Source organism: Streptomyces sp. CNH189 (genome assembly GCF_000527195.1).
This window is the reverse complement of record NZ_AZUS01000030.1, coordinates 1-56,273: the sequence shown is the minus strand read 5'-3', so window position 1 is coordinate 56,273 and position 56,273 is coordinate 1. Positions and strand designations below refer to the sequence as shown.

General features: G+C 73.6%; 51 protein-coding genes and 2 pseudogenes (1 of these 53 running past the window's edge). 19 read left to right on the top strand and 34 right to left on the bottom strand.

From position 1 onward, the window contains the following. From B100_RS0131150 to B100_RS0131110, 9 genes are all read right to left on the bottom strand, one after another. Window positions 1–844, bottom strand: the 5' portion of a protein-coding gene (locus B100_RS0131150) for an ABC transporter substrate-binding protein (protein ID WP_024888292.1). 437 nt of this gene lie to the left of the window's left edge; the window shows 844 of its 1,281 coding nt (coding positions 1–844); its start codon is at window positions 842–844; the stop codon falls past the left edge of the window. Further along, the gene (locus B100_RS0131145; protein ID WP_024888291.1) at window positions 841–1,980 is read right to left on the bottom strand and encodes a branched-chain amino acid ABC transporter permease; all 1,140 of its coding nucleotides are present in this window, start codon (window positions 1,978–1,980) and stop codon (window positions 841–843) included. The genes B100_RS0131150 and B100_RS0131145 overlap by 4 nt, the downstream gene beginning before the upstream one ends. After that, complete coding sequence (locus tag B100_RS0131140) at window positions 1,973–2,869, bottom strand: branched-chain amino acid ABC transporter permease (RefSeq protein ID WP_024888290.1); 897 nt, start codon at window positions 2,867–2,869, stop codon at window positions 1,973–1,975. Before B100_RS0131140 ends, B100_RS0131145 begins: the two co-directional genes overlap by 8 nt. Next, window positions 2,866–3,669, bottom strand: coding sequence for an ABC transporter ATP-binding protein (locus B100_RS0131135; RefSeq protein WP_024888289.1), 804 nt, complete (start codon window positions 3,667–3,669; stop codon window positions 2,866–2,868). Before B100_RS0131135 ends, B100_RS0131140 begins: the two co-directional genes overlap by 4 nt. Further along, window positions 3,666–4,448 (bottom strand): ABC transporter ATP-binding protein, encoded by a 783-nt coding sequence (locus tag B100_RS0131130; RefSeq protein ID WP_024888288.1) that lies wholly within the window; start codon window positions 4,446–4,448, stop codon window positions 3,666–3,668. Before B100_RS0131130 ends, B100_RS0131135 begins: the two co-directional genes overlap by 4 nt. Before the next feature lie 523 nt (window positions 4,449–4,971). Beyond that, window positions 4,972–6,231, bottom strand: coding sequence for an RsbRD N-terminal domain-containing protein (locus tag B100_RS0131125; RefSeq protein ID WP_024888287.1), 1,260 nt, complete (start codon window positions 6,229–6,231; stop codon window positions 4,972–4,974). A 143-nt stretch (window positions 6,232–6,374) separates the two neighbouring features. Further along, window positions 6,375–9,173, bottom strand: a complete 2,799-nt coding sequence (locus B100_RS0131120; protein WP_024888286.1) for a LuxR C-terminal-related transcriptional regulator — start codon at window positions 9,171–9,173, stop codon at window positions 6,375–6,377. 231 nt (window positions 9,174–9,404) lie between these two features. Next, window positions 9,405–10,310, bottom strand: a complete 906-nt coding sequence (gene bdeA / locus B100_RS0131115) for a bis(hydroxyethyl) terephthalate hydrolase (protein ID WP_024888285.1) — start codon at window positions 10,308–10,310, stop codon at window positions 9,405–9,407. A gap of 553 nt (window positions 10,311–10,863) precedes the next feature. Continuing rightward, entirely contained in the window at window positions 10,864–11,076 is a 213-nt protein-coding gene (locus B100_RS0131110) for a hypothetical protein (protein WP_024888284.1), read from the bottom strand. A 114-nt stretch (window positions 11,077–11,190) separates the two neighbouring features. Here B100_RS0131110 and B100_RS0131105 point away from each other — a divergent pair, with 114 nt between their 5' ends. Next, complete coding sequence (locus B100_RS0131105; protein ID WP_024888283.1) at window positions 11,191–11,397, top strand: hypothetical protein; 207 nt, start codon at window positions 11,191–11,193, stop codon at window positions 11,395–11,397. A gap of 64 nt (window positions 11,398–11,461) precedes the next feature. Here B100_RS0131105 and B100_RS0131100 read toward each other — a convergent pair whose 3' ends face one another. From B100_RS0131100 to B100_RS0131090, 3 genes are all read right to left on the bottom strand, one after another. Further along, a complete protein-coding gene (locus tag B100_RS0131100; protein WP_024888282.1) occupies window positions 11,462–13,159 on the bottom strand; it encodes a hypothetical protein in 1,698 nt (565 codons plus the stop codon). A gap of 134 nt (window positions 13,160–13,293) precedes the next feature. After that, window positions 13,294–13,785 carry a hypothetical protein gene (locus B100_RS0131095; RefSeq protein WP_024888281.1) on the bottom strand — a complete coding sequence of 164 codons (492 nt, stop codon included), beginning with the start codon at window positions 13,783–13,785 and terminating at the stop codon, window positions 13,294–13,296. Next, window positions 13,782–16,175: a nitrate reductase gene (locus B100_RS0131090; RefSeq protein ID WP_024888280.1), complete on the bottom strand. Its 2,394-nt coding sequence runs from the start codon at window positions 16,173–16,175 to the stop codon at window positions 13,782–13,784. Before B100_RS0131090 ends, B100_RS0131095 begins: the two co-directional genes overlap by 4 nt. Window positions 16,176–16,405: 230 nt before the next feature. Between B100_RS0131090 and B100_RS0131085 the strand changes: the two genes are divergently transcribed. Beyond that, window positions 16,406–17,227: an SAM-dependent methyltransferase gene (locus tag B100_RS0131085; RefSeq protein WP_024888279.1), complete on the top strand. Its 822-nt coding sequence runs from the start codon at window positions 16,406–16,408 to the stop codon at window positions 17,225–17,227. Window positions 17,228–17,347: 120 nt separating this feature from the next. Here B100_RS0131085 and B100_RS0131080 read toward each other — a convergent pair whose 3' ends face one another. Next, on the bottom strand, window positions 17,348–18,268 hold the full coding sequence (locus B100_RS0131080) for a Scr1 family TA system antitoxin-like transcriptional regulator (RefSeq protein ID WP_024888278.1): 921 nt from the start codon (window positions 18,266–18,268) through the stop codon (window positions 17,348–17,350). A 209-nt stretch (window positions 18,269–18,477) separates the two neighbouring features. Next, window positions 18,478–18,711 carry a DUF397 domain-containing protein gene (locus tag B100_RS0131075; protein ID WP_106967134.1) on the bottom strand — a complete coding sequence of 78 codons (234 nt, stop codon included), beginning with the start codon at window positions 18,709–18,711 and terminating at the stop codon, window positions 18,478–18,480. 146 nt (window positions 18,712–18,857) lie between these two features. Between B100_RS0131075 and B100_RS0131070 the strand changes: the two genes are divergently transcribed. Both B100_RS0131070 and B100_RS0131065 read left to right on the top strand, forming a co-directional pair. Further along, window positions 18,858–19,433 (top strand): ATP-binding protein, encoded by a 576-nt coding sequence (locus tag B100_RS0131070; protein WP_024888276.1) that lies wholly within the window; start codon window positions 18,858–18,860, stop codon window positions 19,431–19,433. A 29-nt stretch (window positions 19,434–19,462) separates the two neighbouring features. Next, window positions 19,463–20,008, top strand: coding sequence for a hypothetical protein (locus B100_RS0131065; RefSeq protein WP_024888275.1), 546 nt, complete (start codon window positions 19,463–19,465; stop codon window positions 20,006–20,008). A gap of 284 nt (window positions 20,009–20,292) precedes the next feature. Here the strand turns inward: B100_RS0131065 and B100_RS0131060 are convergent, their stop codons facing one another. Beyond that, window positions 20,293–20,838 (bottom strand): TetR family transcriptional regulator, encoded by a 546-nt coding sequence (locus B100_RS0131060; protein ID WP_024888274.1) that lies wholly within the window; start codon window positions 20,836–20,838, stop codon window positions 20,293–20,295. A gap of 170 nt (window positions 20,839–21,008) precedes the next feature. On the opposite strand from B100_RS0131060, the gene B100_RS0131055 reads away from it, so the two are divergent. The 4 genes from B100_RS0131055 to B100_RS0131040 all read left to right on the top strand — a co-directional run bounded on the left by B100_RS0131055 (window position 21,009) and on the right by B100_RS0131040 (window position 27,245). Further along, window positions 21,009–21,848 (top strand): oxidoreductase, encoded by an 840-nt coding sequence (locus B100_RS0131055; RefSeq protein ID WP_024888273.1) that lies wholly within the window; start codon window positions 21,009–21,011, stop codon window positions 21,846–21,848. Window positions 21,849–22,231: 383 nt separating this feature from the next. After that, window positions 22,232–22,615: a carboxymuconolactone decarboxylase family protein gene (locus B100_RS0131050; RefSeq protein WP_024888272.1), complete on the top strand. Its 384-nt coding sequence runs from the start codon at window positions 22,232–22,234 to the stop codon at window positions 22,613–22,615. A gap of 447 nt (window positions 22,616–23,062) precedes the next feature. Further along, window positions 23,063–25,693, top strand: a complete 2,631-nt coding sequence (locus B100_RS0131045) for a SpoIIE family protein phosphatase/ATP-binding protein (RefSeq protein ID WP_024888271.1) — start codon at window positions 23,063–23,065, stop codon at window positions 25,691–25,693. A 187-nt stretch (window positions 25,694–25,880) separates the two neighbouring features. Continuing rightward, window positions 25,881–27,245, top strand: coding sequence for an FAD-dependent oxidoreductase (locus B100_RS0131040; RefSeq protein ID WP_024888270.1), 1,365 nt, complete (start codon window positions 25,881–25,883; stop codon window positions 27,243–27,245). Between the two features lie 92 nt (window positions 27,246–27,337). Here the strand turns inward: B100_RS0131040 and B100_RS0131035 are convergent, their stop codons facing one another. The 6 genes from B100_RS0131035 to B100_RS0131010 all read right to left on the bottom strand — a co-directional run bounded on the left by B100_RS0131035 (window position 27,338) and on the right by B100_RS0131010 (window position 34,115). Then, window positions 27,338–29,710, bottom strand: coding sequence for a glycosyl hydrolase family 65 domain-containing protein (locus B100_RS0131035; protein ID WP_024888269.1), 2,373 nt, complete (start codon window positions 29,708–29,710; stop codon window positions 27,338–27,340). 204 nt (window positions 29,711–29,914) lie between these two features. Continuing rightward, on the bottom strand, window positions 29,915–31,663 hold the full coding sequence (locus B100_RS0131030; protein WP_024888268.1) for a sensor histidine kinase: 1,749 nt from the start codon (window positions 31,661–31,663) through the stop codon (window positions 29,915–29,917). Between the two features lie 259 nt (window positions 31,664–31,922). Continuing rightward, the gene (locus B100_RS0131025) at window positions 31,923–32,297 is read right to left on the bottom strand and encodes a hypothetical protein (RefSeq protein ID WP_024888267.1); all 375 of its coding nucleotides are present in this window, start codon (window positions 32,295–32,297) and stop codon (window positions 31,923–31,925) included. A gap of 83 nt (window positions 32,298–32,380) precedes the next feature. Further along, window positions 32,381–32,905 carry a roadblock/LC7 domain-containing protein gene (locus B100_RS0131020; protein WP_024888266.1) on the bottom strand — a complete coding sequence of 175 codons (525 nt, stop codon included), beginning with the start codon at window positions 32,903–32,905 and terminating at the stop codon, window positions 32,381–32,383. A gap of 38 nt (window positions 32,906–32,943) precedes the next feature. Then, window positions 32,944–33,726 (bottom strand): hypothetical protein, encoded by a 783-nt coding sequence (locus B100_RS0131015; protein WP_024888265.1) that lies wholly within the window; start codon window positions 33,724–33,726, stop codon window positions 32,944–32,946. Next, the gene (locus B100_RS0131010) at window positions 33,723–34,115 is read right to left on the bottom strand and encodes a hypothetical protein (RefSeq protein WP_024888264.1); all 393 of its coding nucleotides are present in this window, start codon (window positions 34,113–34,115) and stop codon (window positions 33,723–33,725) included. Before B100_RS0131010 ends, B100_RS0131015 begins: the two co-directional genes overlap by 4 nt. Window positions 34,116–34,600: 485 nt before the next feature. Here B100_RS0131010 and B100_RS0131005 point away from each other — a divergent pair, with 485 nt between their 5' ends. Then, a complete protein-coding gene (locus B100_RS0131005; RefSeq protein ID WP_024888263.1) occupies window positions 34,601–35,770 on the top strand; it encodes a hypothetical protein in 1,170 nt (389 codons plus the stop codon). Window positions 35,771–36,438: 668 nt separating this feature from the next. Here the strand turns inward: B100_RS0131005 and B100_RS36055 are convergent. Further along, a complete protein-coding gene (locus B100_RS36055; protein WP_158686760.1) occupies window positions 36,439–37,965 on the bottom strand; it encodes a hypothetical protein in 1,527 nt (508 codons plus the stop codon). A 248-nt stretch (window positions 37,966–38,213) separates the two neighbouring features. Between B100_RS36055 and B100_RS0130995 the strand changes: the two genes are divergently transcribed. The 3 genes from B100_RS0130995 to tgmB all read left to right on the top strand — a co-directional run bounded on the left by B100_RS0130995 (window position 38,214) and on the right by tgmB (window position 39,852). Next, entirely contained in the window at window positions 38,214–38,540 is a 327-nt protein-coding gene (locus B100_RS0130995) for a YkvA family protein (protein ID WP_024888261.1), read from the top strand. Between the two features lie 120 nt (window positions 38,541–38,660). Next, a complete protein-coding gene (gene tgmA / locus B100_RS0130990; protein ID WP_004935783.1) occupies window positions 38,661–38,852 on the top strand; it encodes a putative ATP-grasp-modified RiPP in 192 nt (63 codons plus the stop codon). A gap of 16 nt (window positions 38,853–38,868) precedes the next feature. After that, window positions 38,869–39,852 (top strand): ATP-grasp ribosomal peptide maturase, encoded by a 984-nt coding sequence (gene tgmB, locus B100_RS0130985; RefSeq protein ID WP_024888260.1) that lies wholly within the window; start codon window positions 38,869–38,871, stop codon window positions 39,850–39,852. Between the two features lie 25 nt (window positions 39,853–39,877). On the opposite strand, the gene B100_RS0130980 is transcribed toward tgmB, so the two are convergent. Further along, window positions 39,878–40,093 carry a hypothetical protein gene (locus B100_RS0130980; RefSeq protein WP_024888259.1) on the bottom strand — a complete coding sequence of 72 codons (216 nt, stop codon included), beginning with the start codon at window positions 40,091–40,093 and terminating at the stop codon, window positions 39,878–39,880. Between the two features lie 92 nt (window positions 40,094–40,185). Further along, on the bottom strand, window positions 40,186–40,659 hold the full coding sequence (locus B100_RS0130975; RefSeq protein ID WP_024888258.1) for a membrane protein: 474 nt from the start codon (window positions 40,657–40,659) through the stop codon (window positions 40,186–40,188). Window positions 40,660–40,847: 188 nt separating this feature from the next. On the opposite strand from B100_RS0130975, the gene B100_RS0130970 reads away from it, so the two are divergent. Further along, entirely contained in the window at window positions 40,848–41,876 is a 1,029-nt protein-coding gene (locus B100_RS0130970) for a helix-turn-helix domain-containing protein (RefSeq protein ID WP_024888257.1), read from the top strand. On the opposite strand, the gene B100_RS0130965 is transcribed toward B100_RS0130970, so the two are convergent. From B100_RS0130965 to B100_RS0130960, 3 genes and pseudogenes are all read right to left on the bottom strand, one after another. Continuing rightward, window positions 41,832–42,077: a DUF5133 domain-containing protein gene (locus B100_RS0130965; protein WP_024888256.1), complete on the bottom strand. Its 246-nt coding sequence runs from the start codon at window positions 42,075–42,077 to the stop codon at window positions 41,832–41,834. The genes B100_RS0130970 and B100_RS0130965 overlap by 45 nt on opposite strands. Before the next feature lie 126 nt (window positions 42,078–42,203). Then, window positions 42,204–42,410 (bottom strand): annotated as a pseudogene (locus B100_RS36050) (ABC transporter ATP-binding protein); the annotation flags it as partial. 84 nt (window positions 42,411–42,494) lie between these two features. Then, window positions 42,495–43,352 (bottom strand): aldo/keto reductase, encoded by an 858-nt coding sequence (locus B100_RS0130960; RefSeq protein ID WP_024888255.1) that lies wholly within the window; start codon window positions 43,350–43,352, stop codon window positions 42,495–42,497. A gap of 211 nt (window positions 43,353–43,563) precedes the next feature. Between B100_RS0130960 and B100_RS0130955 the strand changes: the two genes are divergently transcribed. The 4 genes from B100_RS0130955 to B100_RS0130940 all read left to right on the top strand — a co-directional run bounded on the left by B100_RS0130955 (window position 43,564) and on the right by B100_RS0130940 (window position 47,012). Next, on the top strand, window positions 43,564–43,980 hold the full coding sequence (locus B100_RS0130955) for a VOC family protein (RefSeq protein WP_024888254.1): 417 nt from the start codon (window positions 43,564–43,566) through the stop codon (window positions 43,978–43,980). A gap of 142 nt (window positions 43,981–44,122) precedes the next feature. Next, window positions 44,123–45,013, top strand: coding sequence for a Gfo/Idh/MocA family protein (locus tag B100_RS0130950; protein ID WP_024888253.1), 891 nt, complete (start codon window positions 44,123–44,125; stop codon window positions 45,011–45,013). Window positions 45,014–45,371: 358 nt separating this feature from the next. Further along, entirely contained in the window at window positions 45,372–46,574 is a 1,203-nt protein-coding gene (locus B100_RS0130945; protein ID WP_024888252.1) for a glycoside hydrolase family 64 protein, read from the top strand. A 231-nt stretch (window positions 46,575–46,805) separates the two neighbouring features. Further along, entirely contained in the window at window positions 46,806–47,012 is a 207-nt protein-coding gene (locus tag B100_RS0130940; RefSeq protein WP_024888251.1) for a hypothetical protein, read from the top strand. Window positions 47,013–47,161: 149 nt separating this feature from the next. On the opposite strand, the gene B100_RS0130935 is transcribed toward B100_RS0130940, so the two are convergent. The 4 genes from B100_RS0130935 to B100_RS0130920 all read right to left on the bottom strand — a co-directional run bounded on the left by B100_RS0130935 (window position 47,162) and on the right by B100_RS0130920 (window position 52,526). After that, window positions 47,162–47,635, bottom strand: a complete 474-nt coding sequence (locus tag B100_RS0130935; protein WP_024888250.1) for a DUF5709 domain-containing protein — start codon at window positions 47,633–47,635, stop codon at window positions 47,162–47,164. A 134-nt stretch (window positions 47,636–47,769) separates the two neighbouring features. Further along, entirely contained in the window at window positions 47,770–49,266 is a 1,497-nt protein-coding gene (locus B100_RS0130930) for a hypothetical protein (RefSeq protein WP_024888249.1), read from the bottom strand. Window positions 49,267–49,437: 171 nt separating this feature from the next. Beyond that, window positions 49,438–51,792 (bottom strand): glycosyl hydrolase family 65 domain-containing protein, encoded by a 2,355-nt coding sequence (locus B100_RS0130925; protein ID WP_024888248.1) that lies wholly within the window; start codon window positions 51,790–51,792, stop codon window positions 49,438–49,440. After that, the gene (locus tag B100_RS0130920; RefSeq protein ID WP_024888247.1) at window positions 51,789–52,526 is read right to left on the bottom strand and encodes a beta-phosphoglucomutase family hydrolase; all 738 of its coding nucleotides are present in this window, start codon (window positions 52,524–52,526) and stop codon (window positions 51,789–51,791) included. The genes B100_RS0130925 and B100_RS0130920 overlap by 4 nt, the downstream gene beginning before the upstream one ends. An 88-nt stretch (window positions 52,527–52,614) precedes the next feature. Between B100_RS0130920 and B100_RS0130915 the strand changes: the two genes are divergently transcribed. Then, window positions 52,615–53,310, top strand: coding sequence for a nucleoside/nucleotide kinase family protein (locus B100_RS0130915; protein WP_024888246.1), 696 nt, complete (start codon window positions 52,615–52,617; stop codon window positions 53,308–53,310). Between the two features lie 83 nt (window positions 53,311–53,393). Next, the gene (locus B100_RS0130910) at window positions 53,394–55,073 is read left to right on the top strand and encodes a phospholipid carrier-dependent glycosyltransferase (protein ID WP_078541275.1); all 1,680 of its coding nucleotides are present in this window, start codon (window positions 53,394–53,396) and stop codon (window positions 55,071–55,073) included. Between the two features lie 39 nt (window positions 55,074–55,112). Here B100_RS0130910 and B100_RS0130905 read toward each other — a convergent pair whose 3' ends face one another. The 3 genes and pseudogenes from B100_RS0130905 to B100_RS0130895 all read right to left on the bottom strand — a co-directional run. After that, window positions 55,113–55,526 (bottom strand): DUF3662 domain-containing protein, encoded by a 414-nt coding sequence (locus tag B100_RS0130905; protein WP_024888244.1) that lies wholly within the window; start codon window positions 55,524–55,526, stop codon window positions 55,113–55,115. 133 nt (window positions 55,527–55,659) lie between these two features. Further along, on the bottom strand, window positions 55,660–55,821 hold the full coding sequence (locus B100_RS37375) for a hypothetical protein (protein WP_199785308.1): 162 nt from the start codon (window positions 55,819–55,821) through the stop codon (window positions 55,660–55,662). A gap of 197 nt (window positions 55,822–56,018) precedes the next feature. Then, window positions 56,019–56,273: pseudogene (locus tag B100_RS0130895) on the bottom strand (IS110 family transposase); the annotation flags it as partial.

Sequence of the window (56,273 nt, the reverse complement as noted above, 5' to 3'; positions counted from 1 at the left end):
ACCCGGGGGCGCTGCTGACCACGGGGACCTTCAGGCCGCGTGAGGCGGCGACACCGACCAGGGAGGCGGTCTGCGCCGGTCCCGCGCTGATCAGGACGGCCTTGACACCCTGCTTGCGCAGCGCCGAGACCTGCGCCGACAGATCGGTGTCCGTGGCCTGGATCTTCTGGCCGGCCACCTTGATCCCGGCCCGCTCGGCCGCCCAGGTGGAGCCTTCCAGGGCGTTGGCCCCGTAGTCGCCCTCGAAGTAGACGTGGCCGATGGTGTCGCCCTTCTTCAGGCCCTTGGTGCGGGTGAGGAACTCCACCGCGGCGATCATGTCGACGTCGTAGGTGGTGCCGAGCACCTGGACGGCGTCCTTGCCGAGCAGGGAGGCGGCCCAGGCCTGCGGGAAGGTGAGCATCTTGTCCCGCTGGATGTCGTCGAGCAGGGCGGCGACCACCGGGGAGCCGATCACCTGGGGCAGCGCCACCACGTCCGGGGCGATGTCGGCGTAGGCGGTGACGGCCTTCTGCACGTCGTAGCCGTGGTCCTTGACGACGATCTCCACCTTGCGGTCGCAGATGCCGCCCTTGGCGTTGGTCTCGTCGGCCCACATCTGCTGGGCCTGCACGATGCTCTTGCCGAGGGTGGCGTAGGGGCCGGTCAGGTCGGTGAGGGCGCCCAGTCTGATGGTGTCGGCGTCGACGCCGGGCCCGGTGCGGACGCCGTCCGCGGCGTCGCCGCCCTTGTCTCCGTCGTCCGCCTTGGAGCTGCATCCCGTGGCCGCGAGCAACAGGGCGAGGGTGCCGGCGAGGACGGCCCCGGCGGCGCGGCGGGGACGGCGGGTGTACGTGGTGTTCACGGGGTGTGCTCCTTGGGTCGTGCGGCCGCGGCCGGCGGCGGCGGGGGAACGGCGGGGTCCGGGGAGGAGGTCGGTTCGCGGCGGCGCCGCAGGCGGTCGCGGGCCCGGCGGGCCAGACCGTGCAGTCCGTCGGGGGCGTACAGCAGGACGAGGACGATGGCGGCGCCGTACAGGTAGCGGGCGGCCTCGGTGGGGCCGACGGCGCCGTCGGTGGAGCCCGGTGCGGCCACCAGCGGGAGCTGGTCGGCGTAGCGGGTCATCAGCAGCGGGAGCGCGGTGACGAAGACGGCGCCCGCTGTGGCGCCGGCGACCGAGCCGAGGCCGCCGATGACGATCATGGCGAGGTAGTCGACGGACAGCACCAGCGAGAAGTAGTCGGGCACCACCCGGCGGAAGACCAGCGCGAGCAGCACTCCCGCGAGGCCCGCGTACATCGACGACACCACGAAGGCGGCGGAGCGGTGCCGGGCCACGTCGACGCCCATCACGGCGGCGGCGGTCTCGCTGTCGCGCAGCGCGGCCAGCGCCCGTCCGGGGCGGGAGCGCAGCAGGCCCCGGGCGGTGAACCAGGTGACCGCGAACAGGGCCAGGCCCAGGAACCACAGCCGTTCCTCCGCGCCGAACGGTACGCCGAGCACGGTCAGTTCGTCGCTCGCGTCGAAGGTGAAGCCGCCGAGGGCGAGCGGCTGGACGGAACGGCCGTTGAAGCCTCCGGTGACCGAGTCGGCGGTGAGCAGGACGTGGTGACCGAGGAAGACCAGGGCGAGGGTGGCGATGCCCAGGTAGATGCCCTTGACCCGGCCGGCGACGGGGCTGAACAGCCCGCCGGCGACGCCGGCCATCAGCACCGCCAGGGGGGCGGCCAGGGCGGACGGCAGTCCGGGTCCGGGGTCACCGGCCAGCCAGGCGTAGCCGTACGCCCCGACGGCGAGGAAGAAGGCGTGGCCCAGGGAGAGCTGGCCCGCGGTGCCGCTGAGCAGGGCGAGGCCGACGGCGCCGATGGCCGCCGCCATGGAGAACAGGCCGATACGCAGCCAGAAGGCGTCCAGGTAGAACGGCGGCAGGCACAGGAGCACGGCGACCGTCAGCAGCGTCGCCCGGCGGCGGGTGAGGAGCGCGGTGAGCCGGTCAGACACGGGCCGCTCCCTTCGCGCCGAACAGCCCGTTGGGCCGTACGAGGAGCACCAGCAGCATCACGGCGTACGGGGCGACGTCGCCGAACCCCTCGCCGAGGACGTGCAGTTCGGACTGGTAGCCGATGACGAGGGACTCGGTCAGCCCGATGATGAGACTTCCCGCGAGGGCGCCCGTCGGGGAGGCGAGTCCGCCGAGGATGGCGGCGGGGAAGGCGTTGAGCGCGATCTGGCCGGTGGTGCGTTCCAGGCCCGGGGCCGGGAACGCGGCGAGGAACACCGCCGCCAGCGCGGCGAGCGCGCCCGCCAGGCACCAGGCGCCCGCCCGTACCCGGCCCAGCCGTACGCCCATCAGCGCGGCGGCCTCCATGTCCTCCGCCGCCGCCCGCAGGGACAGGCCCCAGTTGGTGAAGCGGAACAGCGCGAACACGCCGGCGATGACCACGGCCGACACCACGATCGCGGCGAGACGGCTGTCCGCGACGGTCAGGGGCCCCAGTTCGGTCACCGCGTCGCCCCACGGGTCGCCGAGCGTCAGCAGGTCACCGCCGATGCGCCGGGCCAGCTCGGTGAGCAGCACGATGTCGATGCCGATGGTGACGATGGTCTGCACGTGCGCGGAGTGGGCGTCGGTGCCGCCGCGTTGCAGCAGGAACCGGTCCATCGCCCCGGCGAGGGCGGCCGTGACGAGGACCGCGAGGGCGAGTGCCCCGGCGAAGCCCAGGTCGTCGTGGAGGACGGCGACCAGGTAGCCGCCGAACAGGAGCAGGGAGCCGTGGGCGAAGTTGAGCACGCCCGAGGCCTTGAAGATGACGACGAAGCCGAGGGCGACCAGCGCGTACACCGCGCCGAGGGCCAGTCCGCCCAGCAGGCTGTCCAGGAGGTCCGTCATGCCGCGTCCTCCCCGGTCGCGTCGGTGCCGAGATAGGCGCGCAGCACCTCGGGGTCCTGGCGGACCTCGTCGGGCGTGCCGTGTGCGATGGGCCGGCCGAAGTCCAGCACGGTGACGTCGTCGGCGAGGCGCATCACGAGCCCCATGTCGTGCTCCACGAGCACGACGGACAGGCCGAGTTCGGCGCGGAGTTCCCCCACCACCTCGGCGGTGCGGGCGCGTTCGGCGGCGTTCATGCCGGCCACCGGTTCGTCGAGCAGCAGCACACGGGGCTCCAGGCAGAGGGCGCGGGCGAGTTCGACGCGCTTGCGGTCGCCGTAGGACAGCAGGCCGACCGGGGAGTCGAAATGGGCTCCGAGGCCGGTGAGTTCGGCGATCTCGCGGGCACGGGCGAGGTGCTCGCGCTGTTCACGCCGGGCGCCCGGCAGCCGCAGGGCGCTAGCGGTGAACCCGGCACGGGTCAGGGCGTGCCGGCCGAGCATCAGGTTGTCGGCGACGGTGCCCTGGGTGGTGACGATGTTCTGGAAGGTGCGGGCCACGCCGAGCGCGGCGATGCGGTGCGGGGCGAGCCGGGTCAGCTCGGTGTCGCCGAGGGTCACGCGGCCGGCGGCGGGGCGGCACAGCCCCGACAGCACGTTGAAACAGGTGGACTTGCCGGCGCCGTTGGGTCCGATGAGCGCGTGCACCGAGCCGGGGGCGACGGTGAAGGACACGCCGTCGAGCGCGGTGAGCCCGGCGAAGCGCACGGTGACGTCCCGTACGGCGAGCACGGGCGGTGCGATGGTGGTGCGGTCCTTCACGCGGCCCCCTGGTCCTGCGCCGACTCGCCCAGGTAGAGGCGGCGTACGGCGTCGGTGCGGGCGAGTTCGTCGGCGGGGCCGGACAGGCGGGTCTCGCCGACCTCGAGGACGTGCGCGTGGCTCGCGAGGGAGAGCGCCATGCCGGCGTTCTGCTCGACGAGGAGCACGGCGGTGCCCTGGGCGTTGATCTCACGGATCACCTCGGCGATCCGGTACACCATCTGCGGGGCGAGGCCGAGGGACGGCTCGTCCAGGAGCAGCAGCCGGGGGGCGGCCATCAGGGCGCGGCCGATGGCGAGCATCTGCTGCTCGCCGCCGGAGAGCAGTCCCGCGGCCTGGTGGGTGCGTTCGGCGAGCCGGGGGAACAGCGTGAAGACGCGGTCGCGGGCCTCCTGGACCTGGGCGCGGCCGCGGCGTCCGAGGCCGAGGCCGCCGGAGCGGAGGTTCTCGTCGACGGACAGCCCGGCGAACACCCGGCGGCCCTCCGGGACTTGGACGACACCGGCGCGGACCGCGGCGACGGGGTCCTTGCCGTCCAGCACCGTGTCGCCGTAGCGGATGCGCCCGGCCGTGACGGCACCGCGGTGCAGGCGCAGGGTGCCGGAGACGGCGCGCAGCAGCGTCGTCTTGCCGGCGCCGTTCGCGCCGAGCAGGGCGACGACCGCGCCGGGTGGCACGGTCAGGGACACGGAGCGGAGAGCGGACAGCGCGCGCCCGTACGTGACGTCGACGTTCTCGACGTGCAGCGCGGGCAGGCCGTCCGGTGGTGCTTCGGGCATCACGACTCCTCGGGGCCGTCGCGCGGGGCGGCGACGGCTTCGGGGGAAGGGGTGCTCACGACAGCACGGGGGTGAGGGGGCGGTACAGCGGTTCCGCCCCGCATGCTGCGGTGTACCAACGGGGGTGGGGGTGGGTTGTGCGGGTGCCCATGCGGGCGGCAGGTCTGTGCCGCGCCCACGAGGTGGGGTGGTTCTGGTTCGGCGGCGGGTGCGGGGTGGTGGGGGCTGGGCGCGCAGATCCCCGCGCCCCCTGGGGGGTGCGGGGCGCCACCGGTGGAGCGGCGGTCCGCTCCACTGCGCCCACGGGGTGGGGTGGTTCCGGTTCGGCGGCGGGTGCGGGGTGGTGGGGGCTGGGCGCGCAGATCCCCGCGCCCCCTGGGGGGTGCGGGGCGCCACCGGTGGAGCGGCGGTCCGCTCCACTGCGCCCACGGGGTGGGGTGGTTCCGGTTCGGCGGCGGGTGCGGGGTGGTGGGGGCTGGGCGCGCAGTTCCGCCCGGCCCCTTGGGGGTGCCTCCCGCGCGCCCTAAGGGCGTAGGAGGTTGCGGGCTGTGAGGGCGAGGCTGGCTTCTATGAGGTCGGTCGGGCGGGAGAGGGAGCGGCCGGTGAGTTGTTCGTAGCGGCGCAGGCGGTTGAGGACCGTGTTGCGGTGGCAGTAGAGGCGGCGGCTCGCCCGCTGGGCGGAGCCGTCGCAGGCCAGCCAGGTGGCGAGGGTGTCCAGCAGGACCTCGGCGTCGGCCGGTTCCAGACCGGCCAGCGGGCCCAGCAGCCGGTCGGCCAGCGCGGCGGCGAGGTCGGGGCTCGACGCCACCAGCGCCGCCGGCAGGTGCTCGGTCAGCCGGACCGTGCCCCCCTGCCCGGGACACAGCCGCAGCGCCGTGTCCGCCAGCCGGCGCGCCTCCCCCACGGCCGCCAGACCTTCGACCACGCTGCTGACGCCCACCCGCACGCCGGGCGGCTGCTCGTCCGGGACGATCGCCGCCACGTCACCCTCGACCAGCACGATGCCGTGGTCGGTGTCCACGCCGGTGTGCCAGTGCACGCGCACACCGGGTGCGAGGGCCGCCTGGGCACCCGTACAGCCCGCGGACCGGGCCCCCTCGACCGCGACCACGACGTACCGGCCCTGCTCCGGCAGGTCCAGCGCCTGGGCCGCCTCGGGAAGGTCGGCGATGCGGCTCGTGCCGTCCAGCAGGGCCGCGGCCAGCAGACGCACCCTGTTCTCCCTCCGCCACGCCAGTTGCCGTTCGGTCTGCCGGTAGGCGTCGGCGACGATGGTGGAGTGCTCGTCGACGAAGTCCCACACGTCGGACGCCACGTGGACCAGCAGCCGTACGTCCTCCGGCGCCGCCCGCGACGTCTCGTCCACCAGGCCCTGCCACACCAGTGAGCCGCCCAGCCGGAAGGCGTGCAGCACCGCGTCCAGCGGCAGGCCCTGCTCGGCGCGGGTGGTGCCGATCTTCCAGGAGCAGCGCCGCGCCGCCTCCCGGGCGCCGCGCGGGTCCAGCAGCGAGGAGACGCTGTGCCGCAGCGAGCGGTGCACCTCCTGCCAGGTGGCGACGGCGTCGCCTTCGACGGCGGTGCGGTAGGCCGGCTCCTGCTCCTGGAGCACGGCGACCAGCCGGTCCGTCAGCTGGGGCAGGTCGTCCAGCAGGACGCGGGCGGCCCGGTGCAGCACGCGCAGCGCGTCGGCGTCGATCAGCGACCGCACGCGCGGTGTCCGCGACCGGGGTGCGGGCACGGGTCCGGGGCGCAGCAGGGTACGTGGCCGTACGGCGTGAGGCATGGCGCATTCCCCCCAGGGTCGGGCTTCCCGGCGGTGCCCGTGCGGCGACCCCGTACCGGCGCCCGGCAGGTACGGGGAGCCCGCGGGCCGGCCGCCGTCGGACTCGTCCTGCCCCGAAGGATGGCATACCGTCCGGTCGGTCCCTAGAGTCGTGCACCGGTCTTTTCCTCCTGCTCGACCAGACGCACCAGCTCGACCCGGGAACGGAGCCCGAGCGTGGCGAACACGTTTCGCAGGTGGTAGTCGACGGTACGGGTGCTCACGGACAGCCGGAAGGCCACCTCCCGGTTGGTGGCGCCCTCGGCGACGCACCGTGCGATCCGCAGTTGCTGCGGGGTCAGCCGGGCCAGCCCCCCCGCCTCCGTGGCCGCCGCCGGGGCCGCGCCGCCCGCGCGCAGCTCGGCCGCGGCCTGCTGCGCCCACAGTCCCGCGCCGCAGCGTTCGAATCCGATCCGCGCCTCCTCCAGCCGGGTACGGGCCTCACGCAGCCGGCGCCGGCGGCGCAGCCACTTGCCGTAGAGCAGTTCGGTGCGCGCCCGTTCGAAGTCGCCCGCGTCGTCGTCGTGCCGGTCCAGGGCGCGCAGGTACAGCTCGTCGGCCGCGTCCGGCGCGGCCAGCAGGGCGCGGCAGCGCAGGAGTTGGGCGGGAGCCTGCGGATCGGCGCCGCAGGCCGCCCACAGCGCGAAGTCCTCCACCACCGCGGCCGCGTACTGGGGGCGGCCTGCGGACGCGGCGGCCTCGACGAAGCAGGGGACGGCCAGCATCCACACCGCGAAGTGGCCGCGGCGGGCGCCCGGGCGGACCAGCGGCCCCAGCCGCGCGGCCGCCTCGCGGGGGCGGCCGGCGCCGAGGTCGGCGCGGGCGGCGGCCCAGTGGGCGAGGGTGGCGGCCTGCGCGAGCCCGTGACGGCGGGCGGTGCGCAGGGCCGCCTCGGCGTGCTCGCCGACCAGGTCCACCTCGCCCTCGATGGACGCGGCGAGGGCGAGGACGGCGTGGTGGTGCGCGGCGGTGTTCCGCTGCCCGGCGCGCTCCGCCGTGCGCAGGCCTTCCTCGGCATGGGTGCGGGCGAGCTGGTGGCGTCCGGCGCGCAGTTCGGCGTACGCCAGGTATTCGAGGGCGCGGGGTTCGAGGGCGGCGGACCCCGACGTCCGTGCGGCGGCTAGGGCCCGGGCACCGGCGCGACGGGCGGCGGTCACCTCGCCGAGCATGAGGGCCGCCGCGGCGGAACGGAGGAGGGGGGCGGGATCGGTGCCGTGCAGTCCGCGTTCGAGCACGCGTCGCAGCGGGTGCGCGGCGAGGTCGAACCGTCCGAGCAGGACGGCGCGCATGCCGTCCCGGTGGTCCCGGGCGACGTCGGCGTTGGGGCCGGCGTCCGGCACGGGTGCGGTGGGCGGGGTGCCCGTCGCGCTCGCCCGTGCCGCCCTGCGGGACGGCGGTCCGCAACGGCGCGCGGCCTTGGCGGCGGGTCCCCCCACGCCCCCGGCCAGGGCCCCGGCGGGAACGGCGGAGGGTTCCGGCGTGTCGGTTCTCGGGACACGGACGCAGGCGGTGGCCAGGGGGGTGACGGGCGGTGCGTAGGTGGGGGCCAGGGCGGACAGGCAGGCGGCGGGGTCGCCGGCCGACCAGGCCGCGTCCGCCGCGCCGAGGGTGGCCCGGGTGGCGGCGTGCGGGGCCGTGGGGGCCAGCAGGCCGGCGGCGAGCAGAAAGGACTCGTGGGCGTCGTCGACCGGGCCGTCGGCCAGCAGTACGGCGCCGCGCAGGAGCTCCGCGCCGCCCCGCACCGACACGGGCGCGCCGGGGCCACGGGCCAGGTCGAGCAGGCGCCGGGCGTCGCAGGCGTGGCCGGCGAGGAGGGCCTGTTCGGCGGCGGCGAGGTTCCGCCGGGCGCGGTCCGCGTCGTCCGGGGTGAGCTCCGCCGCCCGGGCCATGGCGCGTTGGCGGAGTGCGGGCGTCGCCGGGCACACCGGATCGGCCGCGGCCGCCGCCAGCGCGTCCGCGAGGCCGGACGCCGGGCCGGTCACGGCCCACGAGCGGTGCAGCAGGGCGAGGACTGCGTCCGCCTCCGCCATCGCGCCGGCCAGGGCGCGGTGCGCGGCACGGCGGCGCTCGGGCGGCGCGCAGGCGTACACCGCCCTGCCCACCAGCGCGCTGCGGAAGCGCAGCCGGCCCTCGGCGCGGGCCAGCACCTCGGGCAGCGGCCCCTCCGCCACGGCGCCGCACGCCCGTAGGACGAGGCCGGCGTCCGCGTCCTCCTCCCCCGTCGCCCGTACGGCCGCCGCCGTGGTCAGCAACAGGTTCCCGCACTCCCCCGGCGGGCCGGGCAGGCGTCCGCCGGCCACCCCGGCCAGCACCTCGGCGTCGACGAGCGGCCGGGGCAGCGTCCGCGCGCCGGCTAGCTGGGCGGGCGACAGCCGGTGGACCGACGCCCGCAGCAGTGCGGGGTTGCCCTCGGCGGCCGTCACCAGTTCCTCCCGCACGGCGGGGTCGACGGCGCCGTCCGCGGCCCCCTCGACCAGGAGCGCCGCGTCGCCGGGCGTGAGCGGGCCGAGCCGCAGTACGGGCAGGCCCGTGAACTCCCGGTCCACCGGCCGGTGTCCGGCGACGGTCAGCAGCAGCACGGCCGGCGGGTCCGACTCCCGTACGCGCGCCGCCGCGTGTCCCAGCACGGCGCGCGACGGGGCGTCCCACAGGTGGGCGTCGTCCACGCAGACGAGCGGCGGCCCGTCGGCGGCGGCCGTCCGCAGGGCGTCGTCCAGCTCGCCCACACGGTTCGCGCCGAGGTGCCGCACCGGTCCGTCGTGGAAGAGGCGGGCGGCGGTCTCGAGGAACGTGGTGCGGCCGCAACCGGGTTCACCGGTGACGACACGGACGCCGCCGTCGGTGCGCAGCGCGTCCAGCAGCTCGGCGACCTGCTGCTGTCGCGCGGTCGTGTGTCCGGTCATTCCCGTGACCTTACTCACGCGTAAGGTCACGCGGAAGGAGTTCGTCCGACGGTGGGTGAACGCGCAACGGCCGTACCATCAGGGGCTTTCCCCGTGTCGCGCACGGTACGGCGTGTGACGCCGCCCAAGGCGGGAGGCGCCCCTCGGTGCGTGCGCACAACGCCGGTGGCGGCCCGCGTCGTACGCGGACCGCCACCGGTGGTACGGGCGCCGGGTGCCTGGCGCCCTGGATCAGGAGGTGTGCGGGCAGTTGCCCCGCGACTCCTCGATCGTCAGGCTCGGCCGGGGCAGCGGGCAGAGGAACTGCTCGTAGCGGGTGTCGTTGTCGATGAAGCGCTTCAGCCAGGAAATGCTGTACTTCGCGATCGTCGTGTTCGACGAGTTCGGGGTGAAGTGCGTGGCGTTGTTGAGCTCCAGGTAGCCCCGGTCCAGGGACGAGGGCAGGTTGTTGTAGAAGGGCTCGGCGTGGCTGGCGACGGGGGCGATGGAGTCGCCGTCGGCGCCGAAGATGAGCGTGGGGGTCCGGAGTTCGGGCCAGGTCTTGTCGAGGTTCCAGGGCGTCAGCGGGATGGCGGCCTGGAGGGACGGCCGGGTCTTGGCGGCCTCGAGGGAGCCGCCGCCGCCCATGGAGTGGCCCATGACGCCCAGTCTGCTGCTGTCCACGCGGTTGCGGACGGAGCTGCGCTGGGTGAGGTAGTCCAACGCGGCCAGCAGCTGGTCGCCTCGGGAGCCGGGCTGGTCGACGGTGGTGTTGGTGTCGATGGTGAACACCACGAAGCCCTGCGAGGCGAGACGCGGGCCGAGCCAGGAGATGGAGGACTCGAGCGCGGTGAAGCCGGGCGAGATGGCGATGGCGCCGAAGGTGCCGTCGGCGGTGGTCGTGGGGTAGTAGATGGTGCCGCCGCCGAAGCCGGTGGCGGCGAGCCGGGAGACGGAGGTCTGTGACACCGCGTACGGGCCACGCAGCGCCTCGATGCTCGATTCGGTGGGCGCCGGCCCGCGCTCGTAGGGGTTGTCCGCCGCCGCGTGGGCGCCCGGGCCGGTGAGCGTGCTGAGGCCGACGACGGCGGCGAGCGCCGCGGTCAGTCCGGCCAGACGGCCGGTCCTGCGCCTGCTGGTGTGGGGGTGCTGCTGCACGACGAGTGGTCCTCTCTGTCGCGGCGGGCGGCCCGGTCGGCCGGTGCACGGGGTCACGGCGTGAGTGGGGAGCCGTGCGGTGGCCGGGGGCGCCGCCTTTTGACTGGCGGTGCCACTGTCGAGGGGGAGGTGTCGTGGGGGGACCGGCGAAATCACCGGTCTTGAGCGGGGTGGGGTCGCGCCAGGGTGGGGGGTGGTGGGTTTTCGCGCAGTTCCCCGCGCCCCTGAGGGGGTGGGGACGCCCTGTGCTTCAAGCGAAGGGCGCGGCGTGGTGAGGGCCGAGCGCGCACTCCCCCGCGCCCCTGAGAAGGATGGTGGCGCCCTGCCCTTCAAGCGCAGGATGCGGCGTGGCGGGGGCTGAGCGCGCACTCCCGCGCGCCCCTGACGGGGTCCACTCGCCCTCGTGGAAGCGCGCCCCTCAGGAGGGTCCACTCGGGCTCGTTGAAGAGGGAGGCATGACCATGCCCGGCCGGGGTACCCGGACGGGCATGGTCACCGTCGGAGTCGGCGCTGACGGTGGCGGCGACGGCGCCCCCTCCGGGGCGCCGTCGCTTTATGCCGCGTCGTAGACGTGGGCCCGGCCGCCGACCCACTTCACCCAGGCCGGATCGTCCAGCAGCCGCTCACCCTCCGGCAGCCCGACGCGTCGCAGGAACTCCACGACGTCCCGGTCGGAGTAGGCGAGGCCGACGATCTCCCCGCGCACGGTCACGCGCCGGCCGCCCGAGCCGAGCGGCGGGTGCACCACGATCGGAGCCTTCGTCATCACTCCAGGATCCGCCCGTGCCGTCCCGTATGCATGCCGGGCCCTCGTGTCACCCGACTGGCCCGCCGGACGAGCCGTCCGGCTCCCCGCCATGCTGATATGGAAGCGGCCTCCATGCCTACCCGGAGGGAGCTGGGAATGCACGAGATGTGGTGCGGTGCAGACACTTCGGGGGAGCCGGTCTGGCATGTCCTCACCCCCGACAAGACCTCGACGCTGTGCGGGGTGGAGAAGGAGGAGGAATCACCCCGACGCGACACGACGGACCGGCACTGCTTCTCCTGCATGCAGTCGTTCCAGGCCGTCGTGGCGTCCCACTGAGGACTCCGGCCGCCCCCCACGACGCCGGCGGCCCCGGGAACCACCCGGGGCCGGCGGCGTCGTGTCAGTGGCAGGCGTGCTCCCCCGGGCCGGCGACGACACCCCGATCGGCGCCGTGCGTCTCCAGCCGGCAGAAGCAGGACGCCTGGACGGGTACGTCCGCCAGCGCGGCCGCCTGCCGCAGCTGCCGGGCGACGATCGCGGCCTCGCCGGTCTTGCCGCCGCGCAGCAGGCACTCGTGGAACCCGTGCAGCGCCCAGACGTTGTTCGGGTGCTGCAGCGGCCGCGGCAGGGTGTCGTCCAGCCCCAGGTCGGCCCGGTAGACGGCCTCCGCCTCCGCGACCCGGCCCTGTTCCAGAAGCAGCGCCCCGTAGGCGTGCCGGGTGGGCTGCATCCAGCCCCACGGCTCGTCGTAGGGCAGGTTGTCGTCGAGGTCCACGGCCCGCTCCAGTGCGGCGAAGGCGGTGTCGTGGTCACCCTTGCGGTAGGCGAGTTCGCCGTCCAGCATCGCCGACGCGATGGCGAGGAGGTCGTGGCAGGTGTTGTTGAACAGCATCCGGGTCTCCGGGACCCGGTCCACCGCCGCGCGGAACTCCTCCCGCTCGGCGTCGGCCCGCTCGGTGTCGCCGGTCACGGCCAGGGCGATGCCCCGCGCGTAGTGCAGCATCGCGGTGGTGACGCAATACAGCCCCGGGTCCTCGGGGAACGGCAGTGCGAGGATGTCGTCCCAGCGGCCGAAGCGGATCAGGACGTGGAAGCGCATCGCCAGGAAGCCCTCCAGCCAGTCGGCCATGGGCGGGCTCTCCACCCGGAGCAGCTTCTCGGGGACGGCGGCCTCCAGCCGTGCGGCGGCGTCCAGGGCCACCGCCGACTGCCCGGCGAACATGGCGCCGTAGATCCGGAAGTGATGGTTGTGGCCGCGGTACAGCGTGTAGAAGTTCATGGCTCCCGCCCGCCGCAGGTACTTCTCGTCGGCGGCTACGGCGGCGGTGTTGTCCGAGACGACCCGGCGGTAGTCGCCGCACAGCACCTCCAGGTGCGAGGGCATGTGGAGCAGGTGCCCGGCGTCGGGAGCGAGGCCGCGCAGCCGGTCGGCGACGGTGAGGGCCGCCTCGGGGGTGGGTGACATCTCCATCAGGTGGATGTAGAGGTGCACCACGCCGGGGTGGTGGGCGCCGGCCTCGGTGGCGAGGGCGCCGTCGAGCACGGCCTTGGCCTCCTCGGTGCGGGCGCCGTCGGCGGGCCGGCCGGCCTTGAGGTCCCACAGCTGCCAGGGGGTGAGGTTCATCAGGGCGTCGGCGCAGAGCGCGGCCACGTCGGGGTCGCCCGGGGCGCTCTCGTACACGGCGAGCATGCGATCCGCGTACGGTTCGTTCCACACCGAGCAGTCCTCGGCGGCGTGGGCCTGCGGGTAGCGGGCGCGCAGGGCCTCCACGAGGGCGCGTTCGACGGGGGTGGCGCGGGCCGCCGCCCGGTGCGCCCGTTCCACCGCGGCGTGGGTCCGCTCCACGGTGGTGGTGAGTTCCTCGCCGTCGAAGGCCTCCCACGGCTTGTTGTAGTTGGGGCCGAGGGTGTAGGCGACGCCCCAGTGGGCCATGGCGCAGTCGGGGTCGGCGTCGGCGGCCCGCCCGAAACAGGCGGCCGCCTCCTCGTGGTTGAAGGCGTAGGTCCACATCAGCCCGCGGTCGAACCAAAGTTGGGCCTCCGGGGAGGTCGTCGTCACGGGCCGTCCGTAGGCGCCGAGGTCGTAGTAGCCGTCCATGGTGCCTGCCTCCCGGGGGAACCGGCCGGGCCGGCCGCCGCTCGTCCGGCGGCCGACGTCCCGTGGGGACGAAACCGACGATAGCGGGGCACGGAGGCGCGCGCAGGCGCGCCGGCGAACCGGTACCCGGGCGGTCAGACGCTGACGAGGAGCTGCGGGGACAGCACCTTGATCATCGTGTTGGTCCAGCGCATCTGCCGCAGGGTCTGCGGATGGCAGTCGGAGACCAGTTCCAGCAGCTCCCGGTCCCGGGTGGCCTGTGCCGCCTGGGCCAGCATCTCCCAGTTCAGGGAGTTGCGGACGGCGGCCAGGTGCAGGTCGCGCAGGTCCTCCAGGAGGAGCAGCCCCGTCTCGGGGCGGCGCCCGAGGGCCTGCGCGGCCTTCTCGCGCAGGGCGGTGAGCGCGCCGGGTGCGGTGTGGTCGCGCGGGCCGGGCAGGTCGACGCCGTGATCGGGGCCGAGGGCGGCCAGCCGTGCCGCGTGCTCCCGGGACCAGCGGGCCACGTCGGTCGCGACGTGGTGCACCTCGTGCTCGGTACGGTGGCGCTCGGCGACGGTGAGCAGGTGCGTCTCCAGGTCGCGCTCGCCGTCGTGCAGGGCGCGCAGGGTGATGCCGATGCCGTTCACGCGGTGCTCCCCGTCCTCGCGTCGTCCGTGGCCGGCTGCTGGGACGTCCCGCGCCGGGTGACCAGGGTGACGCGGGCGGCGGCCGTCTTGAACAGGGGCTGTTTGGACAGCGGGTCCCAGTCGGTGACAGTGGTCTCGTTGGCGGCGCGCCCGGGCCGGCCGTCGGGCGGCCGGTGGCCCTCCGGGGTGTCCCAGTAGCCGTAGTGGAACGGCACGAACACCACGCCGTCGCGGATCGCCACCGTCCGCAGCCGGGCCCGGATCGCGCCGCGCGGTGTGGTGACCTGCACCAGGTCACCTTCGGCCAACCCCTGTCGGGCGGCCTCGGACGGGGAGATCTCGGCCCAGACGTCCGGTGCGGCGGCGTTCAGCTCGGGCGCGCGGCCGGTCTTGGTGCGGGTGTGGAAGTGGTACACGGTGCGGCCGGTGATCAGCTGGAGGGGGTACTCCGGGGAGGCGTCCTCGTGCAGCGGGAGGTACTCGGCGGCCTTGATCACTGCCTTGCCGTCCGGGTTGAGGGAGCGGTACTCGACCGGGGTGACGGTGGCACCGGTGACCATGTCCTTGCCGTAGCTCTCGCACCGGTCGGGGTGGGCGTGGTCGAAGCCGTCGGTGTAGAGGCGGGCGGTGCCGTCGGGGGCGTCCTCGGTGCAGGGCCACTGGATGCCGCCGTCGCGCAGCTTGTCGTAGGTCAGCCCGGTGTAGTCACAGGGGCGGCCGGCGCTGCACCGCTGCCAGGCGGCGAAGGCTCCCTGCGGGTCGTGCCAGCCGATCAGCGGGCCGCCGTCCTTGTCGCGGAAGTCCATGCGGGCCGCGTAGTCGAGGAAGATGTCGAGGTCGGGCCTGGCCTCGCCGGGCGGGTCCACTGCCTTCTCGGAGAGGTGGACGGTGCGGTCGGCGTTGGTGAAGGTGCCGGTCTTCTCGCCCCAGGTCGCGGCGGGCAGCACGACGTCGGCGAGCTGCGCGGTCTCGGTGAGGAACAGGTCCTGCACCACCACGAACAGGCGTTCCTGGGCGAGGATCGACCGGATCCGGCCGAGTTCGGGCAGGGAGACGGCCGGGTTGGTGCCGGAGATCCACAGCATCCGCAGGGACCCCTGCTCGGCGTAGCGGAACATCTGCATCGCATGGGTGGGCGGGCCGTGGTGCGGGATCGCGTCCGGTTCGACATTCCAGATCTCGGCCAGTTCGGCCACGTGCCGGTCGTTCTGCCAGTTGCGGAAGCCGGGGAGGTCACCGTCGGCGCCGCACTCCCGGGTGTTCTGGGCGGTGGGCTGCCCGTTCATCTGCATCAGCCCGCAGCCGGGGCGGCCCAGCATGCCGCGGATCAGGTGCAGGTTGTTGACCTGTACGGCGGCGGCGGAGGCCTGGTGGGACTGGTAGACGCCCTGCAGCACGGTGGAGGTGAGCCGCCGCGCGTCGCCGAGGAGGTCGGCCGCGCGTTCGATCTCGGCGGCGGGCACGTCGCAGATCTCCGCGGCCCAGCGCGGGGTGCACCGCTCGACACCGGCGGCGAGTTCGTCGTAGCCGACGGTGTGCGCGTCGACGTAGGCGCGGTCGATCCGGCCGGTGCGGATGATCTCGTGGAGCAGGGCGTTGAGCAGGGCGACGTTGGTGCCGGGGCGCGGTGCCAGATGGATGTCGGCGTGGCGGGCGACGGGGGTGTACCGGGGGTCGACGCAGAGCAGCCGGGGCGGGTCTGAGCCCTCCAGCCGGTCAAGGACGCGCATCCACAGCACTGTCTGCGTCTCGGCCATGTTGTGCCCGAACAGGGCGATCGTGTCGGCGTGGTCGATGTCCTCGTACGAGCCGGGCTGGCCGTCGGATCCGAAGCTCTCCTTGAGGGCCTCGGCGGCGGTCGCGGTGCACAGCCGGGTGTTGCCGTCGAGGTGGTTGGTGCGGATGCCGACGTGGGCGAGGACGGCGAGGGTGTAGTACTCCTCCAGGAAGAGCTGCCCGGTGGTGTAGAACCCCACGGAGCCGGGGCCGCGCTCGTCCAGCAGGCTCCTGGTGCGGGAGACGACGCGGTCCATGGCGGTGTCCCAGTCGGTCTCGACGAGCCGGCCGTTCTCCCGGACGAGCGGGCGGGTGAGGCGGTCCGGCGAGTGGTTGGCCTGCCAGCCGTAGAGGTCCTTGGGGCCGAGCCGGCCGCGGTTGACCCGGTCGGCGGCGCGCCCCCGCACACCCACGATGCGTCCGCCGCGCACCGCGATGTCCATGGCGTCGCCGTTGGAGTGCAGGATCGAGGCGGAGGGCACCCACCGCTCCACGTCGTCCTCCGTCACCCCGTCCGCCAGGTGCAGGTCGGTGCGGGCCGGCCAGGGGGTGCCGGGCGCGTAGGGGGCGCGCACGCCCCAGGGGTTGGTGATCCGGTCCGGCGAGCTGTTCACGGTGGTCCGACCTCCACGGCGCGGGGATGTCGCGGGGCGGGTACCCCGGCCCTCACCGGTCAGACCATAACTCCACACACTCAACACAACACTCAACGTGACGACCTGACACACCTTCACCATTCCTTCGAGGTCATGTTCGCCATCGGGCTGGCAAGGGCCGTACGGCCCTCCCTAGGATGTATTTCCTGTCCGGCCAGTCCAGTTGGCGGCACTCCGCAGGGGGAACGATGCACACCGGTAAGCAGCTGTCCACCGAGATCGACGCAACCGTGCCGACGGCCGCGCGTATGTACGACTACTACCTGGGCGGCAAGGACAACTACGCTGCGGACCGGTCCGCGGTCGAGGAACTCGACAAGGTGGTGCCCAGCACCCGCCGCCTGGCCCTGAACAACCGGCGCTTCCTGCAGCGCGTGGTCCGCACGCTGACGCAGGAGTACGGCATCCGGCAGTACCTGGACCACGGGTCCGGCCTGCCCACCCAGGACAACGTGCACCAGGTCGCGCAGCGCATCGACCCCACCACCCACGTGGTGTACGTCGACAACGACCCGATGGTGCTGGTGCACGGCCGGGCCCTGCTGGAGCAGGACGAGCGCACCGTGGTCATACAGGCGGACATGCGCGAGACCGACGGGATCTTCGGCCACGCCGAGACCCAGCGGCTGATCAACTTCGACGAGCCGGTCTGTGTGCTGTTCAACTCGGTCTTCCACTGCATCCCGGACAGTGACACCGACGGTCCGATGGCCGTCGCCAACCGGGTGCGGGAGCGGCTGGCGCCGGGCAGCTTCATGGTGATGTGCCAGTTGGTCAGCGAGGACGAGAAGGTCCGCGACTTCGTCACCGGCTTCATGGACCAGGTGACCCAGGGTCACTGGGGCCGGGTCCGCCAGCAGAAGGACGTCGAGGCGCTCTTCGACGGTCTCGAAATCCTGGAGCCGGGGCTGGTGGAGGTGTCCACCTGGCGCCCGGACACCGAGGTGGCGCCCCGTCAGCTCAGCCAGGAGTGGATCGAGTTCGGCGGCGTGGGCCGGATACCCGTGTAGCCCCCGACACCGCGACGCCCCTGTCCGGTCCTTGTGGGACCGGGCAGGGGCGTCGGTACGTCCGACTCGCGTCGCGGAGGCAGGCACCATCGGTGCTCCTCAGGCGCGCGAGGGCTCCGCCTACTGCGCGGAATAGCGTTCCCTTATCGTCCTGCGCAGCAGCTCCACCGACTCACGAGGCTTGAGGGCCTCGTCGGCCAGACGGTCGAGCACGATCCGGTACTCCTCGGTCTCGTCGCGGTCCTCGAGGAAGTTCGCGCTCCTGATGTGTTCCAGGTAGACCACGTCGGGCAGGTCGAGGCCGCCGAAGCGCAGATAGGTCACCGGGATGGCGGGGGCCGAGGCGTTGGTGACGTTCAGCGGGACGATTTGGACCGTGACGTTGGACCGGTCGGCCATCACGGCCAGGTGTTCGAGCTGTTCACGCATCACCTGGCGGTCGCCGAGGACGCGCAGCAGCACCGACTCGTCGATGACGGCCCACAGCTGCGGGGCGTCCTGGCGCATGAGCAGCTCGGCGCGGCGCATCCGGAGCTCGACCCGCCGCTGCACCTCGCTCGCCGACGCGTTGGGCAGACCGCGCTCGACCACCGCGCGGGTGTAGTCGGCGGTCTGCAGCAGACCGGGGACGTACTGGATCTCGAAGGTACGGATGGTGGCGGCGGCCTCCTGGAGCCCGACCAGACGGTCGAACCACTCGGGCATCAGCCGCTTGTCGTACCGCTGCCACCAGCCCGGCTCGCCGGCCCGCTGGAGCAGCTTGAGCAGGACGGAGGCCTCGTAGCCGTCGGTGCCGTAGAGGTCGAGCAGCGCCCGTACGTCGGTCTCGGTCGGCGGGCGGCGGCCCTTGCCGGACTCGATCCGGGACAGCTTGGCCCCGCTGAAGCCGACGGAACGGGCCGCCTGGTCCTGGGACAGACCGGCGTCCTCACGGAAACCGGCCAGCTGCACGCCCACCAGCATCTTGAGCAAGGTCGGCGCGGGCTCGGGCCTGTCCAGGTAGGGTTCCAGACGGGAGATGCGATGCGACGCGGCGGACATCCTGACTCCCAGCAGACCGGCACAAGGGCGATTCACACTATCGCATCTGACGCTGCCTCACCGCACGTGGATGCGAAATGCCGACCGAAGTGGGGCAGTTGGGCTCCGGTTCACCGGCGGCGACGGAAGGCCGGTGCCGGCCCACGGCGGTTCCCGGACCGGTCGGCCGACACCCGGACGAGGGCGTCGGCACCGGACGGGTCGGGCGGTCATCGGACGAGGTGGTCGAACTCGCCGTCCTTGGCCCCCGCCAGGAAGGCGGCCACCTCGGCCGCGGTGTAGACGAGGGCGGGTCCGTCGGGGTCACGGGAGTTGCGCATCGCGACGTCACCGCCCGACAGCGGCGCGACCTCGACACAGTTGCCCTCGGCGTTGCTGTGCCGGCTCTTGATCCAGCGGGCGTCCAACTGGCTGGCCCGCACTCCGTTCCGCACTCCAGACACCGCTGTCTCCTTGCTGTTGCCGTTCGCCGCGCACGGCCGTCGCCGCACATGGCGAAAATTCTCGCGCAATTTCCCGTGCAATTGCACGCGAGCGCTGACAGCGTGGATAATAGCCGTGGCGTCAACCCCTGTGGGAGCGCCCCGTCCTGACGTCGCATCAAGGAGATGCCGTGTCATCACCTGTGCACTTGACGCTCCGGCCGCCGGCCTCGGCCGTGTTACCGGCGGGTGACCCCGGTGCCCGGTCGTACGGCCCGCTCCCGGCGGCGCCACGGAACGAGGACGGGACCCCTCTGCCGACGGTGCCCGCCGCCGCCCCCCACGCGACGGTGAGCATCGCCTGCAGCCGGGAGGGCCTCGCGCGGGCGCGGTCCTTCACCCGCGACACCCTCGGGGACTGGTCGCTCGCCCACTGCGGCGACGACGCCACCCTTGTCATGACCGAGCTCGCCGCCAACGCCGTCACCCACGCGGCGTCGCGGTGCCCGGGTGTGCCGGACGTACGGCTGGGGTTCCGTCTGGAGCCGGCGCACCTGTTGCTCACCGTCTCCGACCCCGACGACCACCCGCCCGTGGTCTCCCCCGGCGCCGGTTGTGGCCTGGAGGAACACGGCCGGGGGCTCCGCATCGTCGACGCGCTGTCCGAGGCGTGGGGCTGGACCCCCACCGTCCCGGCCGGCAAGACGGTGTGGGCCCGGTTGTCCACCCGCCCGCCCATCTGACACGACTGCCGCGGAAAGGCACCCACGCCATGCGCAGCGCTTCTACGGAACAGCCGAGCAGCGAGCGCCCAGTGCGCCACACGTCCCCCACCGGAGTGGCACGATCCACGCCCCTCACGGCCCTGTCCCAGGTCCCGTGGGCCGACATGCAGGATTCCACCGGATCGGCGGCCGCCATCCCGCTCCTGCTCAACGGCATCGCCTGGGGCGACGCCGGCACGGCCCGGGCCGCCCTGGAGGATCTGCGGAAACGCATCTGCCAGTACGGCTTCGTCACGGAACAGGCGACCGCCGCCACGGTCCCCTTCCTCTGGGAGCTGGCCCAGCTGCCGCACGTCACCTGCCGGGCCGGCATCATCCAGCTCCTGAAGGCCATCGCCGACGCGCGGCAGTGGGAGAGCACGGCCGCCGCGTACCCGAAGCTGCTGAACCGCCGTGAGAACCCGGTGGTGTGGGAGCGGGCCGCCCGGCAGGCGGTGCGGGCCCGGCGCGGCGAGCTGAACCGGCTGCTGTCGGAGCCGGACACGGAGATCGCCCGGGCCAGCACGGAGCTGGCCCGCGCCCTGTCCGACTGAGGCCGGCGCGGCACCGCACACTCCGGGCCCTCTCCACGGGGACGGGTCCGGTCAGGAAGACGCGCGACTGCTCGGGGGAGGAGTCGCGCGTCGGGGGGAGGGTCGCGCGCGGCCAAGGGGGGAAAGGCCGCGCGCGACCCGCACACGTGCACTTCTCGAACCTACGGTCCGCCCCACCGAGCTGAGGCAGGTCATCAGTCTGCCGCAGGACGAGCGCGGCAAGGCGTTCCGGTTGCTGGTGGCGCGGTCGTCGGGCCTGTCCTGTTCCGCGGTGGGTGATGGCGTCAGGTCGCGCCGAGGCCGTTCAGAAGGGTGTCGGCGACGAGATCGGCGGCCTGCGGGGGTTCCAGGTCGGGGAACCGGTGGGCGACGGTGTCGACGAGTTCGTCCAGGATCGTCCGTGCCCAGGCCGCGTCCACGCCTGCTCGCAGGTAGCCCTCGTCCAGCGCGCGGCGGATGAAGGCGTCGAGGCGCGCACTCTGCTCCTCCCGGCGGGTCCAGGCGGCGGGGTCTTTCTGCATCATCAGGCGCACGTCGACCGGCCATTCGCGGCTGACGGGGATGATCCCCTCCAGGTAGCGGTGGAGGGCGACCGGCAGGGGGGACTCGACCAGGCGGGCTTCGTCCAGGACGCGTTCGGCGGAGTCGAGCTTGACCTGGAAAACCGCGCTGAGCAGGGCTTCACGGTTCGCGAAGCGGCGGTGGACGGTCGTCCGGTCCACCCCGGCGGCGGCGGCGATGGCCGCCATGGAGGCACCCGGGTCCTCCGCCAGGAGTCGAGCTCCGGCACGGAGGACGGCAGTCAGGTTACGCGCGGCGTCAGCTCTCATGATGCCGACATTCTACGCCCATGCTTTACTTAATCAACTGACATCCTCACGTGAGTAGCAACACTACAATTTAACGCATCACCCATGTTGCAGTTAACCCTGATTCGTCTACAGTGAAGTTGCCGTTCCGTTCGGGACGGTGAAGCAGATGATGAAACGAGGCACGCGTCATGGCACGAACCTGGCTCATCACGGGGGGCTCGCAGGGCCTGGGCAGGGCCCTGGTGCTCGCGGTCCTGGAGGCCGGCGACAACGTAGTGGTGACTTCCCGCAAGCCTGAGGCACTGGCTTCCCTGAGGGCCGAGCACCCGGACCAGCTGGAGGCGGTGGCGCTGGACGTCACCTCCGCGTCCCGGTCCCGGGGCGTGGTGGCCGCGGCGGTGGAGCGGTTCGGATCGGTGGACGTCGTCGTCAACAACGCCGGCTACGCCACCAGTGGCTCGATCGAGGACTTTCCCGAGGACGAGTTCCGCGCGCAGGTCGACACCAACTTGTACGGCGTGGTCAACATAACCCGGGCGGTTCTTCCCGTCATGCGCCGCCAGCGGTCCGGGCACATCGTGCAGATCTCCTCAATAGGCGGACGTGTGGGTGGTACGCCGGGTCTGAGCGCCTACCAGACCGCGAAGTTCGCCGTCGAGGGGTTCTCCGAGGTATTGGCGAACGAGGTGGCACCGTTCGGTGTCAAGGTCACCATCGTCGAGCCGGGCGGCATCCGCACCGGCTGGGCCGCGGGTGCCGCGGAGCCTTCCGGTCCCGTGACCCCCGACTACGAGGAGACCGTGGGCCTGTGGCTGGCCCGGTTCGCCGACTACGCCGGCAACGAGCCCGGTGACCCGGACCGCATGGCCCGCGCGATCATCGGCGCCGTGGACGCCGAGGAGCCCCCGCGCCGACTGCTGCTCGGCAGCGACGCCCTGGAGATCGCGATCAGCTCGGAGGAAGGCCGTCTGGCCGAGGCCGGCACGTGGGCAGAGGTCAGCCGTTCCGCGGACTACCCCACCACCTGACGGCACTGTGCGGGCGCGGCGGCGGGCCGGTCGAAGCACCGGATCCCCGGGGCCGCCCGCGCCGACCGCCTCGCCCAGTACGGCCTGTCCGGCCGTATCCGGACCTGTGATCCGGACCGCGCCCTGGCCACCGGCCGTCGGCTGCGCACGGACATTCGCTCCACGCCCTGTAGCCCGGACGGTTCACCCGACCGAGCAGACCGATCGTCACGGCGCGAGCGTGGAAACCAGCCTCGTGCGACGAACAGGTCCCGCCGCCCTGGCGAGCAGCCACCCCCGGCGAGTGAGGAACCGCCCTGCCCCGAAGCCGGACCCTGAACGGCACATGGTGGTCAGGACCGCCGGCCCACCAACCCCGCACGACCGACCGACAAGGAGCAGAGATGAGTACCGACGACGCTTACGAGCAGGCGCTGGACACCGCAAGCGAACTCCTGGGACAGCGCCTGGAACTCCCGATGAGTCCCGGCGAACCGGCCTCCGGAGCCGACTTCCGCAAGGTCGCGACCGTGCACACGTTCGGGGACTCATGGACCCGTACCGCACTGTCGACGCACGACCGGTCCCTGGTCTCCGTCGCCATCGCCGCGACGCTGGGCGCGTTCGAACCGCTGCGCGGGCAGCTGCGCATCGCGCTCAACAACGGCGTCACCCAGGACGAGATCGTCGACCTCTTCATCCACCTCGCCGTCTACGCGGGAGCGGCCCGCGCCTTCGAGACGTACCAGGTCGCCTTGTCCGTCTTCGCCGAGGAGGCCTCCTCCTGAGAGACACTGCTCGGCGCCCTGCTGAACCCACCGAAAACATCCCCGCGCAGGCTGCTGCACTGGTCGAACGGGCGCAGAACCCACCAGGCCACGGCCCGGCACAACCACTACCGGACGACTTACCGCCCACGCGAGCGGACAGATCACGACGTCGCACTGGAGTACCAGGGGCGCGGGGATCCGCGCGAGCAGCACCCGCGGCGCCGCACCCGCCCGAGGGGCTGCCACTCACGGTGAGAGAGCGGCTGCGGCGCCGTCCGGGCCGGGCGCGCAGTTCCCCGCGCCCTTACGGGGCGGCCTACCCTCGCCTCGGATGGCGCGGCAGTGTAGACATGGCACATGGTCCGACTCATGGGTCGATCCCGGACCCGGTCGCCCCAGCGGTCCGGCGCAGCCGCCTCCGTGCGGCGCCGGCGGCAGGAGAGCGGCCGCTCCGGGTGGCATCCGATGGCGGGGCTGCGGTCGGTGCTGAGCGGGCGCAGCGTCGCCGGACAGGTGTTCGTCCTGCTCCTGGTGATGGTGCTGCTGCTGGTGGTGGCCGCGGTCGTGGCCCTGGTGCTCCAGGTGCAGCGGGACAGCACGCAGGAGGCCCGCGGTCGTTCCCTCGCCGTCGCCGAGACCTTCGCGAACGCCCCGGGCACCGTCGAGGCGCTTCAGTCCTCCGACCCCACGGCCGTGCTCCAGCCGCGCGCCGAGGCCGCCCGCGAGCGGTCGCACGTCGACTTCGTCGTGGTGATGGACACCGACGGCATCCGCTTCACGCACCCCAAGCCGGACCGCATCGGCAAGCAGTTCGTCGGCACCATCGAGCCCGCGCTGGCCGGCGAGCCGGTGGTGGAGGAGATCGAGGGCACCATCGGTCAGCTGGTGCAGGCGGTGGTCCCTGTGGAGGACGCCGACGGCACCGTGGTGGGCCTGGTGTCGGCGGGCATCACCACGGAGCACGCGGGCGGGGCCGCCGAGGACCAGCTGCCGCTGGTGCTGGGCGCGGCGCTCGCCGCACTGGCGCTGGCGACCTGCGGCGCGGCCCTGATCAGCAGACGGCTGCTGCGCCAGACCCACGGCCTGGGCCCGCACGAGATGACCCGGATGTACGAACACCACGACGCGGTGCTGCACTCGGTGCGCGAGGGCGTGATGATCGTCGAGGGTGACGGCACCCTTCTGCTCGCCAACGACGAGGCGCACCGGCTGTTCAGCCTGCCGGACGACGCCGAGGGACGGCACGTGCGGGACCTGGGGCTGGATCCGGACACGACCGAGCTGCTGTCCTCGGGCCGGGTCGTCACGGACGAGGTGCTGCCGGTGGGCGACCGGCTGCTGGCGGTCAACCAGCGGGCCACCGACCCCTCGGGCGGCCACGGCGGCAGCGTCATCACCGTCCGCGACTCCACCGAGCTGCGGGCCCTGTCCGGCCGGGCGGAGGAGTCGCGTGAGCGGCTGAACATGCTCTACGACGCCGGTGTGGGCATCGGTACCAGTCTGGACGTGACCCGCACCGCGCAGGAGCTGTCGGACCTGGCCGTCCCCCGGTTTGCCGACTTCGTCACCGTGGACCTGTTCGAGTCGGTGCTGGCCGGCGGTCACCCCGACGCGGCCGCCGCGCTGCGCCGTACGGCCCGTACCGGTATCACCGACGACGCACCGCTCTACCCGAAGGAGCAGCAGATCCGCTTCGTCGCGTCCTCGCCCCAGGGCCGGAGTCTGGCCACCGGCCGGGCGGTCCTGGAACCGCGGCTCGACGAGGCGCCGGGCTGGCAGGCGCAGGACCTCGAACGCTCCGCGCACATCGTGGAGTACGGCGTCCACTCGCTGATCACGGTGCCGCTGCGGGCCGGGGCGACGGTCCTGGGCGTGGTCAGCTTCTGGCGGTACCGCAAGCCCGAGCCCTTCGACGTGGAGGAGCTGGCGCTGGCGGAGGAGCTGGTCGCCCGGGCCGCGGTGTCCATCGACAACGCCCGCCGCTACACGCGCGAGCACAGCATGGCGGTGACCCTGCAGCGCAGTCTGCTGCCGCGCACCCTGCCCGAGCAGAACGCCCTGGAGATCGCGTACCGCTATCTGCCGGCGCAGGCCGGGGTGGGCGGTGACTGGTTCGACGTGCTGCCGCTGTCCGGCGCCCGGGTGGCGCTGGTGGTCGGTGACGTCGTCGGGCACGGACTGCACGCGGCGGCCACCATGGGGCGGCTGCGCACGGCGGTGCACAACTTCTCCGCGCTGGACCTGCCGCCCGGGGAGCTGCTCGCACTGCTCGACGAGCTGGTCGGCCGGATCGACCAGGACGAGGCGCAGGACGAGCACGTGGCGCCGGTCATCGGCGCGACCTGTCTGTACGCCGTCTACGACCCGGTGTCGCGGCGGTGCAGCGTGGCGCGCGCGGGCCATCCGCCGCCCGCGCTGGTCCGGCCGGACGGCCGGGTGGAGTTCCCGGACGTCCCCGCCGGCCCTCCGCTGGGCCTCGGCGGGCTGCCGTTCGAGTCGGCGGAGCTGGAGCTGCCGGAGGGCAGCAGGCTGGTCCTGTACACCGACGGACTGGTCGAGGACCGCGAGCACGACATCGACGTCGGTCTGGAGCAGCTGCGCGAGGCGCTGTCCCGGGCCGGGGACTCGCCCGAGGAGACCTGCCGGGGCGTGGTGGAGTCCCGGCGCCCGTCCCGGGCCGCTGACGACATCGCGCTGATCGTGGCGCGCACCCGGGCGCTCGCGCCGGACCGGGTCGCCGAGTGGCCGGTGCCTTCCGACCCGGCGGCCGTGGGCGAGGTGCGGGCGGAGGTCACCCGGAAGCTGACCGAGTGGGGGCTGGAGGAGCTGACGTTCAGCACGGAGCTGATCCTCAGCGAGCTGGTCACCAACGCGATGCGGCACGGCGCCGCCCCCATCCGGGTGCGGATGCTCTACGAGCGCCATCTGATCTGCGAGGTCTATGACAGCAGCAGCACCTCGCCGCACCTGCGGTACGCGACGATGACGGACGAGGGCGGGCGCGGGCTGTTCCTGGTCGCGCAACTCGCCGAGCGCTGGGGCACCCGTTATCTGCCGGCCGGCAAGGTCATCTGGGCGGAGCAGAACCTTCCCTGAGGGGCGTCCGCCCGAGGGGCCATGCCTGCCCACCCCGGGAGAATCACGACAATCCCATAAGGCCACCTGAGGAGATGGCATAAGGTCGGCTTATGAGCCCATAGACCGGACCCGCGTACCAGGTAAGGCAAGCCTGAGTTTAGGCTTCCCCACGAGACGCTTGTCATCGCTCGAAGGGAACCTGACCATGCCCCGCCCCCTGCGGGTAGCCATCGTCGGATCCGGCCCCGCCGGGATCTACGCCGCCGACGCCCTGCTCAAGTCCGACGTGGCCGCCGACCCGGGCGTGTCCATCGACATCTTCGAGCGGATGCCGGCGCCGTTCGGACTGATCCGTTACGGCGTCGCCCCCGACCACCCGCGGATCAAGGGCATCATCACGGCCCTGCACCAGGTGCTCGACAAGCCGCAGATCCGCCTGTTCGGCAACGTGGACTACGGCACCGACCTCCACCTCGACGACCTGCGTGCCTTCTACGACGGCGTGATCTTCGCCACCGGCGCGACGGCCGACCGCGCGCTGCCGGTCCCCGGCATCGACCTGGACGGCTCCTACGGCGCCGCGGACTTCGTGTCCTGGTACGACGGTCACCCGGACGTGCCCCGCACCTGGCCGCTGGAGGCCGAGAAGGTCGCGGTGCTCGGCGTCGGCAACGTCGCCCTGGACGTGGCGCGCGTCCTCGCCAAGACGGCCGACGAGCTGCTGCCCACCGAGATCCCGCCGAACGTGTACGAGGGCCTGAAGGCCAACAAGGCGATGGAGATCCACGTCTTCGGCCGCCGCGGCCCGGCGCAGGCGAAGTTCAGCCCGATGGAGCTTCGGGAGCTGGACCACTCCCCCAGCATCGAGGTGATCGTCGACCCCGAGGACATCGACTACGACGACGGCTCGATCGCCACCCGGCGCGGCAACAAGCAGGCCGACATGGTCGCCAAGACCCTGGAGAACTGGGCGATCCGCGACGTCGGCGACCGTCCGCACAAGCTGTTCCTGCACTTCTTCGAGTCGCCCACCGAGATCCTCGGCGAGGACGGCAAGGTCGTCGGCCTGCGCACCGAGCGGACCGCCCTCGACGGCACCGGCAACGTCAAGGGCACCGGCGAGTTCAAGGACTGGGACGTCACCGCGGTGTACCGCGCGGTCGGCTACCTCTCCGACAAGCTGCCCAAGCTGCCCTGGGACATCGACTCCGGCACCGTCCCCGACGAGGGCGGCCGGGTCGTCCAGGAGAGCGGCGAGCACCTGTCGTCCACGTACGTCACCGGCTGGATCCGGCGCGGTCCGGTGGGCCTGATCGGTCACACCAAGGGCGACGCCAACGAGACCGTGGCCAACCTGCTGGCCGACTACGCGGGCGGACGTCTCGGCACGCCCGCCTCCCCGGCTCCGGAGGCGGTGGACGCGTTCCTCGCCGAGCGCGGCATCCGCTACACCACCTGGGACGGCTGGTACCGCCTGGACGCTGCGGAGAAGGCGCTGGGCGAGCCGCAGGGCCGTGAGCGCGTGAAGATCGTCGAGCGCGAGGACATGCTGCGCGAGAGCGGCGCCTGACCTCGCCGGCCCGCAACGGCGTACGCCGGGTGTCCGGCCGGTGTGACACCGGCCGGACACCCGGCGTACGCCGTTGCGGCGCCAGAGGCGGCTCAGTCCGGCAGGGTCAGCCGGGCCGTCTCGCCCGGGTCGACGCGCACCACGCGGTGGTCCGGCAGGTGCACCTCGATCGGGGAGCGACCCGACGAGGGCACCGTGATGTGCAGCAGTTCGCTCTCCAGCCGCAGGCGCACACCCCAGTGGCCGTGGTAGCGCACGGTGAAGCCGTAGGAGGACAGCTCCGGCAGGGGCACGGGGTCGAGCCACAAGGCTCCGCCCCGGGTCTCCAGGCCGGCCAGTCCGCGCTGCACCAGGTCGAGGGTGCCGGCCATGGCGCCCAGGTGGATGCCCTCGCCCGTGGTGCCGCCCTGGATGTCCGCGATGTCGGACCGCAGGGCCTCCTGGCAGAACGTCCAGGCGTCCGCGCGGCGGGCCCGGGCGAGCACCCAGCCGTGCACCAGGCCACTGAGGGTGGAGCCGTGGCTGGTGCGGTGCAGGTAGTGGTCCACCGTGCGCCGCCACATCCGTTCGTTGAGGTTCGTTCCCAGCCGGCGGAAGACGCCCTGCAGTTCGGCGGGCGAGAACAGGTAGCCCAGCATGAGGACGTCGGCCTGCTTGGACGCCTGGTAACGGTTGACGCTGTCGCCCTCGGCCTCCAGGATCCGGTCCAGCCGCCGGATGTCGCCGTACCGGTGCCGGTAGCCCCGCCAGTCCAGCTCGGCGAGTTCGCCGTAGCCCTCGAACTGGCTGATCACCCCGTCGTGGAAGGGGACGTGGAGGGTGCGGGAGACCTCCTCCCACTCCTCCAGCTCGGCGGCGTCCAGCCCGGTGCGCTCGGCCAGCTCGCGGCGCCGCGGCTCGGGCAGGGCGCGCAGCACCTCCAGGGTGCGGGCGAGCACCCAGGCGGCCGTGACGTTGGTGTAGGCGTTGTCGTCCAGGCCCGGTTCGGGGGCGTCCGGGTAGGCCTCGTGGTACTCGTCGGGGCCCACCACGCCCTTGATCCGGTACCGGCCCAGGTGGTCGTCGAAGGCCGCAGAGCCGGCCCAGAAGCGGGAGATCTGCAGCAGCATCTCGGCGCCCTTGGTGTGCAGGAACTCCTCGTCGCCCGCCGCCTCGCAGTACTGCCACACGTTGTACGCGATGGCCGAGCCCACGTGGTGCTGGAGGTGCGAGTGGTCCGGCAGCCAGCGTCCCGAACGGGGGTTGAGGTGCAGCTGCTGGGTCTCCTCACGGCCGTCGCTGCCGCTCTGCCACGGGTACATCGCGCCGCGCCGCCCGGCGTCGTGCGCCGCGGTGCGGGCACGTTCCAGGCGCCGGTGGCGGTAGTGCAGCAGCGCCCGGGAGACCTCCGGGAAGTGCAGGTTGAGGTAGGGCAGGACGAACAGCTCGTCCCAGAAGACGTGCCCGCGGTACGCCTCCCCGTGCAGCCCCCTGGCCGGCACCCCCACGTCCAGGTCGGCGGTGTGCGGGGACAGGGTCTGCAGCACGTGGAAGAGGTGCAGCCGCAGGATGCGGCCCGCCTCGTCGGGCACGTCCGGCTCCGCCCGGCGCCACAGCTGCCGCCAGGCCGTCAGGTGGGGTGCCAGCAGCTCGTCGAAGCCCGCGGCCCGGCCCACCCGGTCGACGGCGGCGTGCAGCGGGTCGCTGATCGCGGGGTCGTGGGAGGTGTGCAGGGCGACGACCTTGTCCACGGTGAGGGTCCGCCCGGGTGCCAGGTCCAGCCGGGTCGTCTGCACCGCCCGGGGCCGGTCGTGCCGGACGGAGACGGCCGCCGGCGAGGTCAGCCGGGCGGCGAGCGCGACGCGGATGTCGGAGGTGCGGGTGCGGCAGCGCAGCCACACGGTGTCCGCCGGCGAGGTCCCGGTGAGCACATGCGTGAGGTGGCGTCCGTCGAGGTCGGCGTAGCGCCGTACCCCCGCGTTGGTGACGCCCCCGTCGAGCGCCGCCTCCACCTCGAGCGGACCGGTGAACCCCTCGGCGGTGAACTCGGTGCGCAGGCCCGCGAGATGCGGGTCGGCCATGTGCACGAACCGCAGCTGCCGCACGAGGAGGGCCCGCCCGGACCCGAGTCCGTACCGGGTGCGGCGTTCCATCAGTCCGGAGGCCAGGTGCAGGGTCACGGCGTGGTCGGCGACGGGCGCGGTGTCGGGGGTCAGCCAGTCGGCGCCGGGCAGCCGGAAGCGCAAGGGGAGCCAGTTCGGCAGGTTGACGACGTCCTCGTTCTCCACCTGACGGCCGCCGACGGCGGAGGCGAGCCGGTTGTAGATGCCGGCCGCGTAGGTGCCCGGGTAGTGCGTCTCGTCGGCGGCGCACTCGGCGAGGGCGCCGCGCGTGGCGAAGTAGCCGTTGCCCAGGGCGCACAGCGACTCCCGCAGCCGCTCGTCGGCCGGGTCGTAGCCCTCGTACTCCCAGGTCCAGCCGGTCACCGCACCGCTCCTCCCGCCGACGTCCGCCGCGCACGGTGCCGGATGTCCCGTGCGGGGACGCCGGGTGCGGTGCCGCAGCGGTCCGGTCCGGCGCCGTCACCGGCGGCGCGTCCTGCCGGCCGCGGGCCGGGTGGCCCCGCCACGGCCGGGACGGCGCACCGAGTACCCCCGGCCGCTCCCGGACACACACCGCCGAGGGAGCGGCTACCGCTCGCCCACGGGGACCCGCCACACCAGGGTGGTGCCGGCGCCGGGGGTGCCGGTGACGTCGAAGGAGCCGCCCAGCTGTCCGGCGCGCTCGGCCATGTTGCGCAGTCCGCTGCGGCGGCCCCCGGGCGGCAGGCCCACGCCGTCGTCCGTCACCGTGAGCCGTACCTCGTGCCCGTCGGTCTCCAGGGCCACCTGGACGCGGCTCGCGCCGGCGTGCCGGGCGGCATTGGTGAGCGCCTCGGAGAGCACGGCCACCAGGTGGTCGGCGGCCTCCTTGGAGACGTGGGTGTCGATCAGGCCCTCCATGCGCACGCTCGGCGCGAAGCCCAGCAGCGGCGCGGCCTCGCCCACCAGCCGTACGACGCGGGCGCGCAGCCCGGTCGCGGCGCCGCCGGCGGACGCGCGGGAACGCAGCCCGAAGATGGTCGAGCGGATGATCTTGATGGTCTCGTCGAGGTCGTCGACGGCCCGCAGCACCCGCTCGGAGGCCTCCTTGTGGTCGATGAACCGGCCGGCGCTCTGCAGCGTCATGCCGGTGGCGAACAGCCGCTGGATCGCCAGGTCGTGCAGGTCGCGCGCGATGCGGTCGCGGTCCTCGAGCACGGCGATCTGTTCCGCGTCCTGACGGCGCTCGGCCAGCTCCATCGCCACGGCGGCCTGGGCGGCGAAGCCCCGCAGCGGCTCGATCTCCTTGTCCGTGAAGACGTGGCCGCCCGCGGCGCGGACCAGCAGCAGGATGCCGCGCACGCCGTCACCGGAACCGATCGGCACCGCGACGGCGGGGCCGAGTGCGGTGAAGCTCTGCGGGCCGTGGAAGACGCGTTCGTCCTGGCCGATGTCCCGCGAGGTGACGGGCGCGGCGCCGGCGAAGGCCAGGCCGAGCAGGCTGCCGTCGACCGGCACGACCAGGCCGCGGTGGGTCTCCGCGTCTTGTCCGACGGCCAGTTCCACGGTCAGCGAGTCGGTGCCGGCCATGGGCACCGCCACCACGGCGAGGGAGGCGCCGGTGATCTCCCTGGCCCGCTCGGCGACCAGCAGCAGGGCCGTGCCGCGTTCGCTGCCGGACATCAGGCCGTGGGTGATCTCGGCGTTGGCCTGCAGCCAGCGCTCCCGCAGCCGGGACTCCTCGTAGAGGCGGGCGTTGTCGATGGCGACCCCGGCGGCGACCGCGAGGGTCGACAGGACGGACTCGTCCTCCTCGTCGAACTGCTGTCCGCCGCGCTTCTCGGTCAGGTACAGGTTGCCGAAGACCTGGTCGCGCACGCGGATCGGGACGCCGAGGAAGGTGTTCATCGGCGGGTGGTGCGGCGGGAAGCCGTAGGAGGCGGGGTGTTCGGAGAGCTTGGGCATCCGCAGCGGCTCGGGGTGGCGGATCAGCTCGCCGAGGATGCCGTGGCCCTCCGGGTAGTGGCCGATGCGGGCGATCTCCTCGTCGCTGACGCCGACGGTGTGGAAGGCGGACAGCCGCGTGCCGTCCGGGCCGATCACGCCGAGGGCTGCGTAGCGGGCGTCCACGAGCGCGGCGGCGGCCTCCACGATGCTGCGCAGCGCCTGTTCGAGGTCGAGTTCCCGGCCGACGGAGAGGACCGCTTCGAGAAGGCTGTGCACCCGGTCGCGGGTGCCGCGGGCCGCGTCGATGCGGGCCTGCAGTTCCTCCAGCAGTTCGTCCAGCCTGAGCTGCGGCAGCCGTAGGCGCGCGTCCTCGTCCCGCTCCGGGGCCGTGTCCCGCCCGGCGTCTGTCACCCGTGTGCCTCCTGTCCCCGCGCTCCGGCACCGCCCGGCCGACGTCCTCCCGGGCAGCCGTCGGTAACGGTCCGGTAAACGTGACGGTACGGCATCAGGCGGGCCGCGCGACCGGCGGGGACCACCGGACGGAGCCCTCCCGCGCCCTCGTTCCGCCCGGACGCGGTGCGGGGTTCCTGGGACCGGACCCGGGCGGTCCGCGACGTCCGTGGCCCCGCGCACCGGTGTGCGGTGCGCGGGGCCACGGACGGGTGAGGGCTCAGACCTCCAGTTCGTTCTCGATCCGGCGCAGCTGGTGGCGCGCCATCGCGAGGTTGGCGCGGCCGGCGTCCAGTACGAGGTACAGGAACAGGCCGTTGCCGCCGCGCCCCTTGAGCAGGCGGATCAGGTGGTACTGGCTGTTGAGGGTGATCAGGATGTCCTCGATCTCCTCCTTCAGCCCCAGCAGTTCCATGGTGCGCAGCTTGGACCGCACGACGTCGGTGTTGCCGGCGGCGGCGACCTCCAGGTTGAGGTCCTTGCCGCCGCCCAGGGTGCCGAGGGCCATGCCGCTGGTGTAGTCGACGAGCGCGGCGGCCGTCGCGCCGTCGATGGAGCTGAGGCATTCCTTGAGCGAGGTCTCGGTGTTGGCCATGAGTGGTGTCCTTTCCGGATCGTGAAGGGTGGTGCGGGCCGGCGCCGCTCGGGACGGGCGTCCGGCCGGGAGTGAGGTACGGGTCAGCCGCCGGTCTGGGGCCGGGGCCGGTGGGTGGGGCGTTGCGGGGTCCGCACGGGAAGGGTGCCGATGGGCCGGGCCCGGTCCGTGCTGTCCGGGGCGCCGGCGCCCTCCCGGTACGGGGGCCGGTCGGCGTGCCGGCCTCCGCCGGGGCCGATGGCGGTGTCCACCAGTTCCGCGATGCGGGCGCCGCTGCGCCGGCCCTCCAGGTGCAGCCGGCCCACGTTGACCCGGTCGTCGGCGAGGAGGGTGAGCACGGCGGTGGTGCCGGCCGCGTAGGTGGCGATGTAGCCGAGGCTGCCGCGGACCAGGAGTTCGCGGAACTCCCCGCGGCCGGCCGCGTCCGTCATCCGGTGGGCGACGCCGAGCGCGGCGGCGGTCAGCGCGGCGAGCCCCTCGGGTTCGGTGTCCGGCGCGTCGTGGGCGAGGACGAGTCCGTCGACGGTGGCCGCGAGGGAGCCCGCCAGCCGCGGGACGCGGGTGCGGAGCCGACGCAGTTCGTCCAGCACGTCGGTCTCGACGGCCATGAGCAGTCTCCTTTCGGCACGCTGCCGGCGCGTGCGGATCACAGTGCCTCCAAGGCGTCCAGGAGCCGTCTCAGCAGCGCTGTGTCGGGCTCGTCCCAGTCGGCGCGGCCCGCGCCGGGGACGGTGTGGACGGGCGGGGCGGGCGCGGGGGGTGCGGGGGCGACCAGTCCGTCGGCGGCGAGCCGGCGCAGTTCGACGAGGATGTGAAAGGTGCGGTGGGCGAGGACCGACGCGATCTCGGCGGCGGTGCGGCCGCCGTCGACCAGGGCGAGGGCGCGTCCTCTGCGCGGCGGCAGGGCGGCCGGGTCCGCGTCGGGCGTCCGCGCGAGCGGCGCGGTGTCGACGGCCGGGTCGGGCCATATCCGCTCCAGCAGGTCACGGCGGCGGCCCGACTCGCGCAGCACGGTCGCCACCGGCACCGGCCGGACCGCGCCGAGCCAGTGCGCGACCCCGGGGCGGAAGCGCAGGGCGGTGCCGTCGTGGGCCAGCGCGAAGTACGCGGCGTCGAAGAGGGCGCCCAGGTGGGCCAGTTCGAGCGCGCCGGTGGTGAGACGTCCGCTGTCCACCAGCTGGCGGCCGACCCGCTGCCGGGCCCCAGCCCGTTCGACCGCCTCCCACCAGCCGGCCGGGGCCAGGGCTCCGCTGCGGGTGAGCAGGTCGCCGAAGTCGGGGCTGTGCGCGGACTCGACGTGGACCACATGTCCGGCCGCGAGGTAGAAGACGCCGGACCGGGTGGTGAGCGCTCCGGTGGCCCGGTCGGCGGCGAGCGTGTCCAGCAGCTCCGGGGCGGACCCGTCCGCGCGGGCGGGGGCAGCGGTCATCCGAGCACCATCCGGTCCGCCATCTCGGCCAGCCGGATGCGGGCCAGCGCCAGGTTGCCGTCGGCGCGGTCCAGCGACAGGTACACGAACACCGTGCTGTCGAAGGTGGTGACGACGAACCGCAGCAGGTGGAAGGCGTCCGCGGTGGTGAGGATCAGGTCCTCGACGGGGGGTTCCTTGCCCGAGCCGGTGCCCGACGGGGCGAGGGCGCCGCTCTCCATCGCCAGCCGGGCCAGCTCGGCGGTCTCGGCGGCCGTCGCCTCCACGTCACCGCCCGGCGCCTCCCCCACCGCGCCCAGGGCGAGCCCGCTGATCCAGTCGACCACCAGGGCGCCCCGCGCGCCGGGCAGCCGCATGGCTTCCAACAGACTCTCGTCGATTCCGGGCACGCCGGATCCCCCTCCCTCACACGGCTGTACCGCGAACGTGACGTTGACGCTACGGTGTGTGCTCGATCGTGGTGAGGGCTTCGGCGTTTTCCCGTGGAATATGCGACAGGGCCACCGGGGCGCTGATAAGGTCGCCGCTTTTCGCACCCGGCAGGGGGCGCGACGCGGGGGCGCGCGGGGCCGGTTCCGGTACGGACGCGGGGAACGGCTGTACGGGCGGGACCTGCCCCGATGCGGATGGTGGGCCGGCCCCGCCCGCGGACGACATCCTGGTGCCGGCGCCGCCCGGGGACCACGGGTGAACGGACGTCACCGTGTGCACGGCGCGCACACCCCGCGCGCGGCAGGCCGTACGCGCCCCCAGGGTGGGCCGTCCGGGCGGCGCACCACGGGTCCGGCCGCCGTACGGCGCAACCCCGCGTCCCGTCGGCGGGCGCGGGCGACGATACTGACAGTCGCACGTGCCCCCGCTCATGACTGGACCCATGCCGATCTCTGCCACAGCCCGCCCCACCGTCCCTCCCACCGTCTGGGCGACCCGCGGCCGATACGCCGGAGAGCGGGCCGAGGAGACACTCCGCGGCAGCCTCGCCGCGCTCAAGGACGCCGGGCACATCGACGACTTCCTGGAACTCCCGGCGGACGACACCAAGCCCGACCTGGTCTTCGAGTCCCGGACGCGGGTCGGGGACGGGGTCACGGTCCGCGCCCGGCTGAGCCTCGCCCCCGCCACGGGCAAGGGCCGTGACTGGCTGCTGGTCGCGGAGGCGGAGCGCCCCCGGGACCGCTCCTGGCCTTCCCCCGTCGCGATGTTCTGGCCCTCGGAGCCGGACGCCGACGGGAGCCACGACCCGGCGAGCGGCCTGCGCCCCGGGGAGATCAGCCCGCTCCCGGAGGACGACAAGGCCGTACGGCGGCTGCTGCGGGACTGCGCGCGCGACCCCTGGCACATCCACGTCGTCGTCCACGAGGCGATGACCACGGACGAACGCGGCCGGGTGCCGCTCGCCCACTGGCTGCCGCCGGGGCTGCGGGACCGGGTGGTCGAGCACCGGGCGACACCGCAGCAGTACCGGGTGACGAACTGGGCGCTGCGGGACTTCGACGTGGAGGTCCCCCGGGGCGGCGCGGCGGTGCTGCCCGGCCGTCCGGCGCCCGAGGGGTACGAACCGGACGCGTTCGCCGTACGCGCGGTGTTCCTCGACGGCACGGAACCCGTCGACCTGGTCGACGCGGTGAGCCGGTACGACGCGCTGCCGAGGGAGCTGCCACGGGAGGCCGCCGAGGCGCTGACCGCGCTGCGGGAGGACTGGCACCTGCTCACCCTCGCCGAGGAGCTGGAGCGGGAGCGCGCGCTGGTGGCGATGTACGCCGAGGCCCTGGACGCCATGACGAAGTCCCGTGACCTGTACCGCGAGGCCGCCGAACGCGCCCACGAGGCCCTCGAGGCCTACCGCGAGGCAGGCGCCGCCACCCCGCCCCCGGCTCAGCCGCCCCGTCCCCGCACCCCGGCACCGCTCCAGCACCTCACGCGCACGTTGGAGCGCCTGAAGCTCGGGGCCGCGGGACCGCGCCGCACCCGTTCCCAGGGGGACACGGAGCCGGTCGCGACCCCGGCCCCGGAGCGCGAACCGACGACACCGTCCGACGGCTAGCGCCTGTCCGACGGCTAGCGCCTGTCCGGCGGCGCGGCTACGGTCCACCGAACGCGGTGCCGCCGGCGCCTCGGCCCACCCGCCGGGTCGCCCGGGAGCGGCCCCGCGCGACGGCCGCTCCCGGCAGCCCCGCCGCCACCGGCACCCCGGCCCCCGCCCGCCGGGCACCGGCACCGCACCGGAAACCACGGCAGACGCCCGTCGCCTCGGCAGCTGAGCCAGGTGACGACCACTGGGCCGCGATCCGTCACCGGTCAGCCCGCCGCCCGACGTCCAGGCACCGGGGCCGCACCGGAAGCTACGCCAACCGGCCACCGGACCGGCAGCTGAGGCGGGATCAGGCGACGTTGCCGGAGCTCCGGGGCCTTGCGGGACGTCACGGCAATCGGTCGTCGGCTCGGCAGCTGAGCTGGAGGTGTCAGCCTCCGCCCGACGTCCAGGCACCGGACGCCGGGCACCGGGCGCCGGACCGGACGGCACACCAACCGGCCACCGGGCCGACAGCTGAGACGGGATCAGGTGACGACCCCGGGGCCGTCGGACGCCGGTCCGTCGACCGGCGTCCGAGCCACCGGCGCCGTGCCGGATGTCGCGAGGGCCTCCGGTCGCGGCGGGGGTCGGCCCCGGGGCGGCAGTCGCCGGCCGTCCGGGGCCGGGGTGCGCGGTGGTCAGTCCGTCGCGTGGTGGGGTTCGGCCGGGGGCCAGGGGGTCCAGCGGGTGCCCGGGGCCGGGGCGGCCACGCGGACCACCAGGGCCGCCAGGGCCAGCAGCGCCGCCGCGACGGCGGCCGAGGTGGCCAGCCAGGCAGGTGCTAGGGCGAGGTCGGCCGCCCTGGGCAGGGCGGCGTCGGAGAACGACCCGCCGTACGCGTGGGCGACGGCCAGCGCCGACGGCACCACGACCCCTCCCACCAGCACGACCACCGCGGGCCGCACCACCAGGATCAGCGCCAGCACCGTGCAGAGCACCGACAGGCCGACGGCGAGGGCGTGCACGTTGAGCGACACGCCGTCACGCTGCAGCGGGAAGTGGGTGACCGCGCAGACCGCGAGGGCGGCGGCGGCCAGCCAGCTCGTCCAGATCGCGGACCTGGCGACGGTGCCGGGGCGACGGGAAGGCCGGGGGGTGCGGCGGCTGCTCTTCCGCGCGGCGGGCTTCCGGCGCGCGGCACGCAGACCGCCACGGGGGGCCGCCGCGCGCGCGGCGTCGGGCCCGGCGTCTCCCTGCTGCTCCCCGGGGACCGGCTCGTGCGCGGTCCGGGTCTCGGCCTCCGCCGCGACGCGCAGGTGCTCGGGGGGCCGTTGTGCGGCCAGACGGTCGATCAGTTCGACCAGTTCGTCGACGGAGCGGCCGGTGGCGGCGGCGCGCAGTGCCTCCTCACGGCAGTGCGGCGCGAGGGGCTCGTTGTGCAGGAGCGCCACCAGGAGGGTCACGTCCTCCACCGAGCGGTGGGCGGCGGCCGCGCGGATGGTCTCGTCCGCGCTGGCGGCGTCGCGGGGCGGGCGGGTCAGCAGGGCGACCAGCCGGGTGACGTCCTCCACGGACCGGTCGACACCGGCGGCGCGCAGCGCGTCGACGACGGCGCGGGTGTGCTCGGGCGACCGTTCGAGCGCGGTGATGAGGTCGACGACCTCTTCGAGGGGCCGGTCGGACACGGCGGCGTGCACCAGGTCGCTGACCGGATCGGCGTACGCCCGCCCCGTCGCGGTCGCAGTCTCGGTCGCCGGGCCGGCGGGGTGCGCGGGCCCCGGTGGACCGACGGGGTCGCGCGGGTCCCGGGGCTCGCGGGCCACTCGCGGGTCCTGGGGCCCTCGTGCGTCCCGGGGCGCCTCCACCGGGTCCACGAGATCGACCGTGGCCACCGGGTCGCGGTGCCCGTCGGCGTGGACGGGATCCCGTGGGTCGACGGGATCACGCGGATGGTTGCCGTGCGCGGGATCGCGCGAGTACCCCATGTCGAACGGGCGGCGGGGACGGCTCTCGTCGGCCGTCTCGCACGGCCGGCCGGCGTCCGCCGGGCCGTGCCCGTGTTCCCTGTCGGCCGGCGCCGTGCGGTCCGCCGCCGGCGGGCGCGCCCACGCCGGTTCCGGCCGGTGCGCGCCGGTCGAGCTGCCCGTCGTGCCGGCGGGCGGGGTGGCGGCCGCGTCGACGGGTATGCCCGGTTCGTTCGAGGGGGACGAGGAGAAAGTGGTCATGATCGACTCCAGGGGAAGACTGATGACCATTACTAGGCTCCCCCACAACGTGCTGCCACTTGACTGAGCCACCGGGATGACCTGCGACGATTCCGTGTTTCGGGTGTTGTTCACGGGGCAACGGTCGCCTGCGCGCATGGCCGGTCCCCGCCGCCATACCGGGGCGCTGAGCGGGAATCCGTTTCTTCGAGGACTGTGTCGCGGCGCGAGGCCGCGGCACGCGGCCGTCGGAAGGGAGGGCAGTTTCGTTGGACACGACCACTGCGATGTGGGCCGTCGCCGCGCTTCTCGCGGCCGTGGTGCTGGCCGGTGCCGTGACTCTGCTGGTCCGTCTGGTCCGTACGCGGCGGGAGTTGCGGCGGGCGGGGCTGCCCACCGGGCCCCGCTGGGTGTTCTGGGGCGCGGTGCTCTATCTGGTGCTGCCGGCCGATCTGTTGCCCGATCCCGTGTATCTGGACGACATCGGTGTCCTTCTGCTCGCTCTGCGCACCATGCGTGGCTCCCTCGGCGCGGGGGTGCCCGGAGTGCCCGGACGGCGGCCGGTACGGGAACCCGCCGATGATTACGCTCCGTAAGGAAACCAACCACCCGTTCGATTCGTATAAGTCTCTGGAAGCCAACGCAAGTCGGCGGACCAAGCGACGGCGCCCTGAAGGCCGTTGCCTGATCGGCGCAGCACCGACGAGGGAGAGACGATGCAACCGTTCGCGCTCAACTACGCCCGTCCGGCGGTGGAGTTGGCAGTTGCCACTCCGTATGCGTATGACTCCGGACTGCAGTTGAACGTCCTCGGTGACGGACGGATCGCGGCCTGCGACCATGCCCTGTTGCGCGAGGTGGGGACGACGACGTCCACCGCGGGCTCCAAGACCCACTTCGACGACTGATCGCGGACCGTAGACCATGACCGTGCTGATCCTCACCTGTGAGGAGGACGTGACCGCCGACATGGTGGTGGTCCATCTGAACGGCGCAGGCGTGCCGGTGGTCCGGCTCGACCCCGCCGATCTGACCGGGGGCGTCTCGCTGTCCGGCGAGTACGTCCACGGCCGTTTCCGCGGCCATCTGTCCGCGGGCGGACGGCTGGTGAGCATCGGCGGGCTGCGGTCGGTGTGGGTGCGCCGGCCCGGCACGCCGGCCGAGCGCGCGCCGCAGCCGTCCGGCTGGCTGACCGAGGAGGCGGCACAGGCGCTCTACGGCATGCTGCGCGGCTGCGACGCGCGGTGGATGAACCACCCGGACGCGGCGCGGCAGGCCCGCCACAAGCCGTGGCAGCTGCGCCTGGCCCAGCGGTGCGGGCTGCCCGTGCCGGCGACGGTGATCACCACGTTCCCGCGTGCCGCGCGGGAGTTCGCGGAGCGCTTCCCGGACCTGGTGGTGAAGCCGGTGTCGGGGGCGCATCCGCAGGATCCGCCGCGGGCGGTGCCGACCAGCAGGGTGGCGCCGGACGCGGACTTCTCGGCGGTCGCCTACGGGCCGACGCTGCTTCAGCGGCGGATCGCCAAACGGGCCGACATCCGGCTCACCGTGGTGGGCGACCGGCTGCTGGCGGCCCGCAAGACGACGCCGCCGGACGCCGATCCGGAGGTGGTGGACGTGCGGTTCGCCGCGCCCGGGTCGCCCTGGGAGCCGGTGGAGGTCCCGGCGCGCACCGCGACGGCCGTGCTGGACTACATGGCCCGGGCGCAACTGGCGTACGGAGCCTTCGACTTCGCGGAGGACGCGGACGGGACCTGGTGGTTCCTGGAGTGCAACCAGTCGGGGCAGTTCGGGTTCGTGGAGGTGGAGACGGAACAGCCGATCGCGCGGACCATCGCCGAGTGGCTGTCCCGCCCCGTCCCCGACGAGCCGGCCGAGCTGGACGGGGTGAGCACCACGGCGCGGTGAGGGCGCCTCACCGCGCCGGCGCCGGTCAGTGCGGCCGGGGCCCGGGGAGCAGGGCGGCGCGCTGCCAGCCGTTGCCCGGGGCCTGCGGCCGGTCGAACCCGGAGCCGTGGCCGGGCGACTGCAGGGGCCGCATGACCAGCTCCAGTTCCCTGCTGACGCGTTCGGCCTCGCGGCGTACCTGTGCGGGCACGTCGCCGCACTCCGCGATGAGTCGGTCGTAGATGGGGGAATCCTGGAACACCCGCAACGTGCCTTTCTGCTCGGCGGCCCCGGCGCGGGGTCGCGACTGCCGAGTCTAGGCGGCCAACGGGGGTGAAGTGCGCGTTCCGGGCGTCAAGCACCCGTACTGGAACCGGGGCGGACAATCATGAGCACCGTGACGGTCGCCCACAGAAGATTGAACACACCGGTGAACATCGCGAGTTGCACGGTGCTCTGCCGGTCGGCCGGCGTCCGCTCGGCGACCTGCCCGACGAGTTCCTCCTGACGGGGGAGCACGAGGGCGAGGAGTACCCCGGCCGCGACGGCGGTCAGGGTGATCGAGGCGACGAGCCAGGCGTCGCCCAGGACGCCCATCGCGAGGGCGGTGGCGAGACCGAACGCCGGTACGAGAATGCCCAGGCCGGCGTAGACGCGGCAGATGCGGTGGAGCAGTTCCACGGCGCCCGCCGCCCGTGGGACGGGGCCGGTGCCGTCCGCCGGCAGGGCGCGGCGTACGGCCGGCGGGAACATGCTGGCGGCGACGGTCACCGGACCGACGGCGACGATGGCGGCCAGGACGTGGAGGGACAGGAGCAGCTTGGTCACCGGGACTCTTTCGTTGGTGTGATCGGCGGTGCCCGGTTCACGCTAGGGATCTTCGAGGTGGCCGCACAGCGGCCGGATCGACAGTTCCCCACGGATTCCCGCCAACGCCTGTCGCCAGGGCGTCCGGGCGCCGCTCCGCCGGATCCCGCGTTCGTGGGGGTGGCGGGAATCCGTTTATCGTGGCGTTCATGCACTCCGTGGCGATCCTGGTCCTCGATGGCGTGGTGCCGTTCGACATGGCGGCCCCGATGCAGGTCTTCGACTTCACACGGCTGCCCGACGGCAGGAGCCCCTATCGCGTGCGGCTGTGCGCCGAGCGGCCGGAGGTGGCGGCGGACGGCGGCTTCGTGCTGCGCGTCGACCGCGGCCTCGAGGCGCTGGCCGACGCCGACACGGTCGTCGTGCCGGGTCGCGCGCCGGGCGCCCCCCCACCCTCCCCGGCGGTCCTGGCCGCGCTGCGGGAGGCGGCCCGGGCGGGGACCCGGATCGCCTCGGTGTGCGTGGGAGCGTTCGTGCTGGCGGAGGCGGGGCTGCTGGACGGGCTGCGCGCCACCACGCACTGGGTGGCCGCCGAGGAGTTCGCCCGGGCGTTCCCTCTGGTCGAGGTGGAGCCGGACGTGCTCTACGTGGACAACGGCCAGATCCTCACCTCGGCGGGGGCCGCCGCCGCGCTGGACATGTGCCTGCACATGATCCGCCGGGACCTCGGCTCGGCGGTGGCCGCGAACGCCGCCCGGATGTCCGTGATGCCGCTGGAACGGGAGGGCGGGCAGGCCCAGTTCATCGTGCACGAGCACCCGCCCGTGCCGCGCGGCTCGGACCTGGAGCCGCTGCTGGAGTGGATCGAGGACAACCTCGCGCACGAGGTGACGCTGGCCGGGATGGCGGCGCGCGCCGGCATGAGCGAGCGCACCTTCAGCCGCCGCTTCCGTGAGCAGACCGGCACCACTCCGCTGCAGTGGCTGCTGCGGGCCCGGGTGCGGCGCGCCCAGTACCTGCTGGAGAACAGCGACCACACGGTCGACCGGATCGCCCAGCAGGCGGGGTTCGGGTCCCCCACGGCGTTCCGTGAGCGGTTCCGCAAGGTGGTGGGCACGACCCCGTACGCCTACCGCACGTCGTTCAAGGGCGGGCGCGCCGGCACCGGCCGGCGGGGCGGGCGGCCGTCCGCCTCAGACGGCCAGGGACAGGCCGCTCTCCCCGTCGCCCTCGGGTGACCGGCCGGCGCCGGCGAGCAGGTCGTCGGCGCGCTCGACGGCCTCGTGGACGGACGACGCGCCCGTCAGCGCGCGGAGCGCGTCGGTGACGTCGTCCAGTTCGCGCGCCGGCGCCGTTGAATGCCGTTCCGCCTGCGCGATCCGCAGTGTGGCGTATCGCGTCAGCAGGTGTCTGACGACCTTCGGATCCGGTACGTGCACGGAGTGCCCCTCTCGTTCGTGTTTTCGCTGCGTATGCCCGAGAGAGGCGGAAGCACACACTTCCTGTGCGCTACTGACCGAATGTGACCGAAAACATTCGCTCCATGACCGGACCGTCAGGTCATGTCCGCTGTGCAGCGCGGTGCAGGTACCGCCGCGCCGCGGCAGCGGCTCGTGCGTGCCCACCTCCTGGACCGCGCCGTCGGCCATCACCACGATCCGGCCGGCACCGCGCACGGTGGACAGCCGGTGAGCCACGACGAACGTGGTGCGCCCGCGCGGCAGCCGGGCGAGCGCCGCCTCCCGCACCAGCACCTCCGAGCGGGTGTCCGCACCGGCCCGGCGCGCCGCACCCACCCGGACGCGCGCGAAACGGCGCCCGGCGCCCGTGGGGGCGCCGGGCGCGGGAACGGCGGCTCAGGCCGCGTCGAGCTCCGCGATCTCCTCGGCGCCCAGCACCAGGTCGGCGGCGCGCACCGAGTCCTGGACCGACTCCGGGCGGCTCGCCCCCGGGATGGGCACGACGACCGGCGACTTGGCCAGCATCCAGGCCAGGCACACCTGGTGCGCGCTCACCCCGTGCTCCTGCGCCACGCGCGCGAACGGCGCGTAGGTGGAACCGAGTTCACCGGCCTTGGAGATGCCGCCGAACGGGCTCCAGGGCAGGAAGGCGACACCGAGCTCGTCGCACAACTCCAGCTCCGGCTCGCTGGAGCGGAACGCGGGCGAGAACTGGTTCTGCACGGAGACGAGGCGCCCGCCGAGGATCTCCTGGGCCAGACGGATCTGCTCGGGGTTCGCATTGGAGACGCCCGCCATGCGGATCTTCCCCTCGTCGAGCAGGTCGCGGATCGCGCCGACGGACTCGGCGTACGGGACGCGGGGGTCGGGCCGGTGGAACTGGTAGAGGCCGATCGCCTCCACGCCCAGCCGGCGCAGGGACGCCTCGCAGGCCCGCTTCAGGTACTCCGGGCGCCCGTCGAGGGTCCAGCTGCCGTCACCGGGGCGCAGATGGCCGCCCTTGGTGGCGACCAGGACGTCACCGCCCCGCTCGTGGGTGGAGAGCGCCTTGGCGATCAGGCTCTCGTTGTGCCCCACCTCCCCGGCGTCCCGGTGGTAGGCGTCCGCGGTGTCGATCAGGGTGACGCCCGCGTCCAGGGCGGCGTGCAGCGTGGCCAGGGAACGGGCCTCGTCGGGACGCCCCTCGATCGACATGGGCATGCCGCCCAGTCCGATCGCGGACACCTCGACCTCACCGATACGACGGGTGTGCATGGTGCGTCAGCCCCTTCCGGCTGTCGTGCTGCGCTTGTGGAAAGCGCGTACCAGCCTGGTCGCCGCGGGCCGGGAAATCCAATAGAAGAAAGCGAACGGATTCAGCAGGCGGGGCGCTGAATCCGGTCGGGCCCCTCCGCCGGGCGGGTGTCCGGACCCGGCGTTACGCTGCGCGGAGTTGCCCCTTTCGCCCCGCTTACGGGAGGTTCCCATGGCCCCGCTCCTCAACCCGTACCTCAACTTCGACGGGAACGCCCGGCAGGCGATGGAGTACTACAAGGAGGTCTTCGGCGGCGAGCTGGACATGCACACGTTCGGCGAGACCGGCGGCGCCGGGGCGGAGCACGCCGACAAGATCATGCACGGCATGCTCACCGCCACCGCCGACGGCTTCACGCTCATGGGCTCGGACATGCCGCCGGGCATGGAGCACACCTCCGGCAACAACTTCGCCGTGAGCCTCAGCGGCGAGGAGGAGGGCACGCTGCGCGGCTACTGGGACAAGCTGTCCGACGGCGGCCAGGTGTCGGTGCCGCTGGAGCGGCAGATGTGGGGCGACGTCTTCGGGATGTGCACGGACCGGTTCGGCATTCCGTGGATGGTCAACATCAACACCCGGCAGGGCTGAGTCCCGGCCCGTCGCGCGCGGGCCGGCGGGCGGTTGACACGGTGTTCCAGAAGGGATCATCGTGCAGGCCGGACACGCGCCGGCGGGACGCGGCGCACAGGGAGGCCCGGCGGCGGACACCGGCCCGGGGAGAGGCGGCGGCATGCGGATCGGACTGCTCGGCACCGGCCCGTGGGCGCGGGCGGCGCACGCCCCCGCGCTGAGCGGGCACGCGGACGTGGACTTCGCAGGCGTATGGGGGCGCAGGCCGGAGGCCGCCCAGGAACTGGCCACGCTGCACGGCGTCCGCGCGTACGGCGACGTCGACGCGCTGCTGGCCGACGTGGACGCGGTCGCCGTGGCGCTGCCGCCGGCCGTCCAGGCCGACCTCGCGGTGCGGGCCGCGCGGGCGGGCCGGCATCTGCTGCTGGACAAGCCGCTCGCGCCGACGGTGCCGCAGGGGCGTGCGGTGGTCGAGGCGGTCGAGGCGGCGGGCGTGGCCTCCGTGGTCTTCTTCACCACCCGCTTCCAGCCGGAGCCGCAGGCGTGGATCGAGGAACAGGCCCGGGTGGGCGGCTGGTTCACCGGGCGGGCGCAGTGGCTCGGCGCGGTGTTCACCTCCGACGGCAACCCCTTCGCCGCCTCGCCCTGGCGCCAGGACAAGGGCGCCCTGTGGGACGTGGGTCCGCACGCCCTGTCCGTGCTGCTCCCGGTGCTCGGCGACCCGCGGCGGGTGACGGCGGCGGCGTACGGGCCCGGGGACACCGTCCACCTCGTCCTGGACCACGCGAGCGGGGCGTCCAGCAGCAGCACCCTGAGCCTGACCGCTCCCCCGGCCGCTGCCGGCGCCATGGTCGAACTGCGGGGCGAGGCAGGGATCACCGTCCTCCCCGAGGCCACGGAGGACGCGGTGCCCGCGCTCGGCCGGGCCGTCGACGCGCTGCTCACCGCGGCCGGCACCGGCACACCGCACCCGTGCGACGCGGCGTTCGCCTTCCAGGTCACCCGGATCCTCGCCGCGGCGGAGACGCTGCTGCACAGCGGCACCCACTGAGGCGCTCCGCGCCGGGACGGCACCACGGCCGGCCGCGCCGTACGACGGGTGCGCAGCGGAGTGCCGCCGGTGCGCTCCGTGACCGTCGGGCCGGGGCCGGCTTAAACGATCCTTAAGGACCGGTTAAGCGATCGTGCGTGCTGTGTCGTGCATTCAAGTAAGCGCAGGTCAGCGGGTCTTGAGGACAAGTCGGACCCGTTGGCGGGCGGGTCCGTGGTCCCTACCATCAGTGCCGCGCGGGTCCCGACGCACGCTGCGAGAGCGCTCTCACTAGCGCCCCCGGGGCCGGTCGGCCCGCGCCCGACCCGCAACCGCAACCGCGACCGCAACCCGCACGAGCACTCTGGAGACCCCCCACATGACTCCTCGGCACCAGCGCACCCTCGGCCGCCGCAAGCTCCTCTTCGCCCTCGGCGGGGCCGCCGTGGCCCTGCCCGCGGCGGCGGCGATCGCCCCCCACGCCCTCGCCGGCCAGTCCGACGGGCGAGCCGGCACGAAGGCGGCCGGATCGTTGCCGCTGACGATCGTCAACGACAGCGGCGCCTTCGACAACGCCTCGGTGCACCTGTACGTCGTGGGCAACGCCGACGGCCGCCAGGTCCGGCTCACCCCCGACGGCGCCCTCGCCCCGATCGACCTCGCCGACAACGGTGCGGACGGCTTCACCGACTACGCGATCAGCCTGTCGGGCGGTGAGACAACGCTGTCACTGCCGTACATGTCCGGCCGGATCTACGTCGCCCTCGGCGAGAAGCTGAAGTTCAAGGCCGTCGCGGACGGCACCGGCGCGGCGGCGCTGCAGTACCCGGCGGGCTGGGTCTCCTCCGACCCCAACTTCGGCGTGCTGCACGACTGCGCGGAGTTCACCTACAACTCCGCCGGTCTGTTCTGCAACACCACCATGGTCGACATGTTCAGCGTGCCGCTGAGCATCCGGCTCACCGGTGCCGACGAGCAGACCACAGGCACGGTGCGCCCCGGCGGCCGCGCGGCCGCGTTCGCCGCCGTCAAGGAGACGGAGGGGTACTCCCGGCTGGTGGTGGACGACACCCGGATCATCGCGCCCGGTCACGGCCTGGACGCCGGTCTGTTCGCCGAGGACTACTTCGCCCCGTACATCGACGAGGTGTGGAGCACCTACACCGGACGGGACCTCACGATCACCACCAACGCGGGCACCTTCACGGGGCGGGTGCGCGGGGACCTGTTCACCTTCGACGGGCCCGCCCAGGTCGCGTTCGACAAGCCGTCCACCCGTGACGTGCTGTTCTGCGACGGCGCTCTGGCCGCCCCCAACGACGGCACCACCGGCCCGGTCGCCGCGGTGCTCGGCGCGGGCTTCAACCGCTCGACGCTGCTCAGCCATCCCGAGCAGCCGACCACCGACCCCGCGCGGTTCTACCTGACCGAGCTGACCAACCACTACTCCAAGGCCATGCACGCGGCCACCGAGGACGGCCGGGCGTACGGGTTCGCCTTCGACGACGTGGCGGACTTCGCCTCGTACATCCAGGACACGGCGCCGACCGCCCTGCGGCTCACCCTCACGCCCTTCGGGTGAGCGGGCTCCCCGTCGGGATGCGGGCCTCCCGACGGGGGCAGGTTTCCCCGGGGCCCGGAGAGGTACCCCGGCAGGCACGGGAGGCTCCGCACCGAGGGGGTCTCGGGCGCTCGCCCAGGGCGCCGTGGGTGCTCCGGATGCGCGGCGGGCCTCCGCGATGAAGGCTGAGTAACGGACCCGGTGCCCGGCACCGGGGCCGTACCAGCGTTCCGGACCCCGAGGAGCCAGAAGATGTCGACGTCCCAGCCCGACGCGTCCCGGCAGACCGAGGACCGCGCCACCCCGGACAGCCTGCTCCACACCCGCACCGGCGGCGACGTGTCGCCGGAGGACCTGGTTCTGGCCAGCGGCAAGGACCTCACCCCGCAGAACCTCGAGTGGGCCAAGCGGAAGCTGGCCGAGGAGGGGCCCTCCGCGATGGAGAAGATCCTTCCCTGATCCCCTCACCTCACCGCTCCCCCGGCCGCGTCCGGGCAGCGGAACGCCGTCGGCCCGGTGCACCAGCGCGCACCGGGCCGACGGCGTTCGGCAACGGTTCCCGGACGTCCCGGCTACCGGCGGCCTGGCCTGGCCTGGCCTCCCCGGCCCTACTCGGGGAGTTCCGTCTCGTCCTCCACGACGTGCATGGCGGCCTCCTCCGCGCCCGCCGCACCGCCGTCGACGCCCACGTCGTCGGCGACGGACTCCTTGGTGACATCGCTGTGGGCTCCCTCGTCCGGGGCGACCAGGCGTCCCGCCCGGTCCGTGCCCGCCTCCGCGTCGACGGGTTCGCCCTCGCCGCCGGGCAGGTCACCGACCCCGTCGCCGTCGGGCGTGGCCGGGTCCGGCACCTCCTGGGCCAGCCGCTCGTCCAGGGTCTCCCCGTCGTGCTGCTCGGCCGCCGTGATGCCGTGCTTGGTGACCCCCACCGCCTTCTCCGGCGGTGAGTAGCCCTCGTCGAGCATGTCGTCGTAGTCCCGCTCGTCGAGGGCGTCCTGCATGTCGAGCGGCGCGCCGTCCTCCTGCTGCTCGTTGTCCCCGGTGGGCTGGTAGACGTCGTCCCCCATCGGTTCGGAGCCCATGGCGTCCTCCCTGTCGCGCTGCTTCGGCGTACGCGGTCTCGTATGTGGGATCCGCGTTTCCCGTCAGGCGATCTCTAACCCCGCCAGCCGTCCTACCTGCGGAGAAAACAGGCACACCCGGGGTGTGCGCCGCCTCATCCGCGCGGTGCGTCCACCGAACCGGGAGCGATGCGGATGTCGTAGTCCTCGACCCGGTGGACGGGCCAGGAACGGGCGTACCGGGGCGGCAGGCTGCCGGTGCGGGTGATATCGGCGACCGGCTTGTCCTCGGCGGTGCGCAGGATGCCGGCGACCGTGATGTTCTCGTTGTTCCCGGCGGTCGCACCGGAGGAGCAGCCTGTGTAGTAGCCGATGGGGATGGACTCGTGCCCGGTGATCAGGCAGGGCGGCTCGACGCCGAGCCGGTGCAGTCCGTCGGCCGTGCGGGCCCAGTCCTCACGGCCGGCGGTGGAGCGGTCCACGGTGTGTGCCAGGACGGTCAGCTGCACCACGAGGTGGCCCGCCAGTCCCAGCGCGACGACGGCCCGGACGGCCGGTCGCCACTTCCCGCGCGGCGCCGTGACCAGGTGCCACAGGGCGTCCGCGACGGGGATGGCGAGCAGCGCGTAGGCGGGCTGGAGGAAGCGGGGCGCCGCGTACTGGATGGTGAACAGGTACGGCACCGCCGCGGCCACGGCGCAGGCCAGCGGTACCGCGGTGCGCAGCGCACGGCCGGCCCGTACGGCGACGACCAGGCCGAGCACGGCGAGCAGCGGCAGCACGAACCACCACAGGGTGATCACCGGGTGGGGCATCGACCCGGTGCAGGGACGGCACAGGGCACGTCCGCCCAGGCTGCGCAGCTGGTCGTCGACGGCCATGTGGAGGCCGAGGCCGCCCTGGATGCGGGAGGCCTCCGCCAGCCGCTCCGAGAGGCCGCCGAACGCCACGTACGCCTCGATCACCCAGGGCACGCCGCCGGCCAGCAGGCCGCCCACGGTGGCCGCGAGGAAGCGCGGGCGGCGGGCGACCGCGGCGAACACCAGCAGGGGCAGCGAGACCCAGACGGCGTCGGTGGGGCGCATCCACGCCATGAGCGCGGCGCCCGCCACGACGGCCCAGAGCGGGCCGCGGGCCGCGGGGTCGTCACGGTGGCGCAGGTACGCGCCGACGGCGACCAGCGCGCCGATCGCCACCCAGTAGTTGGGCATGGCCTGCGGGCCGTAGAAGAGGGTCACCCAGAGGGAGGCGAAGAAGGCGCCGGCGACGACCAGGACGCGGGTCGGGAAGAGGCCGCGCCAGACGCGCAGGGCGAGGAACAGGCCGAGGCCGGAGAGCACGGCGAGGTAGACGCGCAGCAGGGCGGTGGAGTCGGACCAGGACGCCACGGGCGCGACCAGGAAGGAGACGCCCCGGGAGCGGGGGGCGCTGAAGAACGCGGCGGGGTGGTGGGTGGTGACCTGGCTGGTGTAGACGATCTCGTCCCAGCCGAGGCCCAGCACGGGCCGTACCAGCGCGAGTTGGGCGACCGTGAAGACGGCGGCGAGGGCCGCGAGCGGCCACGCGCCGTGCAGGCGCCGCGGGCTGTCCGGGCGTGACCGCTCCTCGGGCCGCCGTGTCACGGTCGGCGGGGCGTCGGCGCCTTGGGTCATCGTCCGTCCTTCGTTGCCACGCGGCAGGGCCGCCGGGTCCCACGGTTCGTACGGGCCACGGGCCCCGGGGAAGCCGGATGTCCAGGGATCATGGGCCAAGCTAACCCGGCCGATGCGATCGTGCAGACGGTACACGGCCAAACGTTCCCCTCCGGTGCCGGGGCGGCCCGGTCAGCGTGCGTGCGGGCGCCGGTGCGGGGGCTGTTCGGGCGACGTCCTCGGGGCGGGCACCGGGACCGGGCCCTCGACGGCGGCGTCCACGCGCACGGTGAGCTCACGGCCGTGGTGACGCAGCGTCAGCGGCGGTCCCGAACGCAGCCGGTACGTGGTCCGGTCGGCGGTGACCTCCACGTGCAGGCACCGCCCGAGGTGGCCCAGGGTGAAGGCCAGCCGGCGCAGTCCGGGTGGCAGCCGGGGGGCGAACCGGAGGCCGTCGCCGTCCCAGCGCATGCCGCCGAACCCGGCCACCAGGGCGGTCCAGGCCCCGGCCAGGGAGGCGATGTGCAGCCCGTCGCGGGTGTTGCGCTCCAGGTCGGCGAGGTCCATCAGCGCGGCTTCGCCGGTGTAGGCGTGGGCCAGTTCCAGGTGTCCGGTGCGCGCGGCGAGGACGGCCTGGACGCAGGCGGACAGGGAGGAGTCACGGACGGTCAGCGGCTCGTAGTAGGCGAAGTTGCGGGCGATCTGCTCCTCGTCGTGGCGCTCCTCGAACCAGTCGGCGCGGGTGTGCATCGCCAGCACCAGGTCGGCCTGTTTGATCACCTGTTTGCGGTAGAGGTCGAAGTACGGGAAGTTCAGCATCAGCGGGTAGTGGCCGGCGCCGGTGCCGGAGAAGTCCCACCGCTGGTAGCGGGTGAAGCCCGCGTGCTGTTCGTGCACCCCGAGTTCCTCGTTGTAGGGCAGGTGCACGGCCTCGGCCGCGTCGCGCCAGCTCGCGCTCTCCTCCTCGTCGACGCCGAGCCCGGCCGCCCGGTCGGGGTGGCGTTTGCAGGCGTCGGCGGCGGCCAGCAGGTTCGCCCGGGCCATGAGGTTGGTGTACGTGTTGTCGTCGGCGACGGCGCTGTACTCGTCCGGCCCGGTGACGCCGTCGATGTGGAAGACGCCCCGGTCGTCGTGGTGGCCCAGGGAGCGCCACAGCCGGGCGGTCTCCACCAGCAGCTCCACACCGGTGTCGCGTTCGAAGCGTTCGTCGCCGGTGGCCTGGACGTACCGCACCACCGCGTCGGCGATGCCCGCGTTGACATGGAAGGCGGCGGTGCCGGCCGGCCAGTACGCGGAGCCCTCCGAGCCCTCGATGGTGCGCCAGGGGAACGCGGCCCCGCGCAGGCCCAGCTGCGCGGCGCGCTCGCGGGCGACGGGCAGGGTGCTCTGCCGCCAGCGCAGCGCCTCGGCGGCGGCCTGCGGCACCGTGCAGATCAGCAGGGGCAGCACGAACACCTCGGTGTCCCAGAAGGCGTGCCCGTCGTAGCCGGAGCCGGTCAGGCCCTTGGCCGGTATCGCCCGCTGTTCGGCGCGGGCGCCCGCCTGCAGCACATGGAACAGGGCGAAGCGCACGGCCTGCTGGATCTCCTCGTCGCCGTCGACCTCCACGTCGGCGCGGGCCCAGAACGCGTCGAGGTAGCCGCACTGTTCGTCGAGGAGGCCCTGCCAGCCGCTGTGCGCGGCGGCGGCGAGCGCCGCCTCCACCTGGTCGCTCATCGCGGGCCGGGAGCGGGCGCCGGACCAGCCGTGCGCGACGAGCTTCTCCACCCGCAGCCGCTGCCCCGGTTCCAGGACGGAGGTGACCGTCAGCCGGGCCAGGTCGACGTTGCTCTCGCAGTCGGTGGTGGTGCGGTCGGGTCCGTCGACGACGTGGTCGGCGGCCACGGCGACCCGCAGTCCGCTGCGCCGGGTGCGGTGCACCAGCCGCAGCCGGCGGTCCTGGGCGAAGTCCTCCTCCGGTTCCAGCGGGGACCGCAGGGCTCGGGCGGCGCGCGGGTCGCCGTCCGGGCCCGGCAGGGACTCGTTGGTGACGAGTTCGGACTGCAGCACCACGCGGGTGCGGCTGTCGACCGGCTCGACCTCGTAGGCGACGGCGGCGACGGCCCGCTGGGTGAGCGAGACCAGCCGCGTGGAGCGCACCCGGACGGTGGACCCGGCCGGGGAGGTCCACTCGCAGACCCGGGTCAGTGTCCCCCGGCGCAGGTCCAGGGTGCGTTCGTGGTGGACGAGGCGTCCGTAGCGCAGGTCGAACGGTTCGTCGTCGACCAGCAGCCGGATCACCTTGCCGTTGGTGACGTCGATGACGGTCTGTCCGGACTCGGGGTAGCCGTAGCCGGCCTCGGCGTAGGGCAGGGGGTGCAGTTCGTGGACGCCGTTGAGGTAGGAGCCGGGCAGGCCGTGGGGTTCGCCCTCGTCGAGGTTGCCGCGCCAGCCGACGTGGCCGTTGGACAGCGCGAACACCGACTCGCTCTGCGGCAGCCGCTCCAGGTCCAGACCGCGTTCGCGGACCGTCCAGGGGTCGATGTCGTACCAGCGGTCGGTGCTCACCGTTCACCTCCGAGTTCGGCCAGGTCGGTGACGACCCGGTCGGCGCCGTGCGCGTACAGTGCGTCGGTCTGGCCCACGCGGTCCACGCCGACGAGGAGACCGAAGCGGCCCGCGCGTCCGGCGTCCATGCCCGCCAGCGCGTCTTCGAACACGGCCGCGTGCGCCGGCTCGACACCGAGGTCGCGGGCGGCGGCCAGGAACGTGTCGGGCGCCGGCTTCCCGGGCAGTCCGCGCTCGGCGGCGACGACGCCGTCGATCCGTACGTCGAAGAGGTCCTCGGCGTCGACGGAGCGCAGCACGTCACGGCAGTTGGCGCTGGACGAGACGACCGCGGTGCGCAGTCCGCTCGCGCGGACCGCGTGCAAGTAGCGCAGGGTGCTGTCGTAGGGCTCCACGCCGTCGGTGCGGATCTTCTCCAGCAGCAGTTCGTTCTTGCGGTTGCCCAGGCCGTGCACGGTGGCGGCGTCCGGCGGGTCGTCAGGAACGCCCTCGGGCAGCCGGATGCCACGCGAGCCGAGGAAGGTGCGCACGCCGTCGGCGCGCGGCCGGCCGTCCACGTACGCGTCGTAGTCGGCGCCGGTGAAGGGCGTGAAGGCGTCGCCGTCCCGCTCGCGCAGGAAGGCGTCGAACATCTCCTTCCAGGCGGTGGCGTGCACCACGGCCGTCTTCGTGACGACGCCGTCGAGGTCGAAGAGGCACGCCTCGATGTCTTCGGGCAGACCGAGATCCGTCATACCCGACACCGTTCCCCGTACGGCGCCGGACAGTGAGTGGCGCGGGCCACACGGGTGGTGCGGCCCGCCGGGTGACACACTCTGCCGTGTGGCGCTGACCTTCGACGACCTTCTCCACCGTGCCCGCGCCCTGTCCCGGGGCGGGCGGCGCGCGATCCTCGGCGTCGCCGGCAGTCCGGGCGCGGGCAAGTCCACACTCGCCGGGCGCCTGGTGCGGGAGCTGAACGGCGCCGGGGAGCCCTGGGTGGCGTGGGTGCCGATGGACGGGTTCCATCTCGCGGACGCCGAACTGGACCGGCTCGGCCGCCGGGACCGCAAGGGCGCCCCCGACACCTTCGACGCGGCCGGATACGCGGCCCTGCTGAGGCGGCTGCGCGAGGAGGGCGACGACGAGGTGGTGTACGCGCCCGGCTTCGAACGGGACCTGGAGCAGCCGCTGGCCGGTGCGATCCCGGTGCCTCCGGCCGCGCGCCTGGTGGTCACGGAGGGCAACTACCTGCTGCTCGGTACCGGCGCCTGGGCGCGGGTGCGGCCGCTGCTCGACGAGGTGTGGTTCTGCGCGCCGGACGAGCGGGAGCGACTGCGGCGGCTGATCGCCCGCCACGAACAGTTCGGCAAGAGCCATAAGGAGGCCGTCGCCTGGGTGGAGCGGTCCGACGAGCACAACGCCGCACTGGTCGCGGCGACCCGGGACCGCGCCGACCTCGTCGTGCCGGAGTCGGCGGTGACGGCCGGGCGGTCGGTGCCGCCGGTCCGGGACCCGGGGGAACCCGCGGCCGGCTGACGCGGGGTCGGACGCGGGGCGCGCGGGGCCGGGGATCACCCGGACGGGCGTCGCGCGTGGCGGGACGGTGCGAGAGTGGGGCCATGAGTGGTCTTGTGACGGCGGGGGCACCGGACGCGGTCGCCGTCGACGGCGCGGGCCGTGGCGGCCGGTCACCGCTCCGGGGTGCGGTGCGGCGGTGGGGTGTCGTCGTGACGGTGGTCCTGCTGCTGGGGCAGATGACGGTGGCGATGGTGACCGCCGCCGTGCGGCAGACGCCGACGATCGACGAACCCGTGTACGTGGGGACGGCCGCGGTCCAGCTGGAGGAGCACAGCCTGCGGTTCAACGCGGAGCATCCGCCGCTCGGCAAGCTGGTGATCGCCGCCGGGGTGGCGGTCGCCAATCCGCGTCTGGAGCCAGGATTCGACGGCGACCAGACCGAGTTGGGGCGCCGACTGCTGTACGAGTCGGGCAACGACCCCTGGCGGGTGATGTTCTGGGCCCGGCTGCCGGTGATCGTCCTGACCCTGCTGTTCGGACTGGTGGTGTTCGCGTTCGCCCGCGAACTGGCGGGCCGCGCGGGTGCGTTGGTCGCGCTCGGGTTGTACTGCCTCTCCCCCGACGTGATCGCTCACGGGTCCCTGGCCACGCTGGACGTGCCGGCCGCCGGGTTCGTGCTCACCTCGGTGTGGCTGTTGTGGCGCGCACGGCGTCGGCCGTATCCGTATGTGCCGTCGGCCGGTGCGGCGTTCGGGGCCGCCCTGGCCACGAAGATGAGTGTGCTGCCCGCGCTGCCGGTACTGGCGGTCATGGCCGCCGTATCGGTGTGGTCGGCCACTCCCGGTGAGCACAGGCGCCGGCTCGGCCGGGCGGCCGGCGGTGCCGTGGTGTTCGGGCTCGTCGCGTGCGCCGCGGTGTGGGCCGCGTATCTGGCGGTCGATCCACGACTGCGCTGGGGGCCGCCGCACCACATCCCCGAGGTCGGCGGGATGCGCGGGCTCGCCGTGCGGCTGCTGCCGCTCCCCGAGCCGTTCCGGGACGGCATGCGGATGCAGTTCGGCCTGGAGAACCGGCCCTGGCAGGGCTTCCTCTTCGGGGAGTGGTACACGGGGTCACTCTGGTACTACCTGCCGGCGGCGCTGCTGGTGAAGACGCCGCTGGGCGCGCTGGCCCTGTGGGCGGCGGGGGCGGTCGTCGTGACGGCACTGCGCCCGCTGCGGCCCGCCGCGTCGTATCTGCTGCCGACGCCCGCGGTGTTGCTGGCGGCGGCCATGTACGGGTCGCGGGACTTCGGTACCCGGTACGCCGTCTTCCTGCCGATGTTCCTCGCGGTGGCCGCCGGGTGCGTGGTGCTGGTGCGGTGGCGGTGGACGCAGGCGGTGACGGGCACGCTGGTGGCGATCGTCGCCGTCAGCTCGCTACGGACGTTCCCCTACTATCTGCCCTACTCCAACGAGGCGTTCGGCGGACCGGCGCAGACCCGGTACCGCCTGCACGACTCCAACGTCGACTGGGGGCAGGACCTCGGCCGGCTCGCCGACCGGCTGGACGAACGCTACCGGGGCGAGCGGATCTGGCTGGTGTACAAGGGGGCGGGCGTGCCCGCGTACTACGGGATCGACGCCGACGATCCGCGCCGGGCGGCGCCCGAGGACGTACGCGGGGTGCTCGTGGTGTCGGACTCCGCGGCGGCCAAGGCGACCGGGCGGCTGGCCGAACTCATCGACAGCAGCAGGCGGATCGACCAGGTGGGACACTCGATCACGCTCTACCGGCGGTGAGGGCGCGCCCACGCTCGGGGACGCGGAGCCGCGGGTGACTCAGCCGTCGGTCGGCTGGGCGGCGCGCCGGAAACCGACCGCGCTCACATGCCGCATGACCGTGCTGGCCACGCGGTAACGGCCGTTGGGCACCTCGGAGGAGCGGCGGACGTGCACGGTGAGGGGGCCCGCCCACTCGTAGCCCTGGCGGGCGGCGTGCCGGGCCAGCCGGTCGGTCAGCACCTGCCCGACGCTGTCGCCCCGCCGGGTCAGCGCCTCGTGCACCGGGGCGGCCAGTTCGACGTCGTAGGCGTTAGGCACCATCACCCGTCCCGCGTTGCACACGACGGCGTTGCTGTCGCACTCGCGCCGCAGGGCGTCGACGAGTTCGAGCGGGTCACGCCCGAACATCCGCGCCCACAGCGCCTCCCATCGGTTCTCCAGTGCCTCTTCCAGCGTGCTGAGGGCGCTCATGCTGTCACCTGCCGAAACTCGGTCGCGTCGGGACGTGGGGGCGGGCGGTGCGGCGGGCATGGCGTTCGGACCAGGCCGCGCGGCCGGGGACCGCCGGGTCCCCGCGCCCGCGGCGTGATCCGAGCGGCATGCCCTACCGCTCCTCGTAGTCGTCGGGCCGGATCTCGGCCTCCTCCAGCGCCTCGCGCATGGTCCGGCCGGTGCCGCCCTGCGCCTGCGCGTCGCCCTCGGTCCGCTGCTCGAGGGTCTCGTCGGTGTCGTGGGTCTTCGGCCGGTTCTCCTCGGGGACGGTCATGTCCGCTGTGCTCCTCGTGATCTCAGGGATTGTGCTGGTGTTCCGGGGCTGTAGAGCGTGGTCGCCGTGCAGCGCTGTGTCGGCGGGTTCCCTGAGCGGGCGGGGATATCCCAGGCATCGGGGACGGGTCTCGCCCGGTGGGTGCGAGTGCGGTGCGGGCGTGGTTTCGGGCGGGGGGGGTGCCTCTATGTCTTTCGTCAAGCAGGTCGGGGGCTTCTCGGCTGGTAGAAGGTTCCGTCGCGGAGCATGGCGAACAGGACGCTGATGCGGTGGCGGGCGAGGCGGAGGAGTGCCTGGGTGTGGGTTTTGCCGCGGGCTCTGCAGCGGTCGTAGTAGGCACGAGAGGTGGGATCGTGGAGGGCCGCGAACGCGGAGAGGAACATCGCTCGTTTCAGCTGCCGGTTGCCGCCTCTGGGGGCGTGTTCGCCGTGGATCGACGTGCCGGACTGGCG

Coding starts and splice junctions, on each gene's coding strand:
- B100_RS0131105 (WP_024888283.1), top strand. CDS start 11,191: ATGCCTACCCGGAGGGAGCTGGGAATGCACGAGATGTGGTGCGGTGCA.
- B100_RS0131020 (WP_024888266.1), bottom strand. CDS start 32,905: ATGGCCGTCGAGACCGACGTGCTGGACGAACTGCGTCGGCTCCGCACC.
- B100_RS0130930 (WP_024888249.1), bottom strand. CDS start 49,266: ATGACCCAAGGCGCCGACGCCCCGCCGACCGTGACACGGCGGCCCGAG.
- B100_RS0131085 (WP_024888279.1), top strand. CDS start 16,406: ATGCACACCGGTAAGCAGCTGTCCACCGAGATCGACGCAACCGTGCCG.
- B100_RS0131055 (WP_024888273.1), top strand. CDS start 21,009: ATGGCACGAACCTGGCTCATCACGGGGGGCTCGCAGGGCCTGGGCAGG.
- B100_RS0131100 (WP_024888282.1), bottom strand. CDS start 13,159: ATGGACGGCTACTACGACCTCGGCGCCTACGGACGGCCCGTGACGACG.
- B100_RS37375 (WP_199785308.1), bottom strand. CDS start 55,821: ATGACCGTCCCCGAGGAGAACCGGCCGAAGACCCACGACACCGACGAG.
- B100_RS0130910 (WP_078541275.1), top strand. CDS start 53,394: ATGAGTGGTCTTGTGACGGCGGGGGCACCGGACGCGGTCGCCGTCGAC.
- B100_RS0131120 (WP_024888286.1), bottom strand. CDS start 9,173: ATGACCGGACACACGACCGCGCGACAGCAGCAGGTCGCCGAGCTGCTG.
- B100_RS0131140 (WP_024888290.1), bottom strand. CDS start 2,869: ATGACGGACCTCCTGGACAGCCTGCTGGGCGGACTGGCCCTCGGCGCG.
- tgmA (WP_004935783.1), top strand. CDS start 38,661: ATGCAACCGTTCGCGCTCAACTACGCCCGTCCGGCGGTGGAGTTGGCA.
- B100_RS0131080 (WP_024888278.1), bottom strand. CDS start 18,268: ATGTCCGCCGCGTCGCATCGCATCTCCCGTCTGGAACCCTACCTGGAC.
- B100_RS0131060 (WP_024888274.1), bottom strand. CDS start 20,838: ATGAGAGCTGACGCCGCGCGTAACCTGACTGCCGTCCTCCGTGCCGGA.
- B100_RS0130940 (WP_024888251.1), top strand. CDS start 46,806: ATGTCGACGTCCCAGCCCGACGCGTCCCGGCAGACCGAGGACCGCGCC.
- B100_RS0131065 (WP_024888275.1), top strand. CDS start 19,463: ATGCGCAGCGCTTCTACGGAACAGCCGAGCAGCGAGCGCCCAGTGCGC.
- B100_RS0131015 (WP_024888265.1), bottom strand. CDS start 33,726: ATGACCGCTGCCCCCGCCCGCGCGGACGGGTCCGCCCCGGAGCTGCTG.
- B100_RS0130970 (WP_024888257.1), top strand. CDS start 40,848: ATGCACTCCGTGGCGATCCTGGTCCTCGATGGCGTGGTGCCGTTCGAC.
- B100_RS0130935 (WP_024888250.1), bottom strand. CDS start 47,635: ATGGGCTCCGAACCGATGGGGGACGACGTCTACCAGCCCACCGGGGAC.
- B100_RS0130950 (WP_024888253.1), top strand. CDS start 44,123: ATGCGGATCGGACTGCTCGGCACCGGCCCGTGGGCGCGGGCGGCGCAC.
- B100_RS0131005 (WP_024888263.1), top strand. CDS start 34,601: ATGCCGATCTCTGCCACAGCCCGCCCCACCGTCCCTCCCACCGTCTGG.
- B100_RS0131025 (WP_024888267.1), bottom strand. CDS start 32,297: ATGGCCAACACCGAGACCTCGCTCAAGGAATGCCTCAGCTCCATCGAC.
- tgmB (WP_024888260.1), top strand. CDS start 38,869: ATGACCGTGCTGATCCTCACCTGTGAGGAGGACGTGACCGCCGACATG.
- B100_RS0131125 (WP_024888287.1), bottom strand. CDS start 6,231: ATGCCTCACGCCGTACGGCCACGTACCCTGCTGCGCCCCGGACCCGTG.
- B100_RS0131130 (WP_024888288.1), bottom strand. CDS start 4,448: ATGCCCGAAGCACCACCGGACGGCCTGCCCGCGCTGCACGTCGAGAAC.
- B100_RS0131110 (WP_024888284.1), bottom strand. CDS start 11,076: ATGACGAAGGCTCCGATCGTGGTGCACCCGCCGCTCGGCTCGGGCGGC.
- B100_RS0130905 (WP_024888244.1), bottom strand. CDS start 55,526: ATGAGCGCCCTCAGCACGCTGGAAGAGGCACTGGAGAACCGATGGGAG.
- B100_RS0130960 (WP_024888255.1), bottom strand. CDS start 43,352: ATGCACACCCGTCGTATCGGTGAGGTCGAGGTGTCCGCGATCGGACTG.
- B100_RS0131050 (WP_024888272.1), top strand. CDS start 22,232: ATGAGTACCGACGACGCTTACGAGCAGGCGCTGGACACCGCAAGCGAA.
- B100_RS0130945 (WP_024888252.1), top strand. CDS start 45,372: ATGACTCCTCGGCACCAGCGCACCCTCGGCCGCCGCAAGCTCCTCTTC.
- B100_RS36055 (WP_158686760.1), bottom strand. CDS start 37,965: ATGACCACTTTCTCCTCGTCCCCCTCGAACGAACCGGGCATACCCGTC.
- B100_RS0130920 (WP_024888247.1), bottom strand. CDS start 52,526: ATGACGGATCTCGGTCTGCCCGAAGACATCGAGGCGTGCCTCTTCGAC.
- B100_RS0131040 (WP_024888270.1), top strand. CDS start 25,881: ATGCCCCGCCCCCTGCGGGTAGCCATCGTCGGATCCGGCCCCGCCGGG.
- B100_RS0130955 (WP_024888254.1), top strand. CDS start 43,564: ATGGCCCCGCTCCTCAACCCGTACCTCAACTTCGACGGGAACGCCCGG.
- B100_RS0131045 (WP_024888271.1), top strand. CDS start 23,063: ATGGCGGGGCTGCGGTCGGTGCTGAGCGGGCGCAGCGTCGCCGGACAG.